Here is a 54,202-nt window from a genome sequence, read left to right as displayed (position 1 = left end):
CCGTTGCCCGTGTGGCTCGGGTCGGCACCGGTGATGTTGACCCGGGCCCACACTTGAATTTGATCCCCTGCGGTGAGGGAAACATTGCTGTTGGTCATGGCCTTGGACTTCGTCGTCGTCCCGGCGTTAGCGGTGTAAACCTCCGCTACGACGGAAATCGTCTGGGAACCGCGCAGGCAGTTGATTCCGCTGCGGATGCCTGCGTTGAAGATGCCTGAACACTCGACCTGGGAAGTCACGGAGTACCGGCCTGTGACCTTCACAGTCCACGAAGTCTCGCCGGTAAGGGTGATGCGGTCCTGCTTGGAGGGGGACCACTTCACCGGGGCCGCGGTATTGGTCTTGAACGGGCCGACCTTGGACTTTGCGCCGGCCTCGATTATTTTGGGATCTTCGCCACCTCGGCCTTCAACGCGTTGAGGGCCGCTTCGAGGGTGGCGATGGTCGAATCCTGGTTTCTGTCCTTGGTCTGGAGGGCGCTGTCGGTCGCCCGGGTCTCCGACATGAATGCCTCAAGATCCGCTGGGATTCCGGGATTGCTCTCGATGGCCGTGATCTTTGATTCCTGGGTGGTCATCCATTCCCGGAGGTTCGTCCCGCCGACAAAAGTGTTTCCGGCGCCGCTCACTCCGAAAGCCATGCTCGAATTGGAGTCGATTACCTGAAATGGATAGATGGCGTCCCCGGGCTGCGAGGTGACCCGTACGGTGGCGCTCCGATATGAGGGTGTTTCCGGGAGGCGTCCCACCTGGAGATACGGCACGCCGGGGGCCTTGTAGATCCCGGCGGGGGCAGCGACCTGGACCTCACCGGCCGCATTCTGCATACCCGCGGTCTTCCGCTCGACCGAGGCGATCCGCGCCTCGTGGGCGGCATCGGTCTGCTCACTCTGCATCACCTTGCTGGACAGGACGGAGAGACGGGTCTCACCGCCGTTGTCGAAGACATGCAGACCACCGCCCTGCGAGTACAGGATCGCCGTTCCGGGCACGGGCCTGGGGGGTGGGTTCTCGGTGTCACGCAGAACGATGGTGCCGCCGTCCACTTCGAGGTTGCCGACCGGGTCGACCTTGGCGACGGCGTGGCCAGCGGGGTTGTGCACGGACAGCGCGGGGACTGTTTCGTCGGTCTGCTGGAGGACGGTGGATCCCTGCACCACGAGGTCACCGTCGATGCGGGCACCGCTGTTCGCCGCGATCGAGCCAGGGGGGCCTTCGGGGCCGGGTACTCCCTGCGGGCCCTGCGGCCCGGGGGCTCCGGTGTCGCCCCTGTTGCCCTGGGGACCGCGTTCGCCCGGGATGCCGGGCTCCCCGTCGAGACCAGGCTCTCCGGGAGGCCCTGCCGGGCCGGTGTAGAACACGGTGGGGGTGTCCAGGTTGGATACGTTCTGAAGATCCTTGACGTTCCATTCTTCCTGGTTGGTGGGGACCTCCACGAAGTACCTACGGACGGGCAGGCCCGCGATCTCCTCGATCACCTCGTACGACAGGCCGCCCAGAACCTCGGTGTGAAAGGTGCCGGTGACATCGAGGTCGGTCACACGGGACGAGCCGCCCACGAGACTGTGGCCGAGCCGGTGAACCTGCTTCTCGGGGACCATGAAACGCACACGGCCCCGGTGGGGCTCGCCCATGGGATTCAGGTACGTTCCGCGGATCTTGACTATTTCCAAAGGGGCTCCTTATCCGGGGCCGGGTTCTCGATTCAGGCTGTAGACCCGGGCGCCCCAGTCGTCCTGGCGGTGGGTGCCCTTGGCGGGATCGTGTTTGAGGTCGAGCAGCGCCCCGTTGGACGCGGTCTTGTAAACGCTGAAAGCGACGTCCGGAGGCCGGATCTGCGCTTTGTCTCGTGTGCGGGACCCGCTGCCGGCTCCGTTCTCGCCGAGCAGGTCATCGTTCATGGACCGGGCCCACACCACGAACCAGCGCCGTGAATCGATCTGCTGCGAGGGGTGGAGGCCGTCATCGAGGCTCATGTGCTGCCACTCCATCTCGAAGCGGTGGAGCTTGTTTGCCGTACCGGCCTTGAAAAGGAAGTTCGGTCCAAGACCGTTGATGTCCGGCCGCCATTCCGGCGGGGACGCCCCGTGCTCGCGGGTGACGCCCACACCGATCTGGTGGTGCGGCGAACCGGCGAACTCGAACTCCAGCTTCAGCAAGTCCGTGCGGCTGCCATGGGCCTGGACGACGTACCAGGGTCGCCAGCCGTCCGACGCGACCAGCGCCCGCCACTGGTGGGCCGTGACGTTGTAGGAGAGGGCGCGCGACGTCCATCCGCCGAGGGTGGCGCCCACGCTCAGGCTGGGCTTCTTTACCCCGGTCACGAATGCACGGCTGGCCGACGCCGAGGTGAGGGCTGTCGCCGTCGTGACGCCAGGGGTACCGACGGAGCCGTGGGCTGACACGCTCGTCGGGTAGTTGACGGACACGCTCCCGCTGAACTGCTGATGCCTGAGTGGCTGCCAGGCGGCGAGGTAGGCCGAGGCGGCGACCTGCACGACCGGATAGCGGTCGATCGTCGCGTCCGGGGGCGGGAACTCCAGACTGCGCAGGCGCTTTTCGATGAGTGCGAGTGAGTTGTCGAGCCCGCCCGCGTAGGCGCGTTCATTGGCCATTAGTCACTCCCACTTCCCCTTTTGGAACAATGTCTCCTGGACGAGCGTCAGTTCGCATCGGTCTGATCCGTCCCCCTCGACCTGGACGCGTGCCTCCGTGACGACAAACGGTTCTTCGACTGTCAGGAATCCGGTGTCCGCCTCCACACGGACCTTGATTCCTAGATTCGGGTCCAGAAGCTGAGGGTCGGGGTATGCGTTCGGGTAGGTGATAATCCGGGGCACCCTGATTCCCCTGGCTCCGAATGCCAGTTGAGTTTCTGCACGGGAGTCCAGCACCCTGGAATCCCCGACACTGTCGTAGCGGCCCACCACGTCCCGTACGGGAACCTCGCGGCGGAGGAGAGTGTTATCCCTTCGGCGCCGCACGGGCAGGTTCCCGCTCCTCCCGATCGCGTACGAGACGTTCGTGACCTGTGAGCCGTCGAAGTAGATTTCCGGGATCTCGCAGTTGATCCGGTCCTTGAGGGATGGCACTGCGGCCCAGACCGGGGTGCGGTCCTTGGTGCTCCGTACGACGTGCCGCAGATGCTCGTCCTCTGTGCCCTCGTTGACGATGCGCGAGTCCACGGTCAGGAAGAAACCGGAGAGGTCGTCAGCCATGTCGTAGAGGTCGCTGGCGACCTCGCGCCACTCGCCGGGCCCTGCCTGCCAGTCCCGGGTGCGGCCGGTGGCCGCGGCGTCGGTCTCGGTGTTGATGCCCCAGTTCCGGTTGCCGCTGAGCACCACCTGACGAATGATCTCCGCTTGCTCGATGTCGGTGATCCGGCCGGTGTGGTGCCGGTTCTCCCAGAAGGACAACCAGTCGCGGGCGGAGAGTTGGAGTACCCGGGTCTCCAGGTCCATCCGCATACTCCAGATGATCCCGGCCCACACGAGTTGGCTCTCCTCCCGGCCGCTGCCCGGATCTTCCGACGTGCGGACGATCCCCAAGCAGTAGCGGTACGGCTCGATGTCGGCGAGTCGACCTAGGGTCGGGCGCCATTCTTCGGGGCCGTCGAGCGGGATGGTCACCTGTGCCTGCCCGATCGAGTCGAGCCTGCGTGAGTAGGTGATGTCCACGGCTGGCACTCCGCGGGCGACGATGTACGGGTGGAAGCCCTTGACCTTGAGACTGTGTGTTTTGTGGAGCTTGTGGGCGGGGTCGTCGTACCGCCAGTCACCCATGGGCTTCCAGCGATAGATCCGTATCTCGTAGGGGTGGCGCAAACCCCTCCTTCCGTGCGAAGGAGTTGCCCTTCACGACTTTCTCTGTCTTCCGATTTCCCGGCGCGGGTCAGGTGACCTGAACCAGTGAGACGCCTGAGCTGCTGTCGTCCAGGACCGTCGCATCGCCACCAACGGAGCGCGCATAGGCGTAAACGCCGTCCCCCGCGTTGAGGTAGATGAGACCCGAGCAGGAGATTCGCCAATCACCGCTCGTCTCATGCGTCGAATGCGTCTGCCCCGAAACGATCTGATTGTCAGACTTACGCTTCACTTCGGCGAAAAAGGTTCCGCTGCGGGCGTACTTGCTGCTGCCGCTGACGGTGCACATGACCTGGTAGTAGCCGCTGACCCGAGCCTTTGCGACACCGGCCGGGTAGTCGAAATCCGCATCAGTGCCATACCACTTGCTCTTCAGTGGAATTGTCTTCCAGGCGCTTCCGACTGTCAGCTTTTTGAAGACGGCCCGCGAGTAGGCCGGGTTCCCCTGCTCGATGCCGCTCACGCGGGTAGCCAGCTTGGATATCTCGGTCTTCGTTCTGTTCACCTCGCCGGTCAGGGCGTCGGTGGAGGTTTTCGTGGCGGACGCGACCGAGGTCGCCTCGGTCGCCCTGTCGACGGCCTGCCGTCCGAGATCGGCCGCGGCCGTGATTTCGTTGACCACGTCCCGCTCGCCCACGTAGAGGCGGCCGGCGCCCGTCAGGCGGATATGGCCGGTGTACCCCTCCAGGCTCGACAGGTCGCCCTTCTCGCCCTTCTGGCCTTGGTCGCCCTTGAGTCCCTGCGGTCCGACCGGTCCGATCGGTCCGGTGTCGCCCGGGGGCCCCTGCGGACCCATCAGCCCGGCCAGTTCGACCCAGACGGCATCCCCGGACCCCTCGGTCGTCCCGGTGCCGTACTGCTTCTGCCACACGGAACCGTTTCCGGTGTGGAGGTACATGTCGCCCGCTGACCCTTCGGACTCCGAGGGCGCCGACGAGGAGGCGTACCATTTGTCACCGGACAGGGTGCCCATCGAGAGCCACTGGCCGCCCTGACGCTCGAAGAACTCGAAGGAGTGGGCCGACTCCGTGTTGGGATTCGGGGTGTGGGTCCGCTGGATGTAGAAGGTGCCGTCATAGGCATCCGCAGGTATGCCCGTGCCCTGCCGGATGGTCGAGCCGTCGCGGTGCCACTGGTAGTCCCCGCGGAGTATCCACCTCACTCCGGTCAGCAGGTCCATGTACTGGGTTCCCGGCCGGAAGAAGGTGCGCTGGCCGTCGTCGGTTGTCGGCGCTGCCGGGGGAAGCCCATCGCGGGCGGGGCCCGTCTTCGTGACCAGGTACTGACCCGTCGACGGGTGGAGGCGGTAGTCCTCGATCGCCCAGGTGCTCGGCGTCGGCCGTGAGAAACGGGCCACCACCAGGCTTGCGTCCGGGGCATCCGCCAGGGACGCGACGATCTGCGGCACGATGTCGACCGGCTTGCCCAGTCCGTGGAATTCGGGGCTGGTCACCGTGAGGACGATGAAGCCGCTGTTCGCGGTCGTATTGAGGGTGTACTGAAGCGGTTCGGTGCGTTCGACCCAGATGAGTCCCTGGCGGTTGTCCGCGTTGTTGTCCTTCACCCAGGCGCGGCCTGGTGCGATCAGGACCGCATTGGTGGCGCTCACGTGCGCGTCGACCAGGAATGATTCCTTGGTTTCGATTCCCTTGGCGAAGTCCATCATGCTGCCGAACATCCGGCGGAAGTCCTTCGCCGCGTACTTCGCACCGTTGGTGAAATTGACATTTACAACATCAGTCATGTGCTGTCCCTAGATAAACTTGTCGAGCGTCCAGGAGACCTCGCCGCGGAGATGGGGGCTCGGAGCGAAAGCGAAAGACCGCTGAGCGGGGCTGGATCCGGAGCGGCCGGACATCAGGTAGCACAGGACCGTGCTCCCCGGATCGAGGCGGCACCACTGGCGGAACTGGAGGTCCGGCGTCACGTCCGTGCGCCGACCCTGCTGGGTGATGAACGCCCGCTTGCTCTTGGTGTCGAACTCGAAGACGTCAGTCGGGGACAGCTCCAGCGGGATCCGTCCGTACTTCGTGATTCCGATCTTCCCCACCAGGTCGCCGGAGGGCGCAGCCTGCGTCTCTGCCAGCTCCGAGGCCGCGAGCCCGGCGGGCGGCTTGCGGAACTCCACCCATACCCCGCCGTGCGCGGGGCCGCTGATGCGTACGGACATGTCCGCCGTCGACATCGAGCCGTTGGCGACCACGGCTGGTGCTTGATCACGCATCTTCGCCGTGTTCGGGATCTCCACCTCCGTAGACCTGGTGAAGTCGAACAAGGGAGCACCCGGGAAGGTGAGGTCGATTCCGCCCTTGTCCCAGCTTCCCGCGGTCATGTCCCGGCGGTAGGTACCGGTGGCCCTGATCCACGGGTCCGTGCAGTCGAGCTGCACGTCGATGATCGGCGAGAGGCTGGCCGCATATTTGCTGTCGATCGTCAACGACCGCTTGCGGACACGTCCGCGGACTTTGGCCCTGACGCCCTGGGCGATGCCAGGGATGCAGAAGTGAAGCTCCTCCTCCCCTCCGTCACCTCCGTAGGTGAAGGCGGCGTTGACCTCGCCCATAAGGTCCGCCAGCCTGCGGGCGTCCTTGGCGATGACGCGGAACCGCAGGTGGATCGTCCGTCCGCGCATCCAGTCACGGCCCGGCCAGCGGCCGTGCGTGCCCACCAGCTCCAGGTCGTAGTCCTTGATCTCCGGCATGTCACCGATACCGGAGATCTCCAGCGGGACGAGGGGTGAGTCGCCGCCCAGGAGGACACCGCGGTACCACAGGGTCCACTCGTCCCCGGGGAAGGAGTCTGTTCGCGCGCTGTCTCTCATGGGCCTCCCGTACCGGGGGCCGCCGCTGAGGCAGCCCCCGGACTTTCTTTGTTTTTTTGATTCCTTGGAGGGCCCCCTCGGGCGATCTCCTTGAGCGGCGCTGATCAGAGCCTCAACGGGTGATCCGCTTCAGCTGCCACGCCACCTCGCGTGAAATGGCGACGGGGTCGGCGTTGGTGTTGGCGTTCACCGTCACCTGGGGGCCGGCCAACCGGTTCTCCGCGGCCGGGGTACGGCGGTCCGGCATCCGATCGAGAGCCGCTGACAGGGACTCCCCGGACCTGTACGAGGCGTAGGTCGCCTCCTCCGGGAGGGCGTCCCGGAAGTGTTCCGCGTCGAAGGCCACCGCCGTGCGGGGTGCCATCGCGGAGAACGCCATCATGGGCGCGGGGGCGCTGCGGGCGGTGGCGGCTGCCTTGGCCTGCGTCGCGGCCTGCTTGATCTCGGTGACCGTCTTCGTCGTGTTGACCTTGACGTTGATCGTGTACGTCTGCGAGGTGACCGAGGTCAGTGCGGACTTCATGGTGTTGGCCGCCGTACGCACGGCGTTCGCCGCCCTCGTTGCCTCGGTCTGCACCTTCGTCCCGTAGGCCGGCCACTTGTCGGCCGCGTCCTTCGGGACTGCGCCGAGAGCCTTCGTCGCCTCCTTGCTGTGCGAGTCGATTCGGGTCTTGGCGGTCGTGAGCGTGGACTCGATCTTCTTCGCCAAGTCGTTCCACGCCTGTGTACTGGTGACGTTCATGTTCGACGTACCGGTCTTGGCGTCGTTCACCAGCTTGTCCCAGGTCTCACGTGAGGAGGCCGACATTCCGTCGTACGCCGACTTGGACGCGTCCTTCGCGCTGTCCATGTTGGTCTTGATCCCGTCCTTGCCCTTCTGGGCGCTCTGCGTCGCCTCTTGGGCCATGCGTTCGGCTTGGAGGGCGACGGCGTCCGCGGTGGCCGCAGATCCAGTCGACATGGTGTCGAACATCGTGGCCGTACTACTGCCCATGGTGTTCATGTGCGTCTGCCACGACACTTCCGCCTGAGCCGCCGCCGCGCTCACGCGGATCTTCGCGTTCTCTGAGGCGGTGCCGATACCGTTGTTGATCAGGCTCGTGTACTCACCGATGCTCGACCAGTGGGTGAGGATGCCGGCCTGCATCTGGCCGTGTGCCTGCGCCACCTGCTGTGTTGCGGTGAGGGCCTGCTGTCGGATCGCCAGCAGTGTCGCGTTCGTGCTCTCCTGCACACTGTCGAACATCGTCTTCGTGTTCTGCGCGGTCGACTCGTTGTCGGAGGCGAACTTGCCCTTCAGCCAGTCCCATGCGGTTCCGAGGGAATCCATCGCACCAGGCATGTCGCCAGTCATGAACTGACTGGCGGCGGACATGCCGGCTGCCAGTGGGGTGAGCAGATCTACGAAGCGGGCAAGCCCGTCGATCAGCGCGGGTCCCACGGCCGCCGCGAGGTTAGCGAAGTTGACGCCGAGGCTGACCAGGGCATCGATCATCTCCGGCTTCGTCAGCTCGATGGCGAGCTGTCCGAAGACCTCGACCATCCGCTGAATCCCCGCGACGACCGAAGCGTCGGACAGGTTCGTCAGCACCTGGGCGACCACGTCGGCGATGGCTTGCATGATCGCCGGGCTCGCGTTGGCCCAGACGGTCATGAACTGCTGGAGCGCGGGCATGACTGTGGCCATCGCGGTGCTGATGCCGTCGAGAACGGTCGGCAGCACACTGGCCCCGGCAGCCATGAAGCGGGCCATCGGCTCGGCCGAATCCGAGAAGGCTTGAGCGATGGCTTCAAAGGCGACTCCGAAGGCTTCGCCGTGCCGGGTCGCCTCCTGCACCCAACGGCCGACCCCTTCACCGAGGACGCGGATCCCGTTCTGGACGTGCGTCATGAAAGTGTCGAACTCGGTCGTGCTGAGGGCTTCGCCCATCCGGCTGCCGAGTTCATCGAAGAACCCGGCTATGCCGTCCGCGAGCTTGCCGAGCGAGGACGCCCCGCTGGTCACGGAGACCATGAACCGGGCGACTGCCATGACCACGACATCGATCCCGCGGCCCATCTCACGGATCACGGTACCGAACTGCTCGCCATGGGAGGCCAGCAGTAGGACGGCGTCACCGAAGGTGCGTCCGAGCCCAATGAACGTGTCCTTGAGCGCGTCGGCGAACTCGACCATCCCGGACTCGCGGAGGGCAGCCGTGACGCGCGGGAGGACCGCGTCCACGAAGCCGGTCAGGCTGTCGACCAGCGGCTGAACGAACGTAGCGCCAGCGTCGAAGAATTTCTTGAGCTGGGGGCCGAGCTTGGCCAGCCACTTGACGATCCCGTCGAACGCCTTGCTGAAGGCGTCGAACATGCCGTCCGCGGCGGGCAGGACTTCGGCCTTGAGGACCGACTTGAGTTCGGAGAACTTCCTCTTGACCTTGTCGGTCTCCAGGAGCATGACGCCGAGCGCGCCGACCATCGGCAGCAGCGGAACCGCAGCGAGGGCCAGGGCCGCGACGCCGGCCGCAGCCATCGCGGTGGCCACGGCGCCGAGGAGACCGATCACACCGACCGCGGCGCCGACGAGTGACATCAGTGCTGCGGCCAGGGCCGAGACGACGCCGATCAGGGCCCCGGCGGCGAAGGTGACCGCACCGAGGGAAACGGTGACCAGGGCGAGGGTGATCAGGAGCTGTGGCAGGGACGAGACGGCGGAGATGAACGCCTGCCCCATCGTGCTGGCGAAGGCACTCGCCGAGTCGGCCATCCCGGACAGGGATCCGGTGACCCGGGCCGCCATCGCGGCGAAGGCCCCGGTCCCCTCTGCGGCGGCGGCCGTCGCGGAGGCGCCTACCTTGAGGACGCCGGCCGCGAGGACGGCCGCGACACCGATAACACCCTGCAAGGCGCCCGCGAAAACATTGAGCGCGGCGCCGCCGACTCGCCACAGGGCGTTGAACGCGCGGGCCGCAACGTAGATCCCGTTGTTGCGGATGTTGGTGGTGATGACCACCTCGCGGCGGTGCGTCAGCCATGCCAGGCGTGCCGCGACCGCGGCCACCCGCGAGTCGGAGAGGGCAGGTTCGATGTCGATCTGACGGCCTTGTTCCAGCGCCCGCAGCTCCGACCGGGCGCGGGCCGCGTCAAGGTTGGCCTCGATGAAGATGCGGCGGTGCCGGTTCTCGCCGCTCAGGGCCGCCAGGCGGATCCGGGCCTGTGCGTCGTCCAGCTCTGCTTGGAGCTTCACCCGCCTTTCGCGCACCAGGCGTTCGAGGTCCAGCTCCGCCTTGACCGACTCCACCTCGGTCCGCAGGGTGATCTCTTCGTTCTGGAGCGCCCGGCGGATCTGCCGCTTGAGGGCGGAATCATCGATGCCGACGTGGAGCTTGTTCTCCTCGATGACCGCCTCAATGGTCATCGTGCGGTCGCGTGACGCGGCAGCGACCTTGGCTCGTGCGGCGGTGGTGTCCGCGTTGACCCGGACGTTGATACTGCGGTTGCGTGACAGGGCGTCGAGTTCGGCTTCGAGCTTTGCCGTGTCCGCGACGACTTCGAGCTTCACCTGACGGCCGTTGAACCAGGCGATCAGCCGGGCTAGGGTGCGCTTGAAGGTTGAAGTGTCGGGGACGATGCGGATGTTCACCGCTCCGACCGTTTTGCCTCCGGGACTGTCGGCCATGGAGCCTCCTAGCTGATCTTGAACGGAGCCCCGCGGCCTTCCTGTGGGGATCGATTCAAGATCTCGGAGGGGATGGCGAACGCCTTTCGGGCGGATGAGCCGTACAGCTCCCGGTCCTCGTCCGAGACTTCCGGCAGGTCGTCATCGAGAGCGTTGGCGAACGGGTTGTAGGTCTTCTCCCGCTCATGTGCAGGAGCCCCGGGGCGTCGGTAGGGGTCGGGTTGCCGGATGCTGCGCGGGTTCTTCACCTTCGAGCGGACGAAGGATGTGTGCAGCAGTTGAATGGCGTCCAGGAGGTCTGCGAGGAGGAACGAGTTGCGGTCCCATCCCGGGTCGTGGACGCCTCCTTCGGAGAGGAGTCGGCTTTTGAAAGCGGACTCCGGGGGGAGGTGTTCGATGAGTGCGAGGCAGAAGCCCGGCGAAAGACTGCCGGTGAACAGTCCCCGGATGTCAGTGCCGTAGAACCGCAGCAGATCCGCGGCGATCTCGCCACCGTACTCATCGACAGCGGCCCGGAGACTCAGGAGTTTCCCGCGTCCCCGTCCTCCATCCAGGCGGTGAAGACGGTGTTGCGGGCCGACATCGGCAGCAGCTCCAGAGCTTCCTTGAAGGCGTCCTTACGGTCGGCCGCGGCGATGAGACACCGGTCCATGGCGTCGATCTTTCCGGCCTCGGAAACCTTCTCGTCCTGGATGATGTCGATGTACTTGAGGACGTTCTTGAAGTCGGAGCCGGGAAGGTTCTCGAACTTGCGCAGCTTGATCGCCCCGCCCTTGAGGTCCTTCAGCTCGACGGCCGGCGCATTCGCGGCATCGTCCAGCAGGGTCTTGAAGTCCAGAATCGCCAACGTTTCTCCCTTTCGATGATGACTGCCTCCCTTTTATGTATGTCAAGTGGTGGACCCCCAGGAGCGGAAAGGGAGGAACGCTCCTGGGGGTGGCTGGGTTGCCCTGCGGGGCTGTTGAGGTCAGATGACCTCGGGGAGGCGGACCTTCGGGTAGACCCGGCCGAGGCCGTTCTTCTCTGAGCCCGGGACGATCTTGTTGTCCGCGTCCAGGTCGGCGTAGGCGCGGCCTGCAACGATGGAAGCCCGTACCGGGATTTCGGTCAGCGCGGCGGGGTCGAGCGTGATGGAGTCCGAGCCGATGATGCGGGTGGACGGGTAGTACCAGGCCGCGACGTTCCTGCCGTCCGTGCCGATGATGTAGATGGCCCGGTCCGCGGGGGTGGCAGTGTTCGGGATGACGAACTCACCGCCGACCACCGAGGAGTCTCCCGCTCCGTAGTAGAGCTTCAGGGTCTCCAGGGAGATGTCCGCCAGGGCGATCGTCATCGAGTAGGACTTCGGTGGGGAGGTGACCTCAAGCGCCGGCACCTGCCACGTGCCCAGCGTCTCCGGGTCATCGCCTTCCACCGACATCTCGATGCCGTTCTCCAGCGACGTGTTGCCGATGGATACCCACGTCGCGGCGAACTCGGTGAGACCTTCCTTGTAGGTGAAGGCGATGTCACGGCCGTCCGGTTCGAAGGGAAACTTGGGCGGCGGAGGGGTGTTCACCGGAGCGACGTAGACGAAGCCCGTCTTCGGTGCGAGCGCATAGTGCAGGGGCTTCAGTTCCTCGGTGGTAGGCAAAGAGCCTCCTTCCAGCCCGACTCGGGCCAACGGAAGAAGGGGCCACCCTTCCCAGGGAGCCCCTTACTTTGTTTTTTGGATTCTTTGGACGGGCTCCTCACCGGTGGGTGTAGACCATGTACGAGGCCACGAACCGGTGCACGTCCGGGTGGGCGATCTGGGAATCGCCGGGTGAGTACAGAGGCCCGGTGACCTCCTGGGCGTGGGACAGTCCCGGGTTCCCCGGCTCGGTGGGAGAGCGGAAGCGCTCCGCGCAGGCGGCCAGCAGGGCGGCTCGGACCTGGCGGGCGAGGAGAGAGGCGTCCCGCCGGGTGGAGTGGAATGCGTGGACGGTGAATACGCCGGCGTCCAGGTGGGCGGGAACGCGGGCTGTTCCGGAGCTTCGCCGGATGACGACGAGGGGGAACCGGTCGTACCAGTCGTTCGGCATGATCACACGGATCGTGGGCCGGACGCCGAAGTCGCGCTCCATGTAGTGCTGTACGGCCTCGGTGACGATGGCTTCCGAGTCGGGGAGGAGATAGGAGGTCAGCTCAGGCCCTCCTCGATGATGTGGATGCCTTCGACCCAACGAATCTTCGGCCCGCGCTTGGTCTCCCGGAGCCAGTGGCCGTAGTTGATGGAGATGATGTTGGGGTCCGTGAAGACGATCGCGTAGCCCTTGTTGTGGCGGCGGATGTCGATGTGGCTGATCAACCATCCCGTCTCGACGTGCCCGGCGGCCTTCAGCATGATCTTGGCCTTCTGCCGCTCGGCGGCCTCCTTGAGGGCCGCGGTCACACCGGGGAGACCGGCCACGATTTCATTGGTGTCCTTGTCGACGTAGCCCATGGCCGCCTCTCCTCTCGATCACGACGGAGGCGAACCGGGTCCGTGACGAACCTCGGTGGAGTCGCGGGTACTCGCTGACGCTCCAGGTGCGGCCCTCGAAGTCGACGGATGACCAGCGGAAGGCAGGGAGGTTCCGGGCGATCAGTTTGTAGCGTGCCGGTTCCGACCAGCCCTGAGAGCTGTTGTCGTCGGCGTCGATTGGCTGGGCGAACACCTTGATCCGGTGGGGCCGTCCGCGGCCCGGGACGGTTCCGCCGTAGCCGTCGTCCTCTTCCGCGTACTCGTACACCACCACCTCGACGGGAGGCCGGTCGATGATGCCCATGAACCTCCTGCTACTCGGTGCTGATGACGGATCCGGCGTTGTCCTCGTAGGGATACGAGTTCCGGTTGTTGATCCGGACGGCGCGGATCACGTCGAGCGTTCTCACGCCGTACCGGTTGGCCAGCTTCTCGATGAGCATGATCTCGGCCTTGGACGGGGCGAAACCATTGCTGCCCTGCTCGGCGTACCGATACTGGTACTCACCCGCGCCCTCGGAGACGAAGTTTTCGGGGTTCCTCATCCGGCGTTCGGCCATGGCGAGGGTGACGGCCCGCACGGCGGGCGGCACGGGGACCGTTCGGCCTCCGGCCGTACAACCCCAGTGCGGACTTCCGTATGCACGCACGATGTCCGAAGCGTCGGCGATAGCTGCCCGCGCCTGCGCCTGTTCGGCGAGGACCGCGAGGGGCTGGCCCATGCGGGCTTCAAGGTCCGCGAGTGTGCCCAGGGGCTCACACAATGGCTCCTCCTCGGGGGCAAGGGCGAGGGGACCCCAGCGCGGGGGCCCCCTCGTCGGGCTTTACTTGGCGGCGGGAGCGACGGGCTTCAGCTCGACCTTGGCCTTGATGCCGCGGATCACCTTCTTGGCGGGCTGGACCTTGCCGGTCTTCTTGTCGCGGTAGATGTCGTCCACGACCGCGATGCCGCAGTAGGCGGAGAAGAACGAACGCTCCGAGGCGGTCTCGGACATGTAGTCGCGGATCCAGCGGAGCGCGTACCCGGCCTGGGACTGCGAGGCACCGAAGGTCACGCTGGGCGGAACGATCGGGGCCCGGGTGACGAGCTGCACGGCGCTCGGGTGGTACGCGTAGAGCGCGTCCGGGTCGATGTGGTTCGACTGGACCAGGGTGAAGCCGTAGAGCTTGCCGATCACCGCCTCACGAAGCGCGGTGTCGGTGCCGGCCTCGTTCATCTTCGTGAGGTGCGGGTCGTTCATGAGCAGGCCCGCCACGTTGGCACCGAGGACAAGGAACCGGCCCGACCCGGGGATGTTGTTTGCCGTCAGCTCCGAGGCCATGAAGCTGATCTGGAAGCGGATCTTCTGAGCGATATCGATGTAGTCGCCGGGTACGTGCTCTACAACCAGCTTGCCCGCGGTCGTCTTCTCAGCCGGGGAGAACTGTTCCAGTGCGCCGGCCACGATCCGCTCCAGGCGGTTGACCACGGCGTCGGTCTGCGGAAGGGCGACCTGGCCCGCGAAGTCCGCGATCTCCAGACTGAGTTCCGCGTCGGTGAGCTGCACCGCGCTGTAGACGTGCTGGTCGAGCGTGATGTTGAGGACGGACTCCTTCTTCGACTCGACGGCGATCTTGCCGTCAGGTCGCTCACCGGCACCGGGAAGAAGCCCCTCCTGGTGGCCGTCGAGCATGAAGGGCCGGCGGATGGAAACGGCCTGACCGACCGTGCCGTCAAACTGCTCGGCCGCCTGCTTCTGGACAGTGGCGGCCAGAACAGTGGCCGCCTCCAGATTGGCGAGAGATGCAGCGACAAGCTTGTCGGCGTTGATGAACTGGCGATCTGCGGGGGACGTGATAGTCAGGGTGGGGCTCCTAGGGCATAAAGAAAGCCCCCTCCCAGCCGAGAGGGGGCAGTGCGGCTGTCAAGCTCTGGTTTATGTATGTCAAGTCAGGGGGCTGCTTTCAGAGCCCGCCGTTGACACCCCGGCGGTACGCCTGCACCAGTCCCTTGGCGTCGAAGGCGGCCTCGGACGGATTCAGGCCGCCCTTGCCTAGTCCTCGGGGAGTGTGAAGCACTGCGGCCAGCGCCTTGGCGTCTGCTGTGATCGACTCTTGATCGTTCCCCTGAAGGCGGTCCACCAGTTCGGCCGGGAGTGAGAACTGGTGAGCGACGGTCTGGCGGAGGAGCTGGCGCTCGACATCGGCAACGCGTGCGGTCGCCGCCACCAGTTCGTCGCGGACCTCGTCCGCTCCGGACTCGGCAGGCGTGTCCGAGAGCTTCGCGGTGAGGGCATCGAGCTGTGCCGCCAGCGCCTCGTACCGTTCCTGGAAGTCCGGCGCCGCACTGTCGTCCGACTCCCCGGCCTCCTCGACGGACTCAGGCGGGGCCTCGGTCCCGCTCCGCGACTCCTCGGCGGGAGTCACTTCCTCGGTTCCGGTTTCCACGTCGTCCGTGGCAACTGTGGTGTTTTCCTCGCTCACGATTCTTCTCCCTTTCGGATCTTGTCGATGTACGTACTGAAGTCCGCCGCGCTGGTGGCCTTGGAGTCCTTCCAAAGCTTCTGGGCCCGCTTCACCGCGTCGGGGTACTCGTACCGATTCGAGAAGATCGGAGCCGTGTCGCACTGACAGTTGGGATGGAACTCGCCGCCCTTGATGCCGCCCCCCGACCTTTCGGAGGCATACACAGCGCCACGGGAGGCGACCATGAGGCAGAACCCGCACGCGTCGGCCTCCGGCACGCGCATCCAGCGCAGGGCACGGCGATCTTGCTGGGCTGTGGCCACGATGGTCTCCCGCCCGCCGTCCGCGACGAGCTTCTGCGCAGGGCCCCGGACGCTGTTGGCGATCTCTTCGAGAAGTCCGTCCAGCTCGTCCAGGGCCTCCAGCGTCAGGACATCCACGTCCGCGGATTTTCGCTGCGGGCGCCGCTGGGCCTTCTTGACCTTCTCGATCGCGGCCTCGGTCACCTGGGATCGGGTGCCGTCCCGGTCGAACGGGGCGCTCTGCGTCCACGGGGCTGGGTCGCTGTCGACCTCGGCCGGCACGCCGCCGCGACGCGGCCTCTCCAGACCCGCGGCTTCATGGAGCTGGTCCCAGAGATCTCCACGGGACCAGCGGGTTCCGTATCCGTCGTCCAGGATCCTGCCGGTCCAGATCAGCCGGAGGAGCTGGTACAGGGCGACGGCCAGACTCCGGGACCGGCCCCGCAGGTCGGAGAGCTGCGCGTGCAGCTCCCGCGTGAACAGCTCCGGGTCGCGCATGATCTCACTCGGCCTGGTGCTCATCACTGCCATGTAAGCCGCGGTCTTGGCGTGCAGTCCAAGCCGTTCCTGGCCCTGCCGGTAGAGGTCGAGTGCCTTCTCCGTCTCAAGCTGCCGGCTCATCGGCTCTCACCCGCCCCTTGGGCCGCGCGGCCCCTCGTCCGGGGCCGGACGCAGCCTTGGGCCGCGGGGATCCCTTCGGCTTCGCGCCGGGAGTGATCGGCGCCGCGGACTTGGCCTGGTCCGGCTGTTCTTGTTCAGCGCTGCTCAAGTCCTGCTTCGCCAAGGCTGCCTGCCCCTGGGGTGTCAGGAGGTCTTCGCCCAGGCGCTCACGCACGAGGTCGACGTCCTGCTGTGAGAATCCGGGGATCTTGGTGAGGACAATGTCGACCGGGACCGCCATTTGCGTCAGCTTGAGACCCGCGTCAACGGCCTGTGCCAGGGACCGGTTGCCCTTGTCGGCCCACTGGACCTGGGCGTCCTCGACCTCGTAGCCGGTCTGGTCACCGGAGACCAGCGCGCACAGTCGGAGCACCAGTTCCCAGCTCTCGCCGAAGCTGTTGCGGATCTCATCGATCTTGCGCTGGAAAGCCGACTCGGCTGCCGCGAGGGCGTCCGCGGAGAGGTTCGCCAGCTTGCCCGACAGGAGGTAGTGCGGTGGGGTCTCCGTGACCGCGCACATGTGCCTCACGGTCAGCTCGATAGCGTCCAGGAAGTCCTTGGTCGGCGCGGCTGGTAGCTGGCCGAACTGGGTCTCCGGGCTGGGAGATACCAGCATCGTGGACGGGTCGAGAACCGGCGGGACGTAGGTCGGCTGCCCGTCCTCGTCCAGGATCGGCATCCCGTGCTCGTCCACCCGCTCGACCGGGCTGAGACCGGTCGCCGTACGGATTGCAAAGCCCGTGTAGTGCTGGGCGATCAGCAAGCTCAGATACATCTGGTTGAGCTTGTCCTGATAGCGGATGATGCCCTCGACCATGCCGCTGACCCTGCCGGTGAGGTCCATCTTCGGTGTGAAGCGGATGACCGGGCAGACACCGAGGCCGTGGGCCCGCTTGGTCACGATCTCCGGTTCCTTGCCGCCGAGGACCAGGTCGTAGACCATCTGGTCGTCCCAGAAGCGGGCCCTGGTCGGCTCCTTCTCCGAATACGTGTTGTTCTCGATGTAGAGCGCGTACATCGGGAAGGCGTCGAAGACCGGATCGTCGTATCCAGCGAAAAGACGCATGGGGTGGTAGGCCCGGATCTCCGGGACCTTCGGGTCGAGCAGGCTCGGCGTCACCGAGGCGTACGACTGGCCCGTCTCGATCGCCGCACGGTGCACGAGGGCCTGCCTCTGGTCCATCCTGTTGCGCTGCCAGTGCCGCCACTCGGCCGGGTTGCCCGTCACATCCGGCCGGCGGTACCCCTCCACGCTCAGCGCGTTCGTCGGGGCGTCGACCAGCAAGGGGATGAGATTGTGGATGGACCGCTTCACGAGTTCCTTGAACTCCGGGTTCGCCTTCCTCGGAACGTATGGCGCGGTGTGCAGTCCGCGGGTGTACCGGTCGATGAGCGAGAGCGGTTTGTGGTCCTTCTCGATCTGCTTCAGCGCATAGGTGATGCGCTCGTTGAAGTCAGTGATCTGACTGGGAAAGAGCGCTTCGTTCGTCTTCGCCAAGTATTCCGTGCCCTTCCTTTAAAAACCCCCCACAGTGCGGAGAGTTGCTACAGGGCTGGGCACCTTGTACTTTCCGGACTCCATCAGCCGCGTCCGGGCGATGATCGAGAGGAGCGCGGCGGCGTAGCCGTCCACTTTGTATTTCGAATCCCGGGAAGCTTTACCGAAGCTGATCCCGTACTGGTTGTGCCGCTTCTTGGCGTTCTCCACGTGCCGCTTCAGGCCGAAGTGCCCACTGTGGTGGACCTTCTGCTGTTCGATGGCGCCCACGAGAGACATGTTCGCCACGGTGATCTCACGCTGGTTTCCTCGCATGTCGTAGGCGACGTGCGACCGCCCGGAAGGCTTCACCAGCAACCGCGGACCGTACTTCTCCGACCACTCGGCAACGTACGTCTCCCAGAACGCGACATCGCTGAAGAACGCTTGAACACGGTAGGTACGGAACACCCAGTCCACCATTTCGGCGACCTGATCCTTGTCCACCCGCCAGGACTTACCCTCGGGGCCGTCCGGCTTCTCCCAGATGCCGATGGGCTGGATAAAGGAGTCCCTGACACGGGTCGCTACCAAAGCTGTCGCGTCGTCGGCTTCACCACCGTCCAGACCCAAAGTGATCATGTCGCCCGGACGCAGCTCGGAGTCGACCCGACACCTACCCCAGGCCACCGGATCGATCAGGGCATCCTCGGACGCTGTGACCAGATTGCAGTATTTACGCAGGATCTCATCGGTGGTGATGACGCCTGAGTAGCACTGATCCACGATCGCATCGAAGTCGACCCAGTGGGCATCTCCATAAGCGGCCTTGAGAGCGGCGCGGAGGGACGCCTCGTCCTCGATGTCGAAGTCCGGGTCAGCGCTCCTGGCCTCGTAGTAGAGACCGGTACGGCGCTGCTTCCCGTCCTGCTGCCGCTGCCACGCGGTGTGCACGCGCTCCGCCACCGAGTCCTCGCCCACTACGTACGCGTTGGTCGCCATCAGGATCCGGCCGCCGACTTTCGCGGCGTTGGCGGAGGCGGTGTTGTAGACGTGGTGGCCGCCCGTGCTCTCGTTCCAGTGCCACGTCTCGTCCATGAAAAGAGCCGATGGCCGGCCGCCTTCCGCGGACCGGTAGGAGGCGGTCTTCGCCTCCAGGAGACAGAACGTGCCGTCCGCGTGCCGGGCGTGGTAACGCTCCTGGCCCGGGTCGATGCTGTACCGCTCGATCGCGTCCGAGTGGAACAGCGAGTGGAGTGTGAGGGTGACGTTCTTGACCTGGTCGATCGAGACCGCATAGAGCTGCACCCACGGCTCATCGGCGTGCCGGCCGACCGCTCGCCCCTGCTCATCGAAGTGGCTGAAGCGCACCGGGCCCAAGAACTCGATCGCGGCCAACGTTGCGAAGAACGGTCCCTTGCCGGTCCCCTTGGCAAGCTGGAGGCAGCCCGTCGTCCAGACGAACTTGCCGTGCTCATCGACCTCGTACCAGCGCAGGATCGTCCGGACCTGACTGGCGGTGTACTCCCAGTCCTCCCGGAAGTTCTCGCGGGCCCAGCGCAGAATGCCCCAGCCGAGCGTGCGGTGCTCGCACATCCGAATCTGAAAGGTCTTGCAGGGACCGCACTGGGGCACGTAGTCGTCCCGGATGGTCAGGACGGCTTCCATGCCCCTCCTTACTGGTACAGCGCCTTCACCAGGCGCTCGCCGAGCTGCTTGGCAGCAGCGATGTTCTTCTCCGCGTCGCCTTGGTCGCGGACGGCGATGACCGATTCCTCGAAGGGCGGCGCGAAGCCGTCGTTGTGCAAGGTGACCTGCGTGCCGTGGCCGAGTACGGCCGCGGTGGCTACCCGGATCTCCCGATCCGGCCGGATGAACAGCTCCCACCTGCGCGTGTAGACGCTGGTGTCCTGTCGCCAGTCGAACGTCCCGTCCCACGCCATGCCTTGCTCCTAGATCGCGCTTGCGTACTTCTCCATCAGGGCGGTGACCTCGGCGTCGATGTCGCGGGAGTCCGCCGTCGTCAGCTCCATCCGGGCGATGCGCCGGGTGGCCTCCGTGGTCAGGAGCAGTGAGCACGCCTTGATCACGGTCGACAGCATCCGTCCGGACATGTGGACCCCTGCGGCCAGATGCCGATGCATCGCTTCGGCGACGTACACCGCGAAGGCCACATCGGTCGGCGTGTAGAACGCGCTCTGCCCGCTATTCCGCAGGCTCATGAACCAGCGCGACGGGATGTCGGACCAGTAGTCCAGCGGGGCCGGCCACTCGACCGGTTCGGGCTCGACGGCCACGCGGACGCGGCGCCGGGTCGCCTCCGTGGTGAGGAAGTCCTCCAGGGCCTGAACGACCGCGGTGAGACTGTCCACGCTCATGCGGTCCTCGTACCGGGCAAGCGACGCGTGCGCGGCCTCGGTCACGTACCTGAGCTGTGCCCAGTCGGACGGCTCGAAGTAGAACGCCTGTGGACTGTCCCCGAAGGACAGCCAGAGCCGTTGGGCGATCGGATGCCACGCCGCGTCCAGGCCGTCGCGGGCAGTGGCGATGTTCCGGTAATGCTGGGGCGCCACCTGAACCTCGACGTGGTCTTTGTTCCGGCGGCGACGCTCTTCCGGCCTCTTCGGAGCCGGACCGCTATGCCCGCTGCGGGCCATCAGGTGTTCTCGTCATGGCGTCCGGCCGTGGCCCAGAACTCGTCTGCGCCGAGCGGAGCCCTGTGGGTCCGCTGTTCGTCCCGGAGCTGGAACGCCTCACGGCGCTGTCGCGTCTTGACCCGCTGTAGGCGGTCTGCCCGGTCATCGAAGGAGAGCGCGGCGCGCGTCTTACCCATGTGCGTCCTTATGTCAGTCGGCGGGAGACCCCCAGGAGCGGGGTGCTCAACTGGGGGTCTCAACCGCGGCATCGCCCTCACGGGCTCATTGGTGAGCGAGTGTCTGACGAACTCAATCCGGACCTCGCCCGCGAAGGAGACGTTTCTCCCTCACCTATAAAGAGGGGCCGCAACGACCTTGATGAGGCGGGCGTGGGATGTGAGGTGTGACACGGGCCTACGATGTCCGTGTGATCACTGAAGGAAGTCCGGAGAGCAGTAGGCATCCACGAGGCGAGCGCCGCAGGTGGCAGGAGTACGAGGAGGAAGTCGCCGCGCTCGTGGGCAGCCTTGACGCTGGCTCCGCGGTGCAGCACAACCGATTTGCCCTCGGACGCGTCAGTGGAGTCCAACGACAGCTTGACGCCGTAGTGGAGGGGCACATCGCCGGGCAGCACCTGAGCATCGTGATCGAGGCGAAGCTTCATCGTCGTCGCGTGAGCATCGGGGTCGTTGACGAGTTCATCGGCAAGATGCTCGATGTGGGCTCTGACCGTGGAGTTCTCTATGCCGCGGGAGGCTTTACGGACGGAGCCCTCTCGCGTGCGAGCAACGCCCGTAACCCCGGGGTCGGGTGCGTCCATCTCGATCCGGACATCGAGCCCACCACCGGTGTCCACCATGAGTACGTATTGGGACGTGTCACAGGCCCGGCACCCCTCTCCAGGAGGGGCCTGTCCACTTCGCATCTCGACCTGGTCGTCGGCTACAACCGAACGGACAGCTACAGGGAGTGGGTTTCCAGAGAGAACGTGACGCTCTGCCGGCAGTACCGGGACTAGCGCGGAGCCTGGTCAAGGCCGCCAGGTACCTGCTTGCCGCGGCTCGGCAGGTCCCGGGCCGCGCGTGCTCGCCGCCGACCGGCCGCAGCCTCCCGGGCGGTCTTCTCAACGTGGTGGTGGTGGCAGAGCACCTGGGCGTTGTCGAGCCGGGCGAGACCGCCCTGAGAAACCGGGACGATGTGGTCGACTGCCGCGCCGGCCGCGAGGCACGGGAGGCCGGTGTCGTAGCGGAGGTGCTGGCACAGTCCGGAGTCCCGCCGCCAGGCGAGCGACCGGAGGCGGCCCCAGATGCCGCGGTAGGCAGACGCCGTGGAGGAGTCCCACCCGGAGGTGGGAGGAGTCCAGGGCAAGGTACCTCCCAGGGGTACTTTCTTTGTTTTTTGGTTTCCTGGAAGGGGCCTCTCAAAGCCCCTTCCTTTTCTTTGCGGACTCGACCGCAAAGGGAGAGTCCGTTTCTTTCCTCCTGCGAGGCAGCCACTTGGAGGGCTGCCTTCAGGTCTCACAGGGGCCGCCATGGGGGCGGCCCGAATGGGTCTGGGTTCGGTCGTTCGCTCGCCGTGCTCGCTCACTCCCTCACTTAGGTAGAGGGGCCGCACCGAGCAAGGCCGCGGCCAGCACCTCGCAGATGTGATCCAGTTCACTCGCCTACCGGGTCAGCCCGGGAAGTGCCACGCCACGGCTGAGCTGGGGAAGTGCCGGCGGAGGCACGGGGTGATCAGGCAGCCGTCCCGACCAGGGCTGCACCGTCACGGAACGTGAGAATGAGGACTGCTCTACGCTCCTGAACCCGTACAGAAAGTGAGCCCCTATGACGCATCGGTCGGGGTGTGAGTGCGATCGGAGGCACCCCCCGCCCTCCGTGCCCTTCACTCCGAAATTTTTTCTGCGCTGAAATGTTGCAGCTCGAACCGTTCGATTCTCAACGCTTTAGGTTGAAGTTGAAGTGCGCAACAATCGACCGATTGAAGTGATCGCATTGCGTTCGATCACACCTCTATGCGCCCCACCTATGCCCGTGCGCCCGCTTGTCGCCCGTAGTAGATGGGCGTGCGTGCGCATTGGGTCAGCGGTGGGCGCGGTAGTGGATGCCGTGCCGCGCGCGTGCCCCTGCCGCACTCCGCGCGCAGTGGCGTGCGGGTGCAGCGCGGTGCGCGGGTGCGGGGTTGTCCAGTGGTGTGCGGCGTGCGCACGGGTGGCGTTCGTGATTGCCCCGTGGGCCGTGCGGCGGTAGCGGGTGGCGGTACTCAGGGGGTGCGTACGGGGCGGATATGGGCCACTGCCCGGACTGTGATCCAGCACACAAGCGGGGAGGGGTGACCGGTTCTGACCTGCGGTTTCCTTGTGCCAACAGGCCCCCACGGGTACCCCCCTCCCCTATTGGTCAGGCTACTTGGACTTGTCATACATAGGAACCGGCACCTAATGTTCTGGTTGTCGCCAACGACGCAACGACAGCCGCACGGAGCGGCTTAGCGAATACGGCAGGCACTGCGGGCCATCGAGAGAGCGAATCCCCCGGCGGCCTTTCCACTCAAGTTCGACTTGACATACATAGACTTGAAGGTGCACTGTGAATGAGCACGACGACGGACTGACGAGCTGGACGCTGATCTACGGCGACCGGGGCCTCATGGAACTGAGCGCCCACATTTCCCAGCGGGTTCCCGCTCACGACATCATGATTGAGCGACATGAAACGGCATGGGGTGAGCGCTACAAGATGGCTCGCTATACCTGCCAGGACTCCGGTGCAACGCTTGCCCATGTGGAGTGGGTAGACGAAGAGATCGCCGATCAGGCGTGGGCTGAGGCGGTTACCGCCCTCCTTCTCGACCGGCTTGAGCGCAAGGTGTCGGGAGTCTTCTTCGGGATGCCCGTGATCAATGTCCCCGCGACGACTTACCAGAACCGCATCAGCTCGCTTCTTGCGGCCTAAGACTTTACATACATACGATGTGGGAGAGGTTGCAAATGCTGACGCTAGAGCGTGTCGCAAACGAGACGATGACCTGCGGGGGTTTCACGTGGGCTCGCAGCAGGACGAACCCGGTTACCGGGTTCATGGTGGCCACACCCGGATACGAGAAGGTCATTAAGGGCTGGGACGGATCAACCGCGACCATCGCATCCTTTGTCACCGAGCACATTTTGGAGGTCTCCACCAGTAACACCCTGTGGTTCGGGTCTTGGATGGAGGGCGGAGATCTCTATCTCGACATCTCGGAGAATATCGCCGACATGAGGGAAGCCCTCAATGCCGGACGCTGCCGGGGCGAGATCTCCATCTGGGACTGCGAGTTGGGGAAGGTCGTGTACTGCTGATGGACCACTATCGAATTGTCGTCCAAGACGACACCTTCCATGTGCGGTCCGAGGATCAAGTTCATTCTCTGGTCATGGGTTGGTATCTCGCCGAGGGGTGGCCTCGACTTCATGCCTGGGGCGCTGGAACGGCTGTGCTCTGCGAACTCCGGGAACTGGGCTACGCGACAGAAGCGGTACCCAAAGTGATGTACGTCGAAAAAAGGGGTGGGGTAGTCCTGTGAGTCTGGAAGCGGTCGCGTCGGTGGCATCGAAATATAAGGGCGTGCTCCACGGGGAGGACCAGTATGGGCGGGTGGATGTGGAGTTCCCTTGCGCCCATCAGGCGGCAGCCTTTTCGAGCAACTTCCTTACAGGTCAGGTCATGATGCGCCAGGAATGGGCTCCCGGAGTTGAAGGCCATAGCGTCAATATCGACTTCCCCGTTGTCCTGACATTTCAGATTGACCGTTTCTCGGTCTGACATGCTTTGATCGGCCGCCCCTTCGGGGGTGACTGGTCATGGACTGTCAGTCCATTCTGAAATCCCTTCATCGAAAGCGGAGACGATGTCTTACGTCAATGAGGTCGAAGCGCCTGAGAGTGCCTTTGTGTGTGCCGCTGAGGGCTGCACTGGAGTCATCGAGGCAAGCGCCATGGGATGGCTGAACATCGGCAAGGGAGACGACGGAAATCCAGTCCTCTCGGTCTTCGGTTTCTCCGAGGGTAACTACGTGGTCGCGTGCTCCGAGTGCGGCGAGAAAGCGGATGATGCATTGGACTCCGCCGTACACCGAATCATCTACGGCGCGGGTGGAAAGGACTGGTTCCGTGGCTAATTTCTTGGTGGCGGTAGAGGAAAGGATGAGGTATCTGGTTCCCGTCACTGCCCTGGATCAGGAAGATGCGGAACGGAAAGCGATCATCGAACTCTGTGAAGCATCTGAACCGAACATGTATTTCGACAACCGTTCTGGTGGTTTCGTTGCCATCGAGGCCGAATTGGTAGGTGATTCACGTGGCTAAGTACCGGGTATGGCTGGAGGAGACTGTTACTTACTCCGTGGTGGTCGAGGCGGAAGAGTACGACGAAGCGGAGGAGACCGCACGGGAAACGTTGTGCGAGTTTGAAGCGGATCAGCTCGCCGCGCACTTCGATAACTCGACAGGTTTCGAGGCTACGAACTCGACAAAGATCAAGCCCAGAGTTTTGGTAGCAGCATGACGGAAGTCCGTTTCAACACAGATCAGTTCCGGCAGAGCCGGGAGGGTTTTTTTGTCCGCCGCTGCACGAAATGGAATGCTGGTCCGGCGCTCGACGGCTCACATTATCGTTGCGCTTCCTTCACCTTCACATTCGATGTGCCCGATAGTCCGGAATCTGGTTTGTGGACCGTTGTGGCAGCAGGGCCCGATGACAGTGCCGCATACGTCAAGGCATACAAGCACCTTGTGGCGGAATGCCTCGGTGATGACCACATAGTCCGTCTTCTGGAGCAAGACCAGGGAGAGCCCGCGCCATGGGCAGACTTCGGCTGGAATGACGCGCGAGTCGGATGCCTGTTGCCAGCGTGGGAGGAAAAATGAGAGTCAATCCCTGGACAGGTACGGTCGAGTGCTCCGATTGCCGGATGGACCTTGGGAACTTCCCAAGTGACCATGCAATGGGCCCGGATGATGATGCGTATTGCGGGCACTGTCAGAACGAACACCATGTGTGCCAAATCCCCGAATTGGCGGCGAAGTTCATCCGCCGGGCCTACGAGTGGGACACAGGAGAGACGCGCTCCGAACTGACGGCCCTGGAACTGCTTGAAGAGATGGCTTCATTCGCGCGGCGTGAATTCATGCTCCTGTAATGGAAGAGGGAAACGTGGGCCAGCAAAGAGACTCCGTGTACGTGTTCATCGTCAGTCGGAATGCCCGTCCGTTGCTGAGGCGTGTGCTCTGGCAAGTGCAGCGTGAGGAGGCCAAGCGGATCTGCTCTGATCCTAGGACCGCATCCGCCAGCTACATGCTGTGCTGGACGTCCGATCCCGGAACTGCCGGGAAGGACTGGACTTGGGTTGCTGACAACGGAATGCACGATCAGGTGTTGAGGGATCTGGGCATCGTCCCGGATTGTGAAATGGAGCGGGTGTGAGAGAGATAGCGGCCGTAGTGGTCGAAGAGGGCGTCGGAATTGATGAAGGATGCATCCGTGAATTCTGGGTGGGGACGGAGGGACTGCGGCGGAACACCCTGTCCGTGGAATCAACCTGCCGAGGCATCGAGTTGAAGTGGGTCGTAGACACCCCTGATGTCGACACCGCTGATGCGATTGAGCAGGAGTTCGCCATGGAGATCGGTACAGAAGACGCCTGGCGATTCCTGAGAGGGATCGAGCGGGAAATCTACCACGAGGGTCGTGTCTGATGTTGACGAAAGAGCGTATCGAGCAAGCCGTCAACGAAGGGGCCGACGTCGTCTTGGATGGATTGGACCTCGGTGATCGGGATCGTGACCTTCTGGGTCTGACGGTGTGCGCAATCGTTTATCAAATTTTTCACCCTGCTCCTGGAAGTGAATTGGATGACGTGATCAGGGAGCATTACGAGGATTCCCCGGAAGAGGTGCGGAAGTGGTGGGATTGGTGATCGAGGCTCGTGGTGAAGGTGCAGATGCGGCGGCTTGGTGCATGGCGGTAGTACGGCTGATGGAATTGCACCGGGAACACTTCACGACTGCTGAGGTGTCAGCGGCCCGTGCCGAGTATTTTCGACATGCACAGGCGGCAGGAGCGGGCTTGCCTCCGATTCCGTCGACCAGGACCCCGGAAGATGCGGCCCGACTCCGCGAGGGAATTGTGAACAGGTCGCGGGTCCTGTACCCGGAGGTTCTTTCATCATGGCGAGCCTCGACGGACGCTGTGAGAAGGTTCCGCCGACTCTGCGGAGAGCAGCAGGTACACATGGATTCACCCTCGTGCGGGGAGTGCAATCGAGAGACCGGGGTCTGGTGTGCCGTGGTACGCGAACAGCTCGATCAGATGGCCGATTTGATCAGTGAGTTCACAGACGAGGAGCGCGAGGAAGCGTTCGGAAAGGGCCGGAGAGCGTGAAGGGGAGCCCGCCATCCAGCCGGAGAATCCGGCACGGCGTGAAGGTCGCTTATCGAGCGCACCGGCACATCTTCGACGGCATTGTCGTGGGCGCAGTCTACTCCGCCAACCCTATGAAGAAGGCCCATATCACCGCTGTGGTGATAAAGCCTCGGAACTATGGCCTTCCTCGTCAGACATTCATCGAGGAATGCAGGGACTTGGAAGTTGTTCCCATCGAGAACGTGCGAATCAAGAAGGGCTGATCTGAAGTGATACGAAAAGTGGCAGAGTACGAGGATTTTGCCCAGTGGGTACGGCGTCGGGCTCTGCGAGCCGGGTATCCGGTGGATATCCCCCGGTCGGGTGCCGTCAACGACTTGAGTGCGGCGGTGGGGACGGCGGTCTACAACGTCAGCCGGGTCCTGAACGCCCACCGGGTCCCCTCCTATAGGACGTGGCCGGCGTGGGCGGCAGCCCTCGGCGTGTCGGAAGGGTTGTTCCAGAAGAGGGCGAAGGCGGCACTGCGTGGCCAGTGACGGAGCCGTTGGCCGCTGCCGGAAGTGTCTGCAAGAGGTCAGGGCGGAGTTCGACGCGCACTCCTTCGACTGTGTCCCGTGGTTCAGCGAAGCCCCGTCCTATCAGGGCCTGATGCCCGGAGACGCGATCACAGTGGCGGTCACCGACAAGAGTCCGTGGCATCGGGCCACGGTACGAACGACGCATCCAGCCGGTGCCTTGGTGGACGTGGAAGGGGCCGTGATCACGCACGGCGATCCCCGGTTGGTGGTCAAGGACTGGGCGCAGTACGTGACGCAGAAGAACCGAAAGGGAGAGGACGTTTGGTACCGGTGAGGGTCAACGAACTGAAGGCAGGTGACCGCATCCGAGTCATGGGAGACGGGACACGGGGCTGGGACGTGGCCGGCGAAGGCTACCTCGTCGCGGAGTCGAAGCAGGTGGAGACGCTGCGGAACCTCAACCGGATCGATCCCGTGCGACTGCGCATGAACCAGGACCCGGCTGCAACGCCGACGCGACAGAACTTCGTGCCAGTGCTCCCGGGCACCGAGACCGGGGAGCTGAACGCGTGAGCGAGTACACCGAGGGCGACCGCATACACCTGCGGAACATGGCTGGTGGCGTGATGTCCGACGAGAAGGGCCACCCTATCGACTTCCGTGTGGTGCAGATCATTGAGTGGGAGAACGGCGGCCACAACTTCGTGTTGCGCTCCCGGGACCGGAACGCCCAGCGCATGTACGGCGGAGGCATCGGGTTCCCCGCAAGGACTCTCAAGCGAGCAGATCAGATCGGCATGGAGGGGACTTCCTGATGGGCAAGGGAGCGACGAAGGGCAGCGTTCAGCACTTCACGGAGCTGGAAGGAGGTGTCATCGGCTGCCGCAAATGGGGGTGCGGCCGACCGGCGACTCGGTGGATCGATATGGAGCGCTACGGGAACCGTCAGTTCCTGTCCACGGCCTACTGCGACAGTGACGGCGGGTGGGAGTTGGAGGACTCTCACCACACCATGAGAGTCAGGAAGATCAAGTGAAGCAGGAGCTTAAGCACGGCGTCGTCGTTGGGACGCTACTGGGAGGCGTAACTGTCCGGCGGACGGAAGTGTCAGATTCTCAACCCTGGATCACGGAGTACGAGCTGACCGGTATCCGAGTCTCCGGTCGGGTGCAGATCCTCCCCTACTACGACGAGCTTCTGGTGGAGCGAAATGGGGCTCCCGAGGGGCTGCCCACCGAAAAGGCATGGGAGTTCTTGCCGTCGGCCTTCTCTATCACCTATGGAGGTGAGCCCACGTGGTCCGGGGATGGGCGGGGCAGCCTAGTCGTCAACGGTGTGGCGCTGGACGGTGGAACTACCTGGCGTACGCGGCGAGCCAACTCGGAGCGGTTTGACGTATGCCGATCGGGGTCCAAGGACGCCCCCGCTGGTGCCCGTGACAAGACGCGTGCCATCGTGCGCGGCCTGGTCGAGCTGCACCAGCAGGATGCCGGCCTGGTCCACGCGAGTGCAGTCGCGTTCGCTCGGTTCCGAAGGTCCAGGCGGCTCGCGGACCTGGTCAAGGAACACCGTGAGGTGAGCAGCCTGCTCCGCGAGTTGATGGGCCTCAACGCCAAGCTGGTGGAGCGAAACGCAGTCCTGGACGACGATGCTGAATTCGAGAGAGCTATACGTGGTGAGAGGCTGGCCTCGACGGGAAGGCACATGCCCACTACCGGCTGAACCCACCTTCACCCTTAACTGCACGCAAGCAATTCCCAGGAAGATGGAAATCATGATCCGCACCGTCCAATTCACTGTCGCCTACAGCGGCTCAGTGGAGATCGAGCAGCAAATTGATGTACCAGAACGATTTCTCACCGATGATGGCGAGCTTCACGGAGACTGCGAGCTGCGGTTTGACGCCTGGATGAACAGTCACAAGCGCAAGTGGCGTGACCATGTCGACCTCAGCAACGTCCAAGCTGATCTCGAAGCTGACGACATTGAAGTCCTGACCAGGCCGGTGCTCAGCGATAACACCCTTAAGGAGACTCAGGCGTGAGTTTGGATCGGAACTCCTGGACCACCATGGACGTCCGCGCCGAGGACCTTCGTCCCAACGATGTAGCACTTATCGGCGGCCGGTGGCGCGAAGTCTTTTACCGGTATTGCTGGAACGACGACCCCGCAGTGGATTTCCTGGAGTCGGACCCGGTGCTTCAGCAGGTCCGCGACATCATCAGCCGCAGTGGGGAGGGCTGGGTTGCCGTGGGGCTGCACGACGAACACACAGACTCGGACGACGAGCCGGGCAGGGAGATCCTTCCCTTCACTTGGTGCGACCTCGTGACGGTGCAGACGAAGGTGATCCTTCAGCCTCAGACCGTTCCTGAGCCGCCGGCGGCTCGTGCGGACCGCGGTGGGGCGGCGTCTTGAGCGGTAGGCCGGAGTTCCTGGACCGACAGCACGAGTCCGGCTTCGCCCAGCTCGTCATCTACTTTCGTGACCGGGTCAACGATTCGGGTTCCATGTCCTTCGCCTGCTGGTCCCGTGGTGCGGATCGTGCGGTCCTGTACTCCGCAGGAGGCACGGAGCTGGCGGCCGTACCGATCTCGGCTCCTGATGACCGTGACAGTGTCCTCGCCCAGATCGAAGAGGCATGGGGCACCCTCCGCTGGGTGAAGTTCTCGACGCGGGTCTACGGGTAGGGCCTGCCGGACACCGGTTGTTCGGGCGGGGAGGCTGCCCCTCCCCGCCCGGCTTGACATACATATCGGGAGTGCGTAGCTTGAAAGTGAGAGAGCAAGTGAAAGTGCTGATTGGGGCCGGTCCCGCCTGCGCGGTGGTTGCGTTCTACTTCCTGCGTCACGGTGTCGAACCGGGAACCAGTTCCGCGGCGGCCGTTGCCACAGGTGTCATTGCTGGCACCGTCTTCGGTGTCCACCCGTACGTGTGGGCTGCTTTGCACGTGGCGGTTCCACTGCTCGTGTGGCGCAGCCGAAGACGATTGGAGGGGAGGGTATGACATGGCGTCTTTTGACATACATATATCAAGTGAATAGAGTCGTTCCATGAAACAGAGTGCAGAAGAGAAGCGTGAAGCGCTCTTCGTGAAACTCAGGGCGAAGGGCGTCTCCGAGGGGAGGATTACCTCCCTGCGGCGGATGGCTCTGGAGGGCGCGAGTCCCGACTCCATTCGGAGGCTGCGCACCGACACGCCGAAGCTGTCGGTGCAGGACATCGCGGATTTGTTCGGGATCACTCGGCAGGGCGTGTACCACCACATCAACGGTGAGTCGGCGCAACTGGACCAGCCCTTCCGCACATCGATTTCGGCGCTCAGACCGTTCAAGGTTGAGGACCGGCATCGGAAGTGCCAGCTCTACAACTATCTGACGAACCACATCAAGTGGGTGCTCGCCGGTCCGGAAGGGCTGAGCGATGCGCGACGGAATGTACTGCTGCGGTGGTGGCAGACCCTGTCTTCTGAGTCCGTCATCGTCTACGACCCCGCGGAGACCGGAACGTCGCTGGCCGCGTGCGGTGGCTGGCGCCTCGATGACCGCATCAAGTCCGATGGTGACATGATCGTCCGCCCTCACGGTGAGCCCACCGAGGAGCAGCGCCGGGTTCTGAGTTGGAAGAGGATCGAGGAGGCGCAGAAAGAGCAGGGCTGAACAACTCCCTCCGCGTTCGCGGAGTCAGGCCCCTTCGGGGGCCTGCTTAATCCCCATGGCTTGACATACATATCCGCAGAGTGGAGACCTGATGTCGACGACAGTCGAAGAGCGCACCGAGGCGTACCGGACACGGCCGCGGTCGGTGTCTCAGGTGAAGCAGTACGAGCAGTGCCCGTTCGCGTTCTATCTGACGAGGATCGCCCGGGAGCCGGAACTCCAGGCTGCGTGGCTGGCACAGGGAGTGGCGGTTCATTCCGCGGCCGAGGAGTGGGAGCGCAGTGAGCGGGTCATGTCCGTCCCGGAGGCGCAGGGGGTGTTCGGGAGGGTGTACGTCCGGATGGCCAACGAGGCCCTGGAGGCCGAGCCGGCCGAGGACGGGTGGCAGGCCAGCGGGCCGTACACGGGGTTCACCGATCTGGAACGGCGGTGGCACCTTGGCCGGGAGCAGGTCGAGCGGTACGTGGCCTGGTACGAGAAGAATCCGGACGAGAAGATCTGGAAGTCCTCCGATGGGGTGCCGGCCATCGAGCAGCGCTTCGACATCGAGGTCGACGGGGTGAAGGTGGTCGGGTTCATCGACCAGGTCATTGACCACCCAAAGCGGGGCCCTGTGGTCCGGGACATCAAGACAGGGGTCATTCCGATGGTGGCCGACACATTCCAGCTCGACACGTATGCCCTGGCCTTGCGGCAGGCGCACGGTGTGGACTGTGAGACCGGGGACTACTGGTCGGGGAAGACGGGGCGTCCGAGCCGTGCTCGAAAGCTCGGTTCGGGTGCCGCGGTGGTGGACCGGTTCAAAGAGATGGACGAAGGCGTGAAGGCTGGTTTGTTCACGCCTTCGCCCTCGGCGGAGACATGTGGGAGGTGCCCGGTGCAACGCAGTTGCGACTTCGCTGCGTTCTAGCTCTTGTAACGGCTCAGGCGTTCCGTCTCGGACTCGCTCAAGCGGCGCGTTCGGCGCATTGCGAGATCGTAAGCGGCCATCAAGGTCCTTGCTTTGAGGTAAGTGGTTCCTTGGTCGCGTATCTCGCATTCGAGAGTGAAGGCTGCGGCTCGCACTTCGCCTACAGTCAGGATCACCGAGATCGGAGTTCGCTGGTAGGTCAGTGGGTTGGTGAACCGGATGGTGTGCTCTGCGACAAGGAAGTTGTTTACCAGGCGCGAGCGCGGATCTTCGGGGGCAAGATCCGCGAACATGCTCATGCGCCCCTCCTCCAGATACCGGGTGTACCCTGCGTTGCTGATATAGCCGTTGAGGTCCATATCGCTCCAGCGCATCGAGCATGGGAAGACATACGGGGGCATGGTGACGTTTCTGGGAGGGGGTGGTCAGAGATGAAGGTGCGTGGGGATTGCGAAGCCTTCCGGGCCGTCGTCCGTCTCCGGCCAGCTCAGAACTACGAGGCGCAGGTTGTCGTCGTTGGTGAGCGTGAAGACTTGAGAGGTCAGGGTCACCTCGTTCTCGAACCGGGTTAGCTTTAGTCGAAATTGTTGGCCGCCGCGGTTACCCAGGACCGATGAGTCCTCGTTCCAGAACCTCTCGATCAGAGGGTCTGTGATTGCCTCTTTCAGGATGTCCGGGAGTATGCTGTCTGGTCTTTTCCGGGCAAACTCCAACCGCATCATGCTCAGGTGGGTCCGTGCGTGAGATTCCCAGTCCGCCAACTGTTCCCGAGCATCATCGCCGATCAGGATGGAGTGCATGACGTTCGCCTCTGCCTCCGTGACCCGTGGCCACCATTCGCGCATTGCCCGATTTACGGCGACGACGGTCCAGTCCGGGTCTATGACATAGGCCGGTTTCGGGTCCTGCTGGTCCAGGAACGCTTGGATGGCCTTGCGTTCCGACCCGCTGAGGTCGGTACAGGCGACCGCCCCGGCCGGTGCATTGCAGCCGATGGTTGACAGGAAGAGCATCTCGCGCTGATCGGGATCCAGTAGAAGCGCTTCAGCAAGTTTGGCCATGACCTCTCGGTCTGGCCGGGGAAGGTATCCGGCTTCCAGATACCGATACCATCGCTCGGTCTTCCCTGCGTCGGCCGCTACCTTGGCTTGAGACAGCTTCTTCTTTCCACCGCTCTTCATTTTGGTCTCTGCGCGCCAGGCTTTGAGGAGTCGCGCCAGAACTTCCGACGTTTCGTCAGATATTCCGGACGGGCGTGAGCCCTGTGGGGGGAACTCTCCCTGCACTGCATCCCTTTCTTCGTTGAATGGTCAACTCGACGGTACGTCAGTAGCAGGCTTGATCGCAAAGAGCCAGTCCGGGGGAGGTAAGGGTACAGAAAGAGTCGCCAGGGCGGAGGGCAGGCCGCTTCCGGAAACGTCGTTCCGGATTTTCATCATAGATAATCTGTACGGATGAGCCGAGGGCATCAACTCGGCTTGAGGGAAGGCGCGTTCCACTAAGAGCGGGCGTGCCGCTTGATCCCTAGGGGGATGAATGATCAAAGATTTCGTGCATCACATCACATCCGAGATGGTGACTGATTGTGACGCTTCGGCTGCTGAAGCCGTGGCCCGGAAATACGGCTCCGATGGCGATGACCTGGTCACGCAGAGCGTTATGGACCAGGAACACGCGCGGCTTCTGGTCTGCCTCCAGGCCGACATGGACGACCGCTTCTCCGAACTCGTGGAACGTATGGAGGTCATCGTGCGGCAGCTCGCCGCGCTGAAGCTTTCGACGCTCTCTTGATCCGGAAATACGCACCAAAGGTGAGGGTATGTATACGCTCAGTCAATCCATTCGGGCGCGGGGGAACTCCGGGGAGCCCCTGCCTCCGGCCTTCAAGGCCCTGGAGCAGGCGGGGACCCGCTTCCTCCGTGGTCAGCTCTCGCTGACCGTGGCCGCCGGCGGTATCGGGAAGTCCGCCTTCACGCTGGCCAGGATCCTCAAGGCTGCACAGCCGATCCCGACCATCTACTTTTCGGCCGACTCGTCGGCGGACATTCAGATCTCGCGGGCGATCTCGATCCTCACCGGGACTCCGATGGCGGTGTCGACGGCCGCGGTACGCCGCAACGACATCAGCCCGTACGCCGGGCAGTTGGATGCGCCCGTCCGGTTCGACTACGCCGCCTCACCGACGATCGATGACATCGAGGACACCGTTGCCGCCTGGTACGAGCTGTACGGCGAGGACGCCCACATGATCGTCCTGGACAACATCACGAACATCCGCGGAGGCACCAGCGCGAACGATGACGATCCCTTCGGCGGGCTGGAGAGCCTGATGGACTGGGCCAGCGACATGGCGAGGACGACCGGCGCCCACGTGGCTGGCCTGCACCACGCCACGGGCCCGCACAACGATGGTGGCGCTCCGATTCCGATGTCCGGGGTGAAGGGGCAGATCACCCGCGTTCCGGCACTGGTGATCACGCTGCACAAGCCAGACGGCAACACCCTTGGGGTGAGCAAGGTGAAGGACCGGGCCGGGCGGAGCGATCCGAGCGGGCAGACCTTCGTGGAGCTGGGCTTCGACGGCGACACCATGCAGATCACGGACACGGCGTTTTCGACGGTGACCTACTGATGGGGGCGTGCCGGGCAGGCACGCGGCTGTGCTCCCGCTGCGGCCGGTGCCGGGCCGTGCGCTTCTTCACGGGCCCCCGCGGGCGGATCTGCCTGCCCTGCCAGAAGAAGGCGCGCTCCCAGTCGGCGCACGCGGCCCGGGTCCAGTCGACCTACGGCCTCGGCCCCGGTGAGTACGAGCGCCTTCTGTCGGCCCAGGGTGGCGTCTGCGCCGTCTGCCGGCAGTCACGGGCCCGGCGGCTCGACGTGGACCACTGCCACAGGACGGGCATCGTGCGGGGCCTGTGCTGTGCTCGATGCAATCGGCAGCTCCTGGCGCGAGGTCTTCGGGATGATCCCGTCATCGCCCGCGCGGCGGCGGCCTACCTGGAGAATCCGCCTGCGGTCCAGATCCTCGGAAAGCGCTTCTACAACAAGTCGACTTGACATACATAAGACTCGGAGGGCATAGTGAAGATGAAGGCAACACCGCGTGCAAGCTTCGTCGTTAGCGTCGATGCCGGTCTGTGTGACCAGAAGGTCCACGAGATCGCACACATCATGACGACCCTGCTCAAAGGGATGACTGAAGCTCCGGTGAATGTGACCTTCCAACGTCACTTCAAGTTCCACGAAGAGCGGGCCGGTGACCCGTTCACGGCTTCCTACTGACTCGCGGACTTGTCATTCATACGGAGGCATGATGCAGAACGAAACGACGGGGCCGGGCCGGTCCGGGATCAGTCAGCGGCTGGACCGGGTTCCATCCGGGGCGCTGGATCCGACCTGGTCCCTCATGAGCGAGGCCCATCGCCGGTTCCCGGTGACGGTGCGGTTCAGGGAGGCTGATCATGGCCCGCTTCGCGCGTCGCGGTCCTGACGCCGCCCCCGGTCCGATCGACGCAGTCCTCCTTCGCTACTACCCGCACTGGATCCCGCCCGCCTATCGGCCGGGATGGGTGTCGTGCCTGTGCCCCGCGCACACCGAGCGGACCCCGAGTGCAAGCGTCAACTACGACCAGGGCTGTATCGCCTGCCAGGCGTGCGGCTTCAAGGGCACGGCCTACTCGATCATCATGAAGAGAGAAGGAGCTACATTCCGTGAGGCTCAGCGACGAGCGGAAGAGCTGGCTGCTGGGGGCGACAAAAACGTTCCTCGACCAGATCGGCGGGTCTCCGGCCGAAGAGTATTTGGTCAATCACCGCGGCATCGATCCGGAGACGGTGGAACGGTTCCGTCTGGGGTACGTCGGCGACGGTTCGGTACCCAGCGGCCTTGAGCAGTACCGCGGATGCGTCGCTATCCCGTACCTGCGCAGGGGGGCCCTCGGTGCCTGGTCGGTGATGTCGATCCGGTTCCGGTGCGTGCGTCCCGAGTGCGTGAAGCACGAGGATGGGTCCTTCCGGGAGGACGAGATCCACGTCGGTCACGGCAAGGTTCAGAGCATGGCGGGCGATACACACCGGATCTACAACACGCTGGCGATTCAAGAGGCTTCCGACGAGATCGCGGTCTGTGAAGGCGAGCCCGACACCTGGACGAGCGCGCAGTGCGGCATCCCGACCGTGGGGATCCCGGGCGTCAGCGGCTGGAAGAACCACTTCGACAAGTTGTTCGTCGGCTACAGGCGCGTCTGGGTTCTGGCCCAGGGCGACGACGCGGGACAGAACTTCGCCGAGCAGGTGGCCTCCCGTATCCCGAGCAGCCTGATCGTCCCGTTGGACAAGGGGCTGGATGTGAACAAGACCTTCCGGAGCTTCGGGCCGGAGGCCGTACTCAACAAGGTGGGCAAGTGAAGGACGACAACGGCCGTCCGCTGACCCGGGCGCAGGAGATCATGAGGCTCGCCATCAGGCCCGAGCCGGGCCGCCCGTACAGGGAGTGGCGTACGTCCCGGGCATCCGCGCATCGAGCGGCATCGGACTTGTCATACATCGGCGAAGGGGGGCGGGACGCGGTGAACCACCCCTCTCACTACACCAGCCACCCGAGCGGAGTGGAGTGCATCCAGGTCACGGAGCACATGAACTTCAACTTGGGAAACGCCGTCAAGTACCTCTGGAGAGCCGGGTTGAAGGATTCAGAGAAGACGGTTCAGGACCTTGAGAAGGCGCGGTTCTACATCAACCGAGAGATTGCGAGGGCCAGCAAGTAATGCGACGTATTGTCGTTATCAGTGACACGCAAATGCCCTACGAGGACTCGCGGGCCCTCCGAAATGTCATCAGTTTCGTGGGGGACTATCAGCCGGATGCCGTGGTGCAGATCGGCGACTTGATGGACTTCCCGGAGCCGAGTCGATGGAACGCGGGAACCAAGGCCGAGTTCCAGACGAACGTGCTGAAGGACGCCGACCACGCCAAGCGGAAGTTCCTCGGCCCGCTGCGGGACGTCTACGACGGGCCGATCGGAGTGCTCGAAGGCAACCATGACCTCCGGCCGCGGACCTACTTGGCGAAGAACGCGCCAGCGCTCGCCGATGCCAAGTTCTTCGACCTCGATCAGCTCCTCGACTTCGACGGCTTCGGTATCGAGCTGCTGCCCGCCTACCACCCGATCGCCCCCGGTTGGGTGGCTGTGCACGGCCACGAGAGCAAGGGCATGAGTCCGATCCCCGGCCGTACGGCAGCCGCCAAGGCCGCCAAGGCAGGCAAGTCCCTGGTCATGGGGCACACTCACAAGCTAGCCATCTGCCCCAACAGCACAGGCTTCGCAGGCAAGTTCACAGTCCGGTACGGCTTCGAAGTGGGGCACCTCATGGACGCCCGCAAGGCCGGCTACCTCCAGGGCGGCCCCGCGAACTGGCAACGAGGTTTCGGCCTCCTCTACGTCGGCAAGTACGACGCGACGCCGCACGCGATCCCGGTCGAGTCGGACGGGAGTTTCGTGGTGGAGGGCCAGCGCTACGGGGCTCTCGCGCGCAACGCGCAGGGGCACTTCGTCCGCGCGGCGTGACCTCTCGCAGCTCCCGGTCTTGTCATACATAGAGAAAGAAGAGAATGCACGAGATCACCGCCGACGAGTGGGACAAGCTCTACACCGCGTCCGTCAAGGCTGGACGCGCTGTGGCCCGCAAGTTCCCCGGGTCTGTCGAGTCGGACGACATCACCCAGGGGGTGATGGAGAGGTTCATCCAGTCCGAGGGTGCCGCCCGCAAGCTGCTCGACTCCGGCGACGTCCACGGCAACGGCGTGGTGTTCAGGGCCCTGCTCATCATGGCGAATCAGGTCGCCGCTGGAGAGATCACCCGGCACCGGCAGTTCCACGGGAACTTCACCTACACCACGGACCATATTCGCAAGCTGCTGGCTGGCGGGCTCCTGTGCCGTGAGGACGACGGCACCATGTTCGAGGCCCAGCTCAACGCCCTGACCACCGGGCGCCGGTCCAAGAGCGACTTCACCGTTCGTATCACGGTGGACGACAAGATCGATCTGGAGCGCGGGATGCGACAGCTCACACCCGCTCAGCGAAGGATCCTCGTCCGCCGGTACATCGACGGCGATGCGCTCGATGGAGCCGAGCGCAAGGAACTGTTCCGAGCCGTAGAGGCCCTGACGCTCCGGATGAACGGTCATGCCGCGATATCCCGTGCCGACCACGACGGTCCTGGCAGTCGTCGCGCCGTCAGCAGCGCACACGCCCGGTTGGCCAGTGGGATCGCTTATGCCGGATGACCACTGGCTGACTCCGTGGGGGGACCTGCGGGACGCGGACGACTACGAACACCAGCAAGACACCCAGATCAAGGAGCACCCGCGTGAAGATGACCCAGACCGGCCGCGAGGTCTACCAGCGCACCTACGCCCGTCCTCTCCCGGACGGGGTGCTGGAGACCTGGCCGCAGACCGTTGCGCGTGTCGTGCGCGGCAACACCGAGCTGGTGGACGAGAAGTACGTCGAGCCGGGTGAGGCCGAGGCCCTGGTCGAGATGCTGACCAGTCTGGAGATCGTTCCCGCTGGTCGGCACCTGTGGGCCTCCGGAGTCCCGGGCCGTCAGTTCCTCTACAACTGCCACGTCGCCCCGTGGAGCGCTGGCCTCGCCGATCATGTCGAGTTCACCTTCATGCGGCTGATGGAAGGCGGAGGTGTCGGCTCCCGGTACGGCCGCGACACCCAGCCGGCCGAGGTGGTGAAGCAGGAGCTGGAGGTGCACATCGTCTGTGCCCCCGAGCACCAGGACCACCAGGCCTTCACCGAAGCGGGCTACCTGTCCGCGGAGTACGCGGCCGGATGGCCCGGCGCCTACACCGTGGAGGACTCCCGTGAGGGCTGGGCGTCGGCACTCGTGGACCTCATCGAGACCTTCCTCCGTCCCGAGGTGAGGAACCGTAAGCGTGTCTACGACGTGTCGCGGGTCCGCCCGGCCGGCGCGGTGCTTCGGTCCTTCGGTGGGACTGCGAGCGGCCCTCTCCCGCTCGTGAAGCTCCTGGTCGAGGTCGGGCGGGTCATGAATACGGCGGGCTCCGCCCGTCGTCCGGTGTCGGGGCTGGAGGCTATGCAGATCGATCACCACGTGGCGGAGTGCGTGGTCTCCGGGGGGAACCGCCGTTCGGCCCGCATGTCGATGATGCACTGGACCGACCCGGAGGTCATGGCGTTCATCGACGCCAAGAAGAACGGGGGGATGTGGACGACCAACCTCTCGGTGATCACTGACGACGCCTTCGTGCGTGAGGTCGGCCGCGGTGACGACGCGGCGGAGTCCGCCGCGCAGGTCTTCGACGCTGTGCTGGACGCCATGTATCTGAATGGCGAACCTGGCCTTTGGAACGAGGAACTGTCCAACGAGGACGAGCCGACACCCACCGTGGCCACCAACCCCTGTGGTGAGCAGCCGCTCCCCGAGATGGGGTCGTGCACCCTGGGGCACGTCAACCTCGGTGCGCTGTGGCGGCCCGAGAACGAGGACAGGCTGTTCGAGGCGCACCGCCTCATGACGCGGTATCTGATCCGGGCGACGTACGGCGACATCACCTATCCGAAGCAGAGGGAGGTGATGGAGCGGGACCGCCGGATCGGGCTGGGGCATATGGGGGTGCAGTGGTACGCGGTGCTCAACGGTCTGAAGTTCTCCGAGATCCCGGATTCCTGGATGGAGCACCTACTCAAGGAGCTGTATCAGCACGTCCGGGAGACTGCGGAAGAGTACGCCCGTGAGCTGCGGATCCCGGTACCGGTCAAGCTCACGACGATCGCCCCAACCGGCTCGGTGGCCAAGCTCAGCGGTGTGTCCGAGGGACTGCACCCCATCTACGGGAAGTGGTTCCGCCGCCGGATCCGCTACTCAGCCATCGACCCCAAGCAGGTGGGGCAGCTCAAGGCGTATGAGGAGCGGGGCTACCACGTCGAAGACTGCCTCTATGCCCCGTTCACCAAGGTCGTCACCATCCCGACCGAAGACGCCCTGATTCAGGAAGTCGTCAACACGGGCCTGGGTTGGCGAGAGGCCGGGGACCTGGTGGAGAGCGCCGACGACCTCACCGTGGAGCAGATGCTCGCCGTGCAGGCCGCCTACCAGCGGACGTTCGTGGACTCCGCGATCTCGTTCACCGTCAACTTCGACCCTGCGAAGGTCAGCCGGGGCCAGCTTCGTGCAGCGCTGCTCAAGTACCTGCCCGATATCAAGGGCACGACCGTGCTCCCCGAGGGGAGCTACGCGCAGGCCCCCTACGAGCGGATCACCGAGGCCGCCTTCGCCGCCGCGAGCGCGAAGGAGTCCGGGGACGCCGTCGATGCCGACTGCGCCACGGGCGCCTGCCCGATCAAGTAAGGCCCATACCAATCAAGGAGACCCGTATGACCTTCGACCCTTTCACCAGCGACACCACCGCCTCCGAGACCGCGACAGGTCCGGGCACGGTCAACACCGAGCTGCCGGCCGCTGTGGCAGCCGCCCCGAACCCCTTCAAGATCGGCTTCACCCTCAAGGCGAGCGACAAGTTCAGCGGAGAGTGGCTGACCCCGGCCGTGTACGGGGCGACCGCCGCGGAGACCGCCGAGCGCGGCCGTGACCTCCTGGTCGCCATGCAGGACGTGGGCCTGATCGACCTGACGGCCAGGGCTGCGGGCTACATGCGGTCCAAGCACATCGCGCCGGAGACGCCGAAGGGCCAGCCGAAGTTCCAGAACGGCAAGGTTCAGCACCCGACCCCGGCAGCAGCCGACGCGGGTGAGTACACCTGCGAGCACGGCCGCCGGACCTTCAAGGACGGCGGGAGCTGGGCCGCGCAGTTCTGCGGTGCCCCACAGAGCGTGGCGAAGAGCGACCAGTGCCCGCCCCTGTGGCGACAGAAGGACGGCTCTTTCCGGGCCAAGTAGAGGCAGACGCCGTATCGGGGCCCGGCCGAGTGCCGGGCCCCCGTCGAGAGGTGCACATTGAGCACGATCCGTTTCCGATCAGACATGGGCGTCGAGCTGATCGACGCCATGGGCGGAGATCACAGCATCGTCCGGGCGGCCCGGGTGTCGTCCGGTTCCACGGCCGGAGATCCGGTGAAGGACAAGGGCCTGGTCAACTTCCTGGCCCGGGACCGGCACGGCAGCCCCTTCGAGGCCACCGTGCTCCAGTTCAAGATCACGGTGCCGGTGTTCGTGGCCCGGGAGTGGTTCCGCCACCGGGTCGGCAGCTTCAACGAGGTGTCAGGCAGGTACACGATCCTTGAACCGGTCTTCTACCAGCCCACCGTGAATCGGCCTCTGAAGCAGGTCGGCACGCCGGGCGCCTACCGGTTCGAGCCCGGCACGGTCACACAGACCCGGCACGCGCGTGTCGTACATCGCCAGGTCGCCGAGACGGCGTGGACCGCGTACGAAGACCAGCTCGCCCTTGGAGTCGCCCGCGAAGTCGCCCGCAACGTCCTCCCACTGTCGCTCTACACCTCGTTCTACTGGACCGTGAACGCGCGCTCGCTCATGAACTTCCTGTCCCTGCGCAGGGTCACCGACAGCACGACCGTGCCCACCTTCCCCCTGTACGAGATCGACCAGGCCGCCGGCCTGGTGGAGGAGCTGGCGCGCGAGGTCGCGCCCGAGGCGTTCGCGGCCTTCGACAAGCACGGGCGGGTGGCTCCGTGAAGGCCCCCGATCTGCCCCGGTTCATCGTGCATTCGTCCCGCTGGGGCTGGAACAACGGCTCGGAGTTCCGGTGCGCCCGCGACGAACAGAACGTCCGCAACATCCTGCGAGGTCTCCACACCCGCTACGGCACCCAGCTCGACACCGCCGTCTTCACGGTCGGTGAGAGCGCAGATGTCACCACCCGCTTCGTGATCCCCAAGGAGAACGCGTGATCCGTTTCTACTACCTGCCCGACTGCGCCCCGTGTGAGGTGACCAAGCCGCTGGCCATCGTCGCGGCCGAGCGCACGGGCCGGGACATCCTGTTCATCAATTCCCAGACGCGTTCACCCGAAGACCTCGCGTCGGCGGGTGTGACCGTCGCGCCGACCATCTGCAACGGTGCCCGGAAGATCAAGGGTGAGCAGACCCTTGACCGCCTGCTGCGCTTCTTCGGGGAGGGCGCGTGAACACCCTCATCGGCATCCTCGTCGGGGCCAACCTCTCCGTCCTCTTCCTGCTCTTCGCCGGGGTCGTCCTGGGAGCCCGGCAGAAGCAGACCGCCAAGGGGAAGCGCCCGTGAGCTTCAACAACGTCGCGCCCGGCTGGCTGTTGGAGGGCCTTGCCGAGATCCGGGAAGAACGGTCCCTCGTCCACCAGGACGCCGAGGCTCATCCGCGGATCGACACCGCCGGCAGCGCGACGGTGGCCGTCACCAGTACCCATCGCAGCGACGGGACTGCCACATCCGGGACCACCGTTCACCTCACACTCGCAGCGGCCGAGAAGCTGCACCGGCAGCTCGGCCGCGCCCTCAAGTCCCACCGCGTCCACCAGGAGATCACACGTGCCTAGTCCACTGCCCGACCCCGATGAGTTCGCCGAGTACCTGCGGCAGGCAGGCTTCAACGTCCTGGACGCACAGATGAACGAGGCCACCGAGATGATCGCCCAGGTCATCACGAAAGGCGGTGAACTGAAGAAGCACGCTCAGGCAACCGGCTTCAGCGAGACCGTTGCAGAGGAGATCGCCTTCGCCTTCATCGACCGCATGGTCTCCGGGGGCACCGAGTGACCGATTCCGTGATCTTCGTGGAGTACCCCGACGCCACGGTGGACGAGTTCCACGGCGAAGTCGTCTACGAACGGGACGCCACCCTCATCTACGAGGCGGGCGGCGTCAGCCACCGCATCAACCACAGCCACACCAGGGCCATTCACGTCCACCCCACGACCGCGGAGAAGTGACATGTACTTCCTCAACCACCGTCTGCGCAGCGCATACGGCCGTCTTCTCGCCGAGAAGCGCGACCTGGAGCGCGCCTACGTCCAGCTCGAAGAGGACTTCCGGAAGCTCCAGCGAAGGGTTCCCCGCCGTGACGAGCGAGGCCGCTTCACCGCGCACTAGTACTTGACATACATAGGGGCCCGCTTCGGCGGGCCCCTTCTTTTTTGGGGTTTGGAGAACCACTTCAGATGATCCGCATGTGCGTGAAGGTTGCTGGCACGCCGGTTGTTATCAACGTACTCGAACGCACGCAGGACATACCGGAGTTCGTGCGCTGGGTCCGGCACCACCGGGCCGCTCTCGGTTGTGACGTGGAGACCACGGGTCTGGACTGGTGGTCCGAGCGTTTTCGTCTTCGGCTGGTGCAGTTCGGTACCGAGGACACGAGCTACGTCGTGCCCGTCGAGCTGGGTGACGAGCTGCTGGCGGCAGCGGTCGGAGCCATCCGCCACGCGCGGAAACTGATCTTCCACCACGGCACCTACGATGTGCTCGCCCTCGATGCCACTACCGATCTCACAGTGGAAGAGATCTGGCCCAAGGTGCTGGACACGAAGATCGTCGCCCACCTCGTGGACAGCCGCGGGGAAGCGGACGGCGGAGTCGGGCACAGTCTCGCCGCGCTCACGAAATACCATGTCGACAGCGGCGTGGCAGCCCGGGTCAAGGGCTCCATGACGGAGATCGCCAAGTCCCTCAAGACCACCAAGGCCGAGGTGTGGAAGAAGGTCCCGTGGGATCACGGCGGCTTTCTTGCGTACGCCGGACTTGACCCCGTCCTCGCCTTCCGGCTCGGTCGGCGCCTTATCGCCAAGCTGCCCAGCACCGTCTACCGGAAGACCGAGATCGGCCCCGGCATTCCGCCGATGAACCTGGTCGAGTTCGAACACAAGGTGGCCGAGGTCTGCGCGCTGATGAGCCGGGCCGGCATCCGGCTGGATCGGGACTACACCCTGCGCCTGGAGGCCCGACTCGCGCTCGAAGAGAGCCGCTGGACCCAGCGCGCCCAAGAGCTGGGGTGCGGGAACCCTTGGAGTACCGAGCAGTGCGCCGACGCCTTCGAAGCCCGGGGTGTCCACCGGTTCGACCGCACTCCCACCGGGAACCGCAAGATCGACAAACGGTTTCTCGACGCCCGCAGGGAAGCGGGCGATGAGCTTGCAGAAACGATTCACCAAGCCAAGGCCGCGAGGAAGAAGCGCGCAACATGGCTGCGTTCCTTCCTGGAGTCCGTGGACTCGTCCGGGCGGGTGCACCCGTCGATCAACTCCATCCAGGCGCGCACGGCCCGCCAGAGTATTCAGGGGATCCCGGCCCAGACGCTCCCTGCCGGGGACTGGGAGATCAGGGCCTGCTTCGTCGCCAACGAGGGCGAGATCATCCTCTCGACCGACTACGTCAACATGGAGCTGCGGTTCCTCGCCGCTTACGCGAACGACCGCCGGATGCTCGCGGCCTTCCGCGATGGCGAGGATCTGCACCAGATCACCGCAGACGCGGCGGGTGTCAGCCGGAAGATCGGCAAGATGACCAACTTCCTGATCGTGTTCGGCGGCGGCCCCGGCGCCCTGGCGGAGCAGGCCGGCATCTCGAAGGCCGAGGCCGAGCGCATCATGGAGATCTTCATGGAGACCTATCCGGGCGTCGCCCGCTTCATGAAGGAGATGACCAGTGAGGCCCGGCGCAACGGGTACGTCACCACGCCCTCCGGCCGTCGCCTGTATGTCGAGAAGCGGTTCGCCTTCCGGGGCACGAACTACTTCGTCCAGTCCGGCAGCCGCGACATCACGTGCCGGGCCCTCGTACGCCTCCACCACGCACGGCTTACCCCCCATCTCCTCCTCCCGATCCACGACGAGGTGCTTCTTTCGGTGCCCGTCGAGCACGCCGACACCGCCGCACGGATGGCGGATGAACTGATGCGGGAGACGGTACGCGGACTGGAGATCCCCACCGACCCGGACCGGGGCGGAACATCCTGGGGCTCTCTCTACATGGAGGGTGTCGACACCCTCACCCGACATGACGGCTACTACCGCGAGCATCCCGAACAGGCCCTGGCCGACGACCGCCGCCGGCACCCCGAGACGTACGCGGTAGCCGCCTGATCGGCGCTGCACAACACGGAGAATGATCTTGCACTCGAAGCCATCCCGACCCGACTGGGACACATACTTCCTCGCGGGCGCGCAGTGGGCATCCACGCGCGCCGACTGCGTCCGCTCACAGGTCGGCGCCTTGCTGGTTGATCACCGCAACGAAGTCATCAAGACCGGCTACAACGGCGCCCCGGCCGGCGTGCCGGGCTGCGCGTCACGGGGCGCCTGCCCACGGGGGAAATTGAGCCTGGAGCAGTGCCCCAGGGACAGCGACTACAGCAACTGCATCTCCGACCACGCCGAGCGGAATGCAATAAGGAGATGCCCTCCGAATGAGCTTTGCGGAGCGACCCTGTATTCCACGAGAGAACCCTGCCCCGCTTGCTGGACCCTTATTGAGGCGGCTGGAATCAGGCGTGTGGTCTGGCCTGGCAATGACGCGAGAAACGTCTCTCAAAAGTCTTTCGAGGTAGATTAATGAATGTTTCCCGTCATGTGGTTACAGGTTGACATCCATACAGCTTGCAGAGGGTTTGTGCGTATGATTAGCTCAGCCAAAGTAACCGTCAGGACATGGCTGGAGGGTGCGCGTCGTGAAGTTGACGCCCGTCATCAAGATGGAGTTCGTGTCGGTCCTCGGTCATCCCTATAGGGGTCTGGTCGAAATCGATGAGGAGCAGCAGCGAACAGTTGAGAAACTGTTCAAAACGTACGAGGCGGCGGAGAAAAACCTCGCGGAAGCAACGTCGAAGAGGGATGAGGCTGCGGCCCAGCTCATCGAAGCACTCGGCGAAATCGGCGTCAGGCCCGTCGCGGAACCGAAGACGTCCCCCGCGGACCGGGAGAAGATCCGGCTGTGGGCCAGCCGGAACGGGCACGAGGTCAATCCGAAGGCCCGGATCCCGAACATCGTTCGGGCCGCCTACGAGAACGCAGCAGCAGCAGGCAAACTGAAGGACGACGAGAAGATTCAGTGAGCGAACGGGCCGCCTCCGGGGGCGGCCCCGTTCGTGCTTGTGCTTCCACCTGCGCCCAACTGATCTGACGCATCATCAGCAACGTGGGGGAAGGCCGCGCTCTTGTGTGTGGGCTCCCCACGGGGTAGCCCTTTCGGGTGACGCCCTCTAGCGCCCCCTCGACGGGGTGGCGTTCGATAGGGCGTCACACATCGCGTCCCCGGCCCCGGGGTGACAGCAGCTCCACTACCAGCGAGGTGGGAGAGTATGACTGCACAGGTAACGGATTCCTTACGCACCAACCGAGTTGAGGGCCTGCTCTGGCTCGACCTGACCCGAAAGTGTCAGCTCAACTGTGGCCACTGCTACAACGGCTCCAGCCCCGAAGGAGCACACGGAGCCCTGACGCGTGAGGACTGGATCAAGGTCGTCAACGAGGCAGCCGAGCGGGGTATCGCCCGTGTTCAGCTCATCGGAGGAGAGCCGACGCTCCACCCTGACGCTCCCACCCTCGCTCGCCACATCCTGGGCATCGGTGTGGACCTAGAGGTGTTCACCAACCTGGTGCGAGTCACGGACGAGTGGTGGGGGATCTTCCAGCACAAGCGCACCGTGCTGGCGACCTCGTACTACTCGGATCATCCCGGCGAGCACAACAGCATCACAGGGAGGCCGAGTCACGGCCGGACCCGGGCCAACATCATCAAGGCCCTGGAATTCGGCATCGAACCGGTGGTTTCGATCATCGACTGCGGTGACGACCAGCGTGTCGAGGAAGCGCGCACCGAGCTGGCCGGCCTGGGGGTGAAGCGGGTCAAGGTCGACCGTATGCGCCCCTTCGGGCGTGCCGCGTGCGGCAGCCGTCAGGAGATGGACCTCTCCGGACTCTGCGGGAAGTGCGGGACGGACCGTGCCGCGGTCGGCCCTGACGGCACCGTCTCGCCGTGCGTCTTCACCCCGTCCTTGAGCGTCGGGAACATCCGCGAAGGCGGCCTGGGCGGTATTCTCGACAGCCCCGTGATGGGGGCCACCAAGGCTCTCATCCGGGAGTCCGTGCGCAACGGTGGGGGCGGTGATGAGGATGACGGGGGCAACAAGTGCAACCCGGGCACCGTCCCGGAGGAGTGCAGTCCCGGGCACCCTGGCTCCAGTTGCACTCCGAGGAACTAGTCCGCAAGGAAGCTGACGCATGACCGAACGCCTCCCTGACTCCGATTTCCTGGCTCTGGTCGAGCCCTTCACGGGCTCCGTGAAGGAGATGCGGCCCACCGAACGTGGGTTCATGTCCGATGTCCTGGTACTGATCGACGGCTCCCTTGGCCGCTTCTTCGTCAAAGGGGTCCGGAACCGGGCAGGGGGGCGCCGAGACTCACTCATCCGTGAGCGGCTGATCAACGACTCTGTCCAGGCGATCTCGCCGCGCTTGCGCTGGCATACGGAGAACGACCGCTGGACGGTCCTGGGATTCGAGCGGGTGGAAGCGGAGCCGGGCCGCTTCGAGCCCGGCTCCCCGGATCTTCCGGTTGTGCTGGACCTGCTCCGCCGGGTCGGGGAGATTCCCTTGCCCGACATGGCCGCAGACTGGCACGAAACTCGGTGGGACGCCTTCGTGGCCAACGAGGCGGAGTCCAAGCTGTTCCGGGGTGACAGCCTCATCCATGGCGACGTGGCCCCTGGTAACTTCCTTGTCGGCGCAGAAGGCGGTTGGGTGGTGGACTGGGCCTGGCCGACACGCGGCGCGGCCTTCATTGACCCTGCATTCCTGGTCCTCCAGCTCATCGCCGCCGGGCACACCCCGGCTGCGGCTGAGGACCTGTTGTCGGGGTGCCCGGCCTGGGCGAAGTCCGACCCGAGGGGCATCGACGCGTTCGCCACGGCGAACGCACGGATGTTCCGTCACCGCGCAGAGCGATCCCCGGAGCAGACGTGGCTGCGTGCCATGGAAACGACCGCGCAGGCGTGGGTTGATCACAGGGGAGCTTAGGGAGTGCCCGCTAGCTCTGGCTGGCGAGATCCGCGATGTTCACCGGGGTACACCCGCGAAGGATTACGACGGACCGGAAGGCCACAGCCCACTGTGCCCGCGGGTCTTCGTAGGGGATCCGCCGAGGTTCAGGGCTGATCCTGCGGAGGGTCTTCGGGTGGTAGAGGAAGGCTTCTACGCCCCAGCCGGATGACTGCCTCACCCAGGCCGCGGCGTGGCCGGCGCGCAGGCGTGGACAATACCTGATGGCGTCGGGGGCGCATGTCCGGCACACGGGGGGTGATGTGGTGAGTTCCCCCTCGCGGATGGGGGTGCCTCCTGCGTCGGTCACCACGTAGAGCTGCCGGTCGGCTTCGAACATGGGTATGCCGCAGATCTGGCACAGCAGATCCAGCATGGCCCGCCGCTGCCGCAGGGCGTGCACCTCCTCGAAGCGAGCCCGGCCTCTGCCGCGCTGGATGGCCTGGCGGACCCACAGAACGCCGAAGGAGTCCCGGTCGTAGAAGGACTCGTCGGCGAAGCCCAGGTGGGGTCCTTGTGGGCCGTGTGCGACGACCACTTCGGGGTGGATGACAGTCTCGCGCTCCCACCTCGTGATGTAGGGCACGGGGAGGTCACGCTGTATGTAGCGCTTGGGCGGCATAGACCTGCCTTCGGTTCGACGGGAGCGCCGCCCACCTGCCCCAGCGGGTGGGCGGCGCGGTCGGCCTCCGTGTCAGGAGAGCCGCGTCCTGGAAATCTGACGATACGTCAGATAAGGGTGCGGGCCAGATCATGAAGTGCCGGCACCAGCTCAGGGTGATCGCCCCGGGACGCCGACTGCAACAGCTCGGCGATCACGACGACGAGCGCAGCTCGGCCGTCTTCCCCCTGCAACACCGAGAACACATCCCGCACCTTCTTGACGAACGCGGGACTCAGGCAGGAGTACGCGACCAGTAGTGCCGGGTCGTATCCCGCCGGGGCGTGGCCGAACCCCTCCCAGTCCAGCAGGTACGGGGTCTGCGCCGTCAGGTTGGCCAGATGGAGATCGCCGTGAGCCACGGTCCAGTTCCTGATCTGCGGGGGGTCGACTCCGAGGAACTGGGGTACGGCTCGGTCGATCCATTCCTGGCGTACCGCGATGCGATCTGTGGTGCTCTGCGCCACCGTGTCGAGGTCGGTCCTGAGAGAAGCCCACCAACGATCCGCAGGGTCCAGCTCTTCCCGGAGAACCGGCTCTGCGGAGCACACCGGTTCGGTGATCTCCTGGGACAGCTCCGCCAGATACCCGGAGCCGTCCTGGATGCGTTCGATCGAGGTGAACATCCGGGCCTTGTGCACGCGGCCGTCGAACCGTTCGGCCGCGAGCCGGTTACCGTCCCACAGCTTTCCAGTGGCCTTGTCAGCCCGTGCCGTGAGGAGCCTCAGCCAGCAGTCGCCGTACTGCGGGTGATGAACCCGACTGCTGAGCGTCCGGCCGCGCCAGCCCCAGACCACGTCACCGTGGATCGTGGTGCCGAACCGGTCCACGAACTGCGTGAACATGCTGCGCATGTCCTTCTCGTCCTGGCGGTCAGTCGGAGGCGAGTACACCTAGCACCCTTTCCAGAGTCGAGGCAGTGAGCGTCTGTTTGAGAGCGGTGCGGGCCTCATACCAGTGCGTCACGCTGGAAGTGGAGAGGAGGACTCTACTGACTCCCGGACAGGAACCGGAGACGAGAACGCTGGCCTCGGCCGGGCTGAGTCGCCGGTCGATGAGGTCCCGCAATTCGGGCGTCACGATCTTCGGCAGCTCGCCACCGTGGAACGGAGACGAGGCGTAGACCTCCCATCCGAGGAGTTCCGCATCGGCGATGGGGCCTTGCCCGTTGAGTGCTTGCTCGATCGGGGTCGCCATGACAAGGGAGACCGGGAGCTGGATCGCCCGACAGTGGTGATCGCGCGTCCCCGCGACCTCCGTCGCCAGGTCGTTCAGCTCCGGGACGGTGAACAGGCCGCCGTCGAAGCCGCTCCATGTGGCGACGCCGTAGGCCGTGATGTGCCCTGCGGTTGCCTGCTCCTCCAGGGCCTCGAAGGCGCTGCGCAGAGCGTCGTACGGGTCCCGGTGGTTGCTCTCCGGGTTGTGGACGAAGACCAGCTCCAGATGATCCCGTCCCATCTCGACCCGGCTCCGGTCAACCTGCCAGCGGACGAAGTCGGCCTCAAGGCAGTGGCCGGCCGCCGCCGGGAACGCGGTCAGGACCCCGTCCTTCTGAGCCGCAGCAGCGGCTTCCCCTCCGACGTACCCCACCTTCGTGGAGACACTGATCTCCGGCCGGGCGAGCGCGTTCTTCAAGAGCGCGTGCGCCTCGCCGTCGAGGTAGCCCGGGGCGGTGTCGACCCAGGCGGTGTCGGGGTTGTCTCCCGCGACATCGACCATGCGCCTGACCGCGGACGGCTTGACGCGGTAGGTGCCGAGGCCGAGCTGAGCCATCACGGAAGGCTCCTTCCCGCCGAGGCGGCCTGGCCCCGTACAAGGTCCGAGACCACCATCGCCACGTCCGACAGCCCGAGGCCGGAGGAGTCTGCCAGCTCGCCCAGGGACACCGAGTGCGGGCCCGTGTCGATGAGGGCTTGGAGGAGAGGGCGAGCCTCGATGCTCATCTCCCACTCCTTGCCGCAGGCCCGGAACACGATCACGTCGTCCGGCCTCGACGTGTCGAGCAGGGGCGTCGCCGTGAGCAGGCGGACCCGAAGCTCAGGGTCGGACGGGATGTCCGAGACGTACGGCAGGCTCGTCCGTAACCGGTTCAGGGACGTCGAATCCCGCTCTTCGGCGAATCGGTGGAGGAGACGGGGGTCAGCGAACATCTGGGCGACCCTGGCACCGAGGTCTCTCAGATGTTCCTGTTGGTCCGCGGCTGAGTCGTGGATAGGGAGGTCCAGCCGGAAGACCTCCTCCTCACGGAGCGCATCGGCGATCCACTCAAGGAGCTGGGCCCCCGTGGCGGGCCTGAGACCGAAGGTCGCGTGCAGCGAGGGGGTCCCCTCGGTGGCCGCTACGGAATGCCACCAGCCTCGCGGAACGTACAGGAGGTCGCCGGGCTCAAGGACCACCTCGTCCAACGGCGGCTCGGCCGGCTCCTCCGGGTCGGCGACATCCCGGTACAGGGGCGCCGGCCTGGTCGGTCCGTAGATCTTCCAGTGCTTCTTGCCGTCGAGCTGGATCACGATGACGTCGTGCGCGTCCCAGTGGATCTTGAATCCGGGAAGCGCCCGCACCGAGGCGTACACGTTGGTCTGCACGGGAGCCCGGAGCAGCCGCTCCAGCTCGACGGCGAGGCTGCCGATCGGCTGGCTGATCTCGTCCATCGAGTCGAGGACGAGTGAAGCACCCTCGTCAAGGCACTCGTGGAGCTGTGCCGGGTGGACTCGATGCCAGACGGTGTTCCGACGCGTAGTGACGGCCTCGGTGTACCGGTGAAGGGGGACCATCTCACCGCCGACCATCAGCCGCATTCGCGGCGGTTCCAGGCGGTGGGTGCTGATGATGTCGTTGACCTGGTCCCAGGTGAGCAGGTTCTGAGGGGCGCTGACGGCGCCGGGGATGTGAAGGTGTCGGCGATGCAGCACCCCGGCCAGGAAGTTCTCCTGGCCGAGGTGCGTCGCCAGGCTAAGAGGCGACAAGGGGGTAGTCCTCGCTAGTCGTTGCCGTCGCTACGGCCGGTGCCGCCGCCGTCCCCCGCCGGGGCGGAGTTGCGGTTGCGGGCCGCCTGGATGTCGCGGCGTGCCCGGACCAGTCCGGCGCTACGGGTCTGCGGAGTCCCGCGCCCGTCGTTCTCCGTGTTGGCGCTGATGATGCTCGACACGTCGTTTTCCCATCTCTCGTTATTCGCACACACCTCTGGTGAGGTGCGGTGGGCCGCCCCCGGCACGGGCCAGGGCGGACCGCTCCGTCACGGGCGGCCGGCCCCGCATCGGCGCCGAGCGGGGGGCGGGTCGTTCCCCTGTCGAGTTGGCGCCGCCGAACCCGCATCCGTGCCTTCACGACGGATACCGGTCGACAGCCGCACTCGGCAGGGAGTTCAGGGGCGCGGCTGCACAGGGGCGTGCAGGCCGCCGTTCTGGAGGGCGTGAAGACCGCCATGGTCGACAGGTCCGCTTCGAGCCCATCCCGCGTTCAGCGTGCGGGGACGGAGGACTGCGCCGTCGATTCCCCGACGTTGGGGAGGCTCGTGGGAGGGGTCGTACTTCCGGGGCGGGGTCGAGCGGCACTCCGGGGAGACGGACAGGAGGTAAACGGTTCCGTCCTCGTCCGGAGCGTTGAAGTTGAAACCCTCACCGGAGTACAGCTTCGAGTAGGTGTTCCGCTGACTCTCGGCGTTGTCGAGCCAGAGTGCCGCCTTCTCCTGGACCGGTCCGTCCAGTTGGCAAACGATCTTCACCAGCCAATCGAAGAGCCATTCGACAGCAACGAAGGTGCTGGGAACGAGAGTTCGACCTAACCAGGTCAGGTTGAGATACTGGCTCTGCCCGTTCGGGTATACCGCGACCGCTTCACAGTGGTGCGCGTGAGGCTGGTACAGGTCGGGTTGCCGGATGGATCTCTGGTCGATGGTCAGCATCACACCCCCTCTACAGCGCCGCGAGGCGGACGTGCGGACTGGGCGGGAACGCGCTGTACTGCTCGCGGTCGATCACGTGGCGGGGGATCGGCTGGACCTTGAGCCGGAAGAAGACGACCTTCCCGCCCCCGGCCGGCCGGTGTCCGAAGTCCGATGACATGCTCGTCAGCAGCGGCAGGCCGCGCCCGCTGGTTGAGTCCTCGCCGCAGTCCTGGCGCGTCTGGGGCGGCAGGGGGTTGTTGTCCACGGCCGCGAAGGTGAACTCGTCCCCGGCGATGCCGAAGTCGACGTGAACCCGTCGCGTGGCCCCCGCGTGGAGGATCACGTTGGTGACCACCTCCGAGGCGAGCAGTTCAGCCGTCTCGGCGATATCCGGGTCGCACTCCCACGCGTGTAATGCGTGGCGAAGGGTCTTCCTCGCGATCCGAGGGGTTTCTGTGCTAGCGAGAAAGCTATAACTTCGCCAGACGAAAGTGGACACCCGCCAACCTCCCATACCGCTAAAAGGGGCCGACGCAGCTCCGGTTAACTACCGCGGGGCTGTATCGGAGGCCCAATGCTCATCCCCAAAAGTCCCGCCCCGTCCGTAACCAGGGTCATCAGTTGGGAAAGACTGATCAGTTCGCGCCTCGGGTCATTAGGCGGACCGAAGTCCAGGCAAAAGAGATTGCCCGCAGTCCGCGTGATGGGAATGCGAAGTCCAGGGGTCCTGGGTGAATCCGACAACGCATCCCCCGAAGGCGTTAAGTGCACGTGTATTCCCCCCTGCCGATCCTCCGAGGTGGCACACGGCCAGGCACGGCGGAGCGGAGAGTCAAGTTGTCGCCACAAGGCGTTACCGACGTGAACAAGGTAGACCTGGGCAAGTCTTAATCGCAAGTGCCCAATCTGGGTATGCCCAGATCTGGTTGAGTGGTCCCGACCTCCTGGGGTCGGGCAAACTGTGACCAGTCAAGCGAGGGGAGGCACGGTGGCGAGCACGATTCGGAGCCGCCGATTGGGCGGTGATCTGCGCAAACTGCGCGAGGAGCTGGGCCTGAAGGACGACGCAGTCGCGCGTGCCATGGGGTTCTCGCGGTCCAAGCTGAACCGTATCGAGCTTGGGGAGAACAAGGTTGCCCCGAACGACCTCAAGGCCCTGCTGGACCACTACGGTCTGACCGAACCTGCACAGCGCGAGCACTTCATGGCTGCCGCCAAGGATGCTCGCAAGCCCGCCGGTTGGTGGCAGCGCTACCTGGACTCCCTCCCGCGCGAGTATGCGGATTTCATCGAGCTGGAGGCTACGTCAAGTGCGATCCAGACCTTCCAGCCGAACCTGATCCCAGGGCTTCTTCAGACGCCGGCCTACATGCGGGCGGTCATCGGGGCGAACCCCGCGATCTTGCCGCCGGCCGACATCGAGGGCTTGGTCAAGATCAAGCAGGATCGGCAGGGAAGGCTCACTGGCGACGAGCCGCCGCGTCTTTGGGCGATCATCGGCGAGTCAGCGGTCCGCCAGAGAGTCGGCGGCTGCGCCGTGATGCTGGAGCAGCTAAGGCATCTGGAGCAGATGGCGACAGCTCCACACGTGACGATTCAGGTCTTGCCGCATAGCGCTGGCGCTCATGCCGGACTCGCTGGAGGGTTCGTCACCTTCTCGTTCCCGAGTGAGCGGGAGCCCGACATCGTCTGCGTCGAAACTCAGACGGGCACTCTCTACATGGACGAGCCGGGGGAGCGCTCTGCGTATGGCGAGATCTTTGATCACTTGAGAGCTGCGGCCAAGAACCCTGCGGAC

The 54,202-nt window shown here is 64.8% G+C and carries 75 protein-coding genes and 1 pseudogene (2 of these 76 only partly in view); 45 read left to right on the top strand and 31 right to left on the bottom strand.

Annotation, left to right across the window (positions count from 1 at the left end; all coding sequences use genetic code 11):
- From ABZ714_RS13265 to ABZ714_RS13165, 21 genes are all read right to left on the bottom strand, one after another.
- Positions 1-323: the 5' portion of a hypothetical protein gene (locus tag ABZ714_RS13265; RefSeq protein ID WP_358825301.1), read on the bottom strand. It extends 31 nt beyond the left edge of the window; the window shows 323 of its 354 coding nt (coding positions 1-323); it begins with the start codon at positions 321-323; the stop codon falls past the left edge of the window.
- A gap of 56 nt (positions 324-379) precedes the next feature.
- Positions 380-1,633: a collagen-like protein gene (locus ABZ714_RS13260; protein ID WP_358825300.1), complete on the bottom strand. Its 1,254-nt coding sequence runs from the start codon at positions 1,631-1,633 to the stop codon at positions 380-382.
- A gap of 48 nt (positions 1,634-1,681) precedes the next feature.
- Positions 1,682-2,614, bottom strand: coding sequence for a hypothetical protein (locus tag ABZ714_RS13255; protein ID WP_358825299.1), 933 nt, complete (start codon positions 2,612-2,614; stop codon positions 1,682-1,684).
- Positions 2,615-2,617: 3 nt separating this feature from the next.
- Entirely contained in the window at positions 2,618-3,823 is a 1,206-nt protein-coding gene (locus tag ABZ714_RS13250) for a hypothetical protein (RefSeq protein ID WP_358825298.1), read from the bottom strand.
- A gap of 67 nt (positions 3,824-3,890) precedes the next feature.
- Positions 3,891-5,606: a collagen-like protein gene (locus ABZ714_RS13245; RefSeq protein WP_358825297.1), complete on the bottom strand. Its 1,716-nt coding sequence runs from the start codon at positions 5,604-5,606 to the stop codon at positions 3,891-3,893.
- 9 nt (positions 5,607-5,615) lie between these two features.
- Entirely contained in the window at positions 5,616-6,683 is a 1,068-nt protein-coding gene (locus tag ABZ714_RS13240) for a hypothetical protein (RefSeq protein ID WP_358825296.1), read from the bottom strand.
- Between the two features lie 112 nt (positions 6,684-6,795).
- Complete coding sequence (locus ABZ714_RS13235) at positions 6,796-10,347, bottom strand: hypothetical protein (RefSeq protein WP_358825295.1); 3,552 nt, start codon at positions 10,345-10,347, stop codon at positions 6,796-6,798.
- A 520-nt stretch (positions 10,348-10,867) separates the two neighbouring features.
- Positions 10,868-11,194, bottom strand: a complete 327-nt coding sequence (locus tag ABZ714_RS13230) for a hypothetical protein (RefSeq protein ID WP_358825294.1) — start codon at positions 11,192-11,194, stop codon at positions 10,868-10,870.
- Positions 11,195-11,314: 120 nt separating this feature from the next.
- Positions 11,315-11,980, bottom strand: coding sequence for a hypothetical protein (locus ABZ714_RS13225; protein WP_358825293.1), 666 nt, complete (start codon positions 11,978-11,980; stop codon positions 11,315-11,317).
- 97 nt (positions 11,981-12,077) lie between these two features.
- A complete protein-coding gene (locus ABZ714_RS13220) occupies positions 12,078-12,410 on the bottom strand; it encodes a hypothetical protein (RefSeq protein ID WP_358825292.1) in 333 nt (110 codons plus the stop codon).
- A gap of 98 nt (positions 12,411-12,508) precedes the next feature.
- Positions 12,509-12,811 carry a DUF5403 family protein gene (locus ABZ714_RS13215; protein ID WP_358825291.1) on the bottom strand — a complete coding sequence of 101 codons (303 nt, stop codon included), beginning with the start codon at positions 12,809-12,811 and terminating at the stop codon, positions 12,509-12,511.
- A complete protein-coding gene (locus ABZ714_RS13210; RefSeq protein ID WP_358825290.1) occupies positions 12,783-13,136 on the bottom strand; it encodes a hypothetical protein in 354 nt (117 codons plus the stop codon). Before ABZ714_RS13210 ends, ABZ714_RS13215 begins: the two co-directional genes overlap by 29 nt.
- Positions 13,137-13,146: 10 nt before the next feature.
- Complete coding sequence (locus ABZ714_RS13205; RefSeq protein ID WP_358825289.1) at positions 13,147-13,554, bottom strand: hypothetical protein; 408 nt, start codon at positions 13,552-13,554, stop codon at positions 13,147-13,149.
- A gap of 102 nt (positions 13,555-13,656) precedes the next feature.
- Positions 13,657-14,604 (bottom strand): P22 phage major capsid protein family protein, encoded by a 948-nt coding sequence (locus ABZ714_RS13200; protein ID WP_358825334.1) that lies wholly within the window; start codon positions 14,602-14,604, stop codon positions 13,657-13,659.
- Between the two features lie 172 nt (positions 14,605-14,776).
- Positions 14,777-15,295 carry a hypothetical protein gene (locus tag ABZ714_RS13195; RefSeq protein ID WP_358825288.1) on the bottom strand — a complete coding sequence of 173 codons (519 nt, stop codon included), beginning with the start codon at positions 15,293-15,295 and terminating at the stop codon, positions 14,777-14,779.
- Complete coding sequence (locus tag ABZ714_RS13190; RefSeq protein WP_358825287.1) at positions 15,292-16,200, bottom strand: hypothetical protein; 909 nt, start codon at positions 16,198-16,200, stop codon at positions 15,292-15,294. Before ABZ714_RS13190 ends, ABZ714_RS13195 begins: the two co-directional genes overlap by 4 nt.
- A complete protein-coding gene (locus tag ABZ714_RS13185; protein ID WP_358825286.1) occupies positions 16,184-17,737 on the bottom strand; it encodes a phage portal protein in 1,554 nt (517 codons plus the stop codon). The genes ABZ714_RS13190 and ABZ714_RS13185 overlap by 17 nt, the downstream gene beginning before the upstream one ends.
- A gap of 18 nt (positions 17,738-17,755) precedes the next feature.
- Positions 17,756-19,384 carry a terminase gene (locus tag ABZ714_RS13180; RefSeq protein ID WP_358825285.1) on the bottom strand — a complete coding sequence of 543 codons (1,629 nt, stop codon included), beginning with the start codon at positions 19,382-19,384 and terminating at the stop codon, positions 17,756-17,758.
- A gap of 8 nt (positions 19,385-19,392) precedes the next feature.
- Positions 19,393-19,659: a hypothetical protein gene (locus ABZ714_RS13175; RefSeq protein WP_358825284.1), complete on the bottom strand. Its 267-nt coding sequence runs from the start codon at positions 19,657-19,659 to the stop codon at positions 19,393-19,395.
- Positions 19,660-19,668: 9 nt separating this feature from the next.
- A complete protein-coding gene (locus ABZ714_RS13170; RefSeq protein WP_358825283.1) occupies positions 19,669-20,289 on the bottom strand; it encodes a hypothetical protein in 621 nt (206 codons plus the stop codon).
- Between the two features lie 83 nt (positions 20,290-20,372).
- Entirely contained in the window at positions 20,373-20,549 is a 177-nt protein-coding gene (locus tag ABZ714_RS13165) for a hypothetical protein (protein WP_358825282.1), read from the bottom strand.
- 230 nt (positions 20,550-20,779) lie between these two features.
- Here ABZ714_RS13165 and ABZ714_RS13160 point away from each other — a divergent pair, with 230 nt between their 5' ends.
- Positions 20,780-21,370 carry a restriction endonuclease gene (locus ABZ714_RS13160; protein WP_358825281.1) on the top strand — a complete coding sequence of 197 codons (591 nt, stop codon included), beginning with the start codon at positions 20,780-20,782 and terminating at the stop codon, positions 21,368-21,370.
- Here the strand turns inward: ABZ714_RS13160 and ABZ714_RS13155 are convergent.
- Positions 21,367-21,720, bottom strand: coding sequence for an HNH endonuclease signature motif containing protein (locus tag ABZ714_RS13155; RefSeq protein ID WP_358825280.1), 354 nt, complete (start codon positions 21,718-21,720; stop codon positions 21,367-21,369). The genes ABZ714_RS13160 and ABZ714_RS13155 overlap by 4 nt on opposite strands.
- 1,220 nt (positions 21,721-22,940) lie before the next feature.
- Here ABZ714_RS13155 and ABZ714_RS13150 point away from each other — a divergent pair.
- The 20 genes from ABZ714_RS13150 (at position 22,941) to ABZ714_RS13055 (ending at position 31,840) form a co-directional block, all read left to right on the top strand.
- Positions 22,941-23,306 (top strand): hypothetical protein, encoded by a 366-nt coding sequence (locus ABZ714_RS13150; RefSeq protein ID WP_358825279.1) that lies wholly within the window; start codon positions 22,941-22,943, stop codon positions 23,304-23,306.
- Positions 23,307-23,341: 35 nt separating this feature from the next.
- Positions 23,342-23,692: a hypothetical protein gene (locus ABZ714_RS13145; protein ID WP_358825278.1), complete on the top strand. Its 351-nt coding sequence runs from the start codon at positions 23,342-23,344 to the stop codon at positions 23,690-23,692.
- Positions 23,693-23,912: 220 nt separating this feature from the next.
- Complete coding sequence (locus tag ABZ714_RS13140; protein ID WP_358825277.1) at positions 23,913-24,155, top strand: hypothetical protein; 243 nt, start codon at positions 23,913-23,915, stop codon at positions 24,153-24,155.
- 347 nt (positions 24,156-24,502) lie between these two features.
- Complete coding sequence (locus ABZ714_RS13135; RefSeq protein ID WP_358825276.1) at positions 24,503-24,697, top strand: hypothetical protein; 195 nt, start codon at positions 24,503-24,505, stop codon at positions 24,695-24,697.
- The gene (locus ABZ714_RS13130) at positions 24,690-24,896 is read left to right on the top strand and encodes a hypothetical protein (RefSeq protein ID WP_358825275.1); all 207 of its coding nucleotides are present in this window, start codon (positions 24,690-24,692) and stop codon (positions 24,894-24,896) included. Before ABZ714_RS13135 ends, ABZ714_RS13130 begins: the two co-directional genes overlap by 8 nt.
- The gene (locus ABZ714_RS13125; RefSeq protein WP_358825274.1) at positions 24,893-25,258 is read left to right on the top strand and encodes a hypothetical protein; all 366 of its coding nucleotides are present in this window, start codon (positions 24,893-24,895) and stop codon (positions 25,256-25,258) included. Before ABZ714_RS13130 ends, ABZ714_RS13125 begins: the two co-directional genes overlap by 4 nt.
- Before the next feature lie 44 nt (positions 25,259-25,302).
- Entirely contained in the window at positions 25,303-25,530 is a 228-nt protein-coding gene (locus tag ABZ714_RS13120; protein WP_358825273.1) for a hypothetical protein, read from the top strand.
- Positions 25,531-25,565: 35 nt separating this feature from the next.
- Positions 25,566-25,814 (top strand): hypothetical protein, encoded by a 249-nt coding sequence (locus ABZ714_RS13115; protein ID WP_358825272.1) that lies wholly within the window; start codon positions 25,566-25,568, stop codon positions 25,812-25,814.
- A complete protein-coding gene (locus tag ABZ714_RS13110; protein ID WP_358825271.1) occupies positions 25,811-26,086 on the top strand; it encodes a hypothetical protein in 276 nt (91 codons plus the stop codon). Before ABZ714_RS13115 ends, ABZ714_RS13110 begins: the two co-directional genes overlap by 4 nt.
- Entirely contained in the window at positions 26,086-26,307 is a 222-nt protein-coding gene (locus ABZ714_RS13105; protein WP_358825270.1) for a hypothetical protein, read from the top strand. The genes ABZ714_RS13110 and ABZ714_RS13105 overlap by 1 nt, the downstream gene beginning before the upstream one ends.
- Before the next feature lie 502 nt (positions 26,308-26,809).
- Complete coding sequence (locus ABZ714_RS13100; RefSeq protein WP_358825269.1) at positions 26,810-27,016, top strand: hypothetical protein; 207 nt, start codon at positions 26,810-26,812, stop codon at positions 27,014-27,016.
- Between the two features lie 262 nt (positions 27,017-27,278).
- Positions 27,279-27,605 carry a hypothetical protein gene (locus tag ABZ714_RS13095; protein ID WP_358825268.1) on the top strand — a complete coding sequence of 109 codons (327 nt, stop codon included), beginning with the start codon at positions 27,279-27,281 and terminating at the stop codon, positions 27,603-27,605.
- On the top strand, positions 27,602-27,844 hold the full coding sequence (locus ABZ714_RS13090) for a hypothetical protein (protein ID WP_358825267.1): 243 nt from the start codon (positions 27,602-27,604) through the stop codon (positions 27,842-27,844). Before ABZ714_RS13095 ends, ABZ714_RS13090 begins: the two co-directional genes overlap by 4 nt.
- A complete protein-coding gene (locus ABZ714_RS13085) occupies positions 27,841-28,086 on the top strand; it encodes a hypothetical protein (RefSeq protein WP_358825266.1) in 246 nt (81 codons plus the stop codon). Before ABZ714_RS13090 ends, ABZ714_RS13085 begins: the two co-directional genes overlap by 4 nt.
- 217 nt (positions 28,087-28,303) lie before the next feature.
- Positions 28,304-28,993, top strand: coding sequence for a hypothetical protein (locus ABZ714_RS13080; protein WP_358825265.1), 690 nt, complete (start codon positions 28,304-28,306; stop codon positions 28,991-28,993).
- 52 nt (positions 28,994-29,045) lie between these two features.
- Complete coding sequence (locus tag ABZ714_RS13075) at positions 29,046-29,315, top strand: hypothetical protein (protein WP_358825264.1); 270 nt, start codon at positions 29,046-29,048, stop codon at positions 29,313-29,315.
- The gene (locus ABZ714_RS13070) at positions 29,312-29,689 is read left to right on the top strand and encodes a hypothetical protein (protein WP_358825263.1); all 378 of its coding nucleotides are present in this window, start codon (positions 29,312-29,314) and stop codon (positions 29,687-29,689) included. Before ABZ714_RS13075 ends, ABZ714_RS13070 begins: the two co-directional genes overlap by 4 nt.
- Positions 29,686-29,961: a hypothetical protein gene (locus ABZ714_RS13065; protein ID WP_358825262.1), complete on the top strand. Its 276-nt coding sequence runs from the start codon at positions 29,686-29,688 to the stop codon at positions 29,959-29,961. The genes ABZ714_RS13070 and ABZ714_RS13065 overlap by 4 nt, the downstream gene beginning before the upstream one ends.
- 363 nt (positions 29,962-30,324) lie before the next feature.
- On the top strand, positions 30,325-30,930 hold the full coding sequence (locus tag ABZ714_RS13060) for a hypothetical protein (protein ID WP_358825261.1): 606 nt from the start codon (positions 30,325-30,327) through the stop codon (positions 30,928-30,930).
- 91 nt (positions 30,931-31,021) lie between these two features.
- Positions 31,022-31,840 carry a PD-(D/E)XK nuclease family protein gene (locus tag ABZ714_RS13055; RefSeq protein ID WP_358825260.1) on the top strand — a complete coding sequence of 273 codons (819 nt, stop codon included), beginning with the start codon at positions 31,022-31,024 and terminating at the stop codon, positions 31,838-31,840.
- Here ABZ714_RS13055 and ABZ714_RS13050 read toward each other — a convergent pair.
- Together ABZ714_RS13050 and ABZ714_RS13045 are read right to left on the bottom strand one after the other, a co-directional pair.
- Positions 31,837-32,199: a thioesterase family protein gene (locus tag ABZ714_RS13050; protein ID WP_358825259.1), complete on the bottom strand. Its 363-nt coding sequence runs from the start codon at positions 32,197-32,199 to the stop codon at positions 31,837-31,839. The two genes, ABZ714_RS13055 and ABZ714_RS13050, sit on opposite strands and share 4 nt — an antisense overlap.
- Positions 32,200-32,265: 66 nt before the next feature.
- On the bottom strand, positions 32,266-33,126 hold the full coding sequence (locus ABZ714_RS13045; RefSeq protein WP_358825258.1) for a helix-turn-helix transcriptional regulator: 861 nt from the start codon (positions 33,124-33,126) through the stop codon (positions 32,266-32,268).
- Positions 33,127-33,376: 250 nt separating this feature from the next.
- Here ABZ714_RS13045 and ABZ714_RS13040 point away from each other — a divergent pair, with 250 nt between their 5' ends.
- The 23 genes and pseudogenes from ABZ714_RS13040 (at position 33,377) to ABZ714_RS12930 (ending at position 47,836) form a co-directional block, all read left to right on the top strand.
- Positions 33,377-33,631 (top strand): hypothetical protein, encoded by a 255-nt coding sequence (locus ABZ714_RS13040; protein ID WP_358825257.1) that lies wholly within the window; start codon positions 33,377-33,379, stop codon positions 33,629-33,631.
- A gap of 28 nt (positions 33,632-33,659) precedes the next feature.
- Positions 33,660-34,472, top strand: coding sequence for an AAA family ATPase (locus tag ABZ714_RS13035; RefSeq protein ID WP_358825256.1), 813 nt, complete (start codon positions 33,660-33,662; stop codon positions 34,470-34,472).
- Between the two features lie 56 nt (positions 34,473-34,528).
- Complete coding sequence (locus tag ABZ714_RS13030) at positions 34,529-34,897, top strand: endonuclease VII domain-containing protein (RefSeq protein WP_358825255.1); 369 nt, start codon at positions 34,529-34,531, stop codon at positions 34,895-34,897.
- A 24-nt stretch (positions 34,898-34,921) separates the two neighbouring features.
- On the top strand, positions 34,922-35,122 hold the full coding sequence (locus ABZ714_RS13025) for a hypothetical protein (protein WP_358825254.1): 201 nt from the start codon (positions 34,922-34,924) through the stop codon (positions 35,120-35,122).
- A gap of 179 nt (positions 35,123-35,301) precedes the next feature.
- Positions 35,302-35,508 (top strand): annotated as a pseudogene (locus ABZ714_RS13020) (hypothetical protein); the annotation flags it as partial.
- A gap of 43 nt (positions 35,509-35,551) precedes the next feature.
- Positions 35,552-36,247: a hypothetical protein gene (locus ABZ714_RS13015; protein ID WP_358825336.1), complete on the top strand. Its 696-nt coding sequence runs from the start codon at positions 35,552-35,554 to the stop codon at positions 36,245-36,247.
- Complete coding sequence (locus ABZ714_RS13010) at positions 36,244-36,606, top strand: DUF3310 domain-containing protein (protein ID WP_358825253.1); 363 nt, start codon at positions 36,244-36,246, stop codon at positions 36,604-36,606. Before ABZ714_RS13015 ends, ABZ714_RS13010 begins: the two co-directional genes overlap by 4 nt.
- Entirely contained in the window at positions 36,606-37,406 is an 801-nt protein-coding gene (locus ABZ714_RS13005) for a metallophosphoesterase (protein ID WP_358825252.1), read from the top strand. Before ABZ714_RS13010 ends, ABZ714_RS13005 begins: the two co-directional genes overlap by 1 nt.
- 44 nt (positions 37,407-37,450) lie before the next feature.
- The gene (locus ABZ714_RS13000) at positions 37,451-38,128 is read left to right on the top strand and encodes a hypothetical protein (RefSeq protein ID WP_358825251.1); all 678 of its coding nucleotides are present in this window, start codon (positions 37,451-37,453) and stop codon (positions 38,126-38,128) included.
- An 83-nt stretch (positions 38,129-38,211) separates the two neighbouring features.
- Positions 38,212-40,224 carry a ribonucleoside-triphosphate reductase, adenosylcobalamin-dependent gene (gene nrdJ, locus ABZ714_RS12995; protein WP_358825250.1) on the top strand — a complete coding sequence of 671 codons (2,013 nt, stop codon included), beginning with the start codon at positions 38,212-38,214 and terminating at the stop codon, positions 40,222-40,224.
- Positions 40,225-40,250: 26 nt separating this feature from the next.
- Positions 40,251-40,772 carry a hypothetical protein gene (locus ABZ714_RS12990; protein ID WP_358825249.1) on the top strand — a complete coding sequence of 174 codons (522 nt, stop codon included), beginning with the start codon at positions 40,251-40,253 and terminating at the stop codon, positions 40,770-40,772.
- Positions 40,773-40,829: 57 nt separating this feature from the next.
- Complete coding sequence (gene thyX, locus ABZ714_RS12985) at positions 40,830-41,528, top strand: FAD-dependent thymidylate synthase (protein ID WP_358825248.1); 699 nt, start codon at positions 40,830-40,832, stop codon at positions 41,526-41,528.
- Positions 41,525-41,743: a hypothetical protein gene (locus tag ABZ714_RS12980; RefSeq protein ID WP_358825247.1), complete on the top strand. Its 219-nt coding sequence runs from the start codon at positions 41,525-41,527 to the stop codon at positions 41,741-41,743. Before thyX ends, ABZ714_RS12980 begins: the two co-directional genes overlap by 4 nt.
- Positions 41,740-41,979: a hypothetical protein gene (locus tag ABZ714_RS12975; RefSeq protein ID WP_358825246.1), complete on the top strand. Its 240-nt coding sequence runs from the start codon at positions 41,740-41,742 to the stop codon at positions 41,977-41,979. The genes ABZ714_RS12980 and ABZ714_RS12975 overlap by 4 nt, the downstream gene beginning before the upstream one ends.
- 109 nt (positions 41,980-42,088) lie before the next feature.
- Positions 42,089-42,364: a hypothetical protein gene (locus tag ABZ714_RS12970; protein ID WP_358825245.1), complete on the top strand. Its 276-nt coding sequence runs from the start codon at positions 42,089-42,091 to the stop codon at positions 42,362-42,364.
- A complete protein-coding gene (locus ABZ714_RS12965; RefSeq protein WP_358825244.1) occupies positions 42,357-42,584 on the top strand; it encodes a hypothetical protein in 228 nt (75 codons plus the stop codon). The genes ABZ714_RS12970 and ABZ714_RS12965 overlap by 8 nt, the downstream gene beginning before the upstream one ends.
- A complete protein-coding gene (locus ABZ714_RS12960) occupies positions 42,581-42,757 on the top strand; it encodes a hypothetical protein (protein WP_358825243.1) in 177 nt (58 codons plus the stop codon). The genes ABZ714_RS12965 and ABZ714_RS12960 overlap by 4 nt, the downstream gene beginning before the upstream one ends.
- Before the next feature lies 1 nt (position 42,758).
- Positions 42,759-42,917: a hypothetical protein gene (locus tag ABZ714_RS12955; protein ID WP_358825242.1), complete on the top strand. Its 159-nt coding sequence runs from the start codon at positions 42,759-42,761 to the stop codon at positions 42,915-42,917.
- Between the two features lie 83 nt (positions 42,918-43,000).
- A complete protein-coding gene (locus ABZ714_RS12950; RefSeq protein WP_358825241.1) occupies positions 43,001-44,905 on the top strand; it encodes a DNA polymerase in 1,905 nt (634 codons plus the stop codon).
- Between the two features lie 22 nt (positions 44,906-44,927).
- A complete protein-coding gene (locus ABZ714_RS12945) occupies positions 44,928-45,374 on the top strand; it encodes a deaminase (protein WP_358825240.1) in 447 nt (148 codons plus the stop codon).
- A 115-nt stretch (positions 45,375-45,489) separates the two neighbouring features.
- Positions 45,490-45,873: a histone-like nucleoid-structuring protein Lsr2 gene (locus ABZ714_RS12940; RefSeq protein ID WP_358825239.1), complete on the top strand. Its 384-nt coding sequence runs from the start codon at positions 45,490-45,492 to the stop codon at positions 45,871-45,873.
- Between the two features lie 246 nt (positions 45,874-46,119).
- The gene (locus tag ABZ714_RS12935) at positions 46,120-47,022 is read left to right on the top strand and encodes a radical SAM protein (RefSeq protein ID WP_358825238.1); all 903 of its coding nucleotides are present in this window, start codon (positions 46,120-46,122) and stop codon (positions 47,020-47,022) included.
- Positions 47,023-47,041: 19 nt separating this feature from the next.
- Positions 47,042-47,836, top strand: coding sequence for a protein kinase (locus ABZ714_RS12930; protein WP_358825237.1), 795 nt, complete (start codon positions 47,042-47,044; stop codon positions 47,834-47,836).
- A gap of 10 nt (positions 47,837-47,846) precedes the next feature.
- On the opposite strand, the gene ABZ714_RS12925 is transcribed toward ABZ714_RS12930, so the two are convergent.
- The 7 genes from ABZ714_RS12925 to ABZ714_RS12895 all read right to left on the bottom strand — a co-directional run bounded on the left by ABZ714_RS12925 (position 47,847) and on the right by ABZ714_RS12895 (position 52,903).
- Positions 47,847-48,479: a hypothetical protein gene (locus tag ABZ714_RS12925; RefSeq protein ID WP_358825236.1), complete on the bottom strand. Its 633-nt coding sequence runs from the start codon at positions 48,477-48,479 to the stop codon at positions 47,847-47,849.
- Positions 48,480-48,586: 107 nt separating this feature from the next.
- On the bottom strand, positions 48,587-49,363 hold the full coding sequence (locus ABZ714_RS12920; RefSeq protein WP_358825235.1) for a phosphotransferase: 777 nt from the start codon (positions 49,361-49,363) through the stop codon (positions 48,587-48,589).
- A 28-nt stretch (positions 49,364-49,391) separates the two neighbouring features.
- On the bottom strand, positions 49,392-50,291 hold the full coding sequence (locus tag ABZ714_RS12915; RefSeq protein WP_358825234.1) for an aldo/keto reductase: 900 nt from the start codon (positions 50,289-50,291) through the stop codon (positions 49,392-49,394).
- Entirely contained in the window at positions 50,291-51,484 is a 1,194-nt protein-coding gene (locus ABZ714_RS12910; protein ID WP_358825233.1) for a cupin domain-containing protein, read from the bottom strand. Before ABZ714_RS12910 ends, ABZ714_RS12915 begins: the two co-directional genes overlap by 1 nt.
- Positions 51,485-51,498: 14 nt before the next feature.
- On the bottom strand, positions 51,499-51,666 hold the full coding sequence (locus ABZ714_RS12905) for a hypothetical protein (protein ID WP_358825232.1): 168 nt from the start codon (positions 51,664-51,666) through the stop codon (positions 51,499-51,501).
- 216 nt (positions 51,667-51,882) lie between these two features.
- Positions 51,883-52,422, bottom strand: coding sequence for a hypothetical protein (locus ABZ714_RS12900; protein WP_358825231.1), 540 nt, complete (start codon positions 52,420-52,422; stop codon positions 51,883-51,885).
- A 10-nt stretch (positions 52,423-52,432) separates the two neighbouring features.
- Entirely contained in the window at positions 52,433-52,903 is a 471-nt protein-coding gene (locus tag ABZ714_RS12895) for an ATP-binding protein (RefSeq protein WP_358825230.1), read from the bottom strand.
- A gap of 489 nt (positions 52,904-53,392) precedes the next feature.
- On the opposite strand from ABZ714_RS12895, the gene ABZ714_RS12890 reads away from it, so the two are divergent.
- Positions 53,393-54,202 carry the 5' portion of a Scr1 family TA system antitoxin-like transcriptional regulator gene (locus tag ABZ714_RS12890; RefSeq protein ID WP_358825229.1) on the top strand. The gene runs 78 nt beyond the window's last position, so 810 of the gene's 888 nt are visible here — the first part of the coding sequence; the start codon lies at positions 53,393-53,395; its stop codon lies beyond the right edge, outside the window.

Origin of the sequence: Streptomyces sp. NPDC006798 (genome assembly GCF_040635975.1) — a bacterium.
Classification (GTDB): Bacteria; Actinomycetota; Actinomycetes; order Streptomycetales; family Streptomycetaceae; genus Streptomyces.
This window is presented reverse-complemented; position numbering and strand designations above follow the sequence as displayed.

Coding starts and splice junctions, on each gene's coding strand:
- ABZ714_RS13260 (WP_358825300.1), bottom strand. CDS start 1,633: ATGGGCGAGCCCCACCGGGGCCGTGTGCGTTTCATGGTCCCCGAGAAG.
- ABZ714_RS13255 (WP_358825299.1), bottom strand. CDS start 2,614: ATGGCCAATGAACGCGCCTACGCGGGCGGGCTCGACAACTCACTCGCA.
- ABZ714_RS13245 (WP_358825297.1), bottom strand. CDS start 5,606: ATGACTGATGTTGTAAATGTCAATTTCACCAACGGTGCGAAGTACGCG.
- ABZ714_RS13240 (WP_358825296.1), bottom strand. CDS start 6,683: ATGAGAGACAGCGCGCGAACAGACTCCTTCCCCGGGGACGAGTGGACC.
- ABZ714_RS13235 (WP_358825295.1), bottom strand. CDS start 10,347: ATGGCCGACAGTCCCGGAGGCAAAACGGTCGGAGCGGTGAACATCCGC.
- ABZ714_RS13220 (WP_358825292.1), bottom strand. CDS start 12,410: ATGCCGAACGACTGGTACGACCGGTTCCCCCTCGTCGTCATCCGGCGA.
- ABZ714_RS13215 (WP_358825291.1), bottom strand. CDS start 12,811: ATGGGCTACGTCGACAAGGACACCAATGAAATCGTGGCCGGTCTCCCC.
- ABZ714_RS13210 (WP_358825290.1), bottom strand. CDS start 13,136: ATGGGCATCATCGACCGGCCTCCCGTCGAGGTGGTGGTGTACGAGTAC.
- ABZ714_RS13205 (WP_358825289.1), bottom strand. CDS start 13,554: ATGGGCCAGCCCCTCGCGGTCCTCGCCGAACAGGCGCAGGCGCGGGCA.
- ABZ714_RS13190 (WP_358825287.1), bottom strand. CDS start 16,200: ATGAGCCGGCAGCTTGAGACGGAGAAGGCACTCGACCTCTACCGGCAG.
- ABZ714_RS13180 (WP_358825285.1), bottom strand. CDS start 19,384: ATGGAAGCCGTCCTGACCATCCGGGACGACTACGTGCCCCAGTGCGGT.
- ABZ714_RS13175 (WP_358825284.1), bottom strand. CDS start 19,659: ATGGCGTGGGACGGGACGTTCGACTGGCGACAGGACACCAGCGTCTAC.
- ABZ714_RS13165 (WP_358825282.1), bottom strand. CDS start 20,549: ATGGGTAAGACGCGCGCCGCGCTCTCCTTCGATGACCGGGCAGACCGC.
- ABZ714_RS13145 (WP_358825278.1), top strand. CDS start 23,342: ATGCTGACGCTAGAGCGTGTCGCAAACGAGACGATGACCTGCGGGGGT.
- ABZ714_RS13125 (WP_358825274.1), top strand. CDS start 24,893: ATGACGGAAGTCCGTTTCAACACAGATCAGTTCCGGCAGAGCCGGGAG.
- ABZ714_RS13120 (WP_358825273.1), top strand. CDS start 25,303: ATGGACCTTGGGAACTTCCCAAGTGACCATGCAATGGGCCCGGATGAT.
- ABZ714_RS13105 (WP_358825270.1), top strand. CDS start 26,086: ATGTTGACGAAAGAGCGTATCGAGCAAGCCGTCAACGAAGGGGCCGAC.
- ABZ714_RS13075 (WP_358825264.1), top strand. CDS start 29,046: ATGATCCGCACCGTCCAATTCACTGTCGCCTACAGCGGCTCAGTGGAG.
- ABZ714_RS13060 (WP_358825261.1), top strand. CDS start 30,325: ATGAAACAGAGTGCAGAAGAGAAGCGTGAAGCGCTCTTCGTGAAACTC.
- ABZ714_RS13055 (WP_358825260.1), top strand. CDS start 31,022: ATGTCGACGACAGTCGAAGAGCGCACCGAGGCGTACCGGACACGGCCG.
- ABZ714_RS13050 (WP_358825259.1), bottom strand. CDS start 32,199: ATGGACCTCAACGGCTATATCAGCAACGCAGGGTACACCCGGTATCTG.
- ABZ714_RS13040 (WP_358825257.1), top strand. CDS start 33,377: ATGATCAAAGATTTCGTGCATCACATCACATCCGAGATGGTGACTGAT.
- ABZ714_RS13035 (WP_358825256.1), top strand. CDS start 33,660: ATGTATACGCTCAGTCAATCCATTCGGGCGCGGGGGAACTCCGGGGAG.
- ABZ714_RS13005 (WP_358825252.1), top strand. CDS start 36,606: ATGCGACGTATTGTCGTTATCAGTGACACGCAAATGCCCTACGAGGAC.
- ABZ714_RS13000 (WP_358825251.1), top strand. CDS start 37,451: ATGCACGAGATCACCGCCGACGAGTGGGACAAGCTCTACACCGCGTCC.
- ABZ714_RS12990 (WP_358825249.1), top strand. CDS start 40,251: ATGACCTTCGACCCTTTCACCAGCGACACCACCGCCTCCGAGACCGCG.
- ABZ714_RS12955 (WP_358825242.1), top strand. CDS start 42,759: ATGTACTTCCTCAACCACCGTCTGCGCAGCGCATACGGCCGTCTTCTC.
- ABZ714_RS12945 (WP_358825240.1), top strand. CDS start 44,928: ATGATCTTGCACTCGAAGCCATCCCGACCCGACTGGGACACATACTTC.
- ABZ714_RS12935 (WP_358825238.1), top strand. CDS start 46,120: ATGACTGCACAGGTAACGGATTCCTTACGCACCAACCGAGTTGAGGGC.
- ABZ714_RS12930 (WP_358825237.1), top strand. CDS start 47,042: ATGACCGAACGCCTCCCTGACTCCGATTTCCTGGCTCTGGTCGAGCCC.
- ABZ714_RS12925 (WP_358825236.1), bottom strand. CDS start 48,479: ATGCCGCCCAAGCGCTACATACAGCGTGACCTCCCCGTGCCCTACATC.
- ABZ714_RS12920 (WP_358825235.1), bottom strand. CDS start 49,363: ATGTTCACGCAGTTCGTGGACCGGTTCGGCACCACGATCCACGGTGAC.
- ABZ714_RS12915 (WP_358825234.1), bottom strand. CDS start 50,291: ATGGCTCAGCTCGGCCTCGGCACCTACCGCGTCAAGCCGTCCGCGGTC.
- ABZ714_RS12900 (WP_358825231.1), bottom strand. CDS start 52,422: ATGCTGACCATCGACCAGAGATCCATCCGGCAACCCGACCTGTACCAG.